We start from the raw sequence: 57,671 nt of genomic DNA, 5'->3' as shown, positions 1-57,671 counted from the left end.
ATCTTGATCCCCGGATCGATCCTCTTCTGATTGATTCATAAAGCTCGCCTTTCGCATCCCGTGACCACGGCTTCGGCCATCCGTCATCCGATGCGGGGTGAGCTTTTTCACATGCCCCGTACCGCGGGCGGAACGTAAAACATCCCTCCCGGTAAACGGAAGGGATGTTCAATGCGTCGGAAAAACGGTTCAGACCTGACCGGCGGGTTACAGCATATATTTCAGGTTGGCGCGGATCGCCCCGCGGAGCTTCAGATCGTCTTTGTCGGTGGCGTTCAGGATATAATCCGTCAGCTTTTCCAAAGTCGCGGCGTCCGTGGAAATTCCGATTTCTTCCAAAGTGACCGGAACATGGATGCTTGCCAGGAATTTTTTGATCGCTTCGATCTCCTCCTGCGGAACCCCGTTGACCCCCAACTGAAGGGGGATCCCAAGGCCGACCAGCTCTCCGTGCAGATACCGGCGGCGGACCTCCTTATACATGCAGCAGACCGCGTCGTAAAAGTTATGGGCAAGGGCCAGCTGCTTGCCGCCGGTGGAAAGGTTGGAAACCAGCCCGGTAAGCATGATGTTGCAGCAAACGATGTCCTCGACCAGATCGCAGTGTTCCTTGTTTACGAAGGCCTCATAGGCCTTTTGCGCCTTTTCCAGATAGTTGTCGTAGGTGTATTTCGCAACGACCGTCGCGGCGTCGGTATTGGCGCGGTTGTTGGCGGTTCCCAGCCGGATCATGGTAAACATGATTTCCGGGTTCTTTGCCATTGCGTCCGCGATGCCGGAGGCGAAATAGCGCGGCGGGCAGTCGTCCTGGACGATCTCCAGATCGACAATGACCGCGCTGACCTCATGGTGCATAAACCGGCTTCCGTTGACCGACCCGTTTTCATTGTAAGCGACATAAAGGACGGCGTAGGAGGCGCAGGTGGCGGCGGAAGTGGGGACCGTAATGATCTTCACGTCCGTCAGGTCGCTGGCGGCTTTTGCAATGTCTATGGTTTTGCCGCCGCCCACACCGATGATAACGTCGGCGCCGCTCACGCGGACCTCCTGAGCGATCTGTTCAAAGCTTGCATCCACCGCCGGCCCGTCAAATGCCTTTACCGCATAGTCGACCCCGGCCTGCTGCAGCTTCGTTCCCATTTTCTTCATTACCTTGGCCAGCGTGGTTTCATCGCCTAAAATATAGGCTTTCCGACCGAGGGACGAAGCTTCGGCGCCGATTTCGTCCAAAGCGCCGTAATACTGCAGGTACCGCCCCGCGCCAAGTTGGATCGCTTCCCGATTATTCATAAATCCGTACTCCTTCTGTATTGTAACATTGTTCGTTGAGCATACTGACTGATATCAGACAATCTATGATTATAAAAATAATAGCATCAATCCCGGGAAATTTCAACCCTTTTGTGAAAACAGGATCGATAAATTCGGATTTATTTGTTAAAAGCCTCGTGCGCGGCCTCCGGATTGTCCCCCTGCACCAGCAGGGACATGTCTTCCAGCGCGATCAGGATGTGCGCTTCCATTGCTTTGGAAGCTTCGTCGGGATCGTGCCTGACCAGTGCCTGGATGATATCCTGGTGGGGCTTCACGGCGTGCGTGCGGTTTTCCGGAATGGAATACGAGTGGGCGCGGTAGGATCTGAGCGCATCGGAAATCTGCGCGTTAATGGTGATAAACAGCGGATTGTGCGAGCCTTTCGCGATCCCGTTGTGAAAATATTCGTCGTACATAATGATTTGGTTGATCTGTCCGGTATGAACGGCCTGCACAAAATTTTCCTGGATTTCCATCAGGCCGGCCAGCTCGCTGTCCGTCATATTTGTGGCGCAGAGCTTCGCCATCATCTGCTCCACCGCAAGGCGTACCTCCATGATGTCCGCAATTTTATAATTGTTCACAGAAAACCAGTTTTTCGCAATGCTGGCGGTAATGTCGCGCGGCTGAGCGACAAACGCGCCTCTTCCGTGCTGAATGTCCACATACCCCATTGCCTGCAGAATGCGCAGGGCCTCCCGAATAGTGGAACGACCCACCTGAAGCTGCTGGCTCAGTCCGTTTTCGGAAGGAAGCTTATCCCCGGAAGAATAGTTCCCGGTAATAATATATTCTTTTATGGCTTCGACCACTTTGTCCGTGATGGAAACCTTTGTGATTGGCTGCATACGGCAGAACACTCCTCTCAATATACAGGAAACATATTTGAAACAATTATAAAATGTTTGAAAGAAAAAAGCAACTAAGAACTTCATAATCTTAGGCCAAATTTGAACCTTTTGTCGGATCTCCTTACAGATGATTTCAAAATATTGCACATAAAAAAAATAAAAGATGAAAAATAAATATATAATTAACTTAAAAACACTCTTGACAGATGGAATTTACTCTCGTATAATACATATGTTATCAGACAATCATATGATTTTATGATCTTACAAATCTGCATGAAGGTCTTCGCGAATCCCATTCAGTATTATTTTAGGAGGAGAAAAAACAATGAAAAAGGTCGAAACCATGAGTGCACACGGGACAACCACCATCGGCAAGAGTTGGTTCAGAAAGATCACGGCTTTGGTAATGGCATTATGTTTGACATTTTCCTATGGGTGCGCGGGCAATTCACCGTCATCGGACGCTTCCGGCAGCCCGAGTACGGCAAATTCCGCTTCGGGGCAGAAGTTTGACGGAAAAATCACCATCGGCGTTTCCGCGGGTATCACCGGAAGCATTCCGATGGCGGGCGAAAGAACGCTGCAGGGTGTAAAAATGGCGGTTGAGGAGATCAACGCCAAGGGCGGCGTGCTGGGCAAGGAGCTGGCGATTGAGGTCGCGGACGACCAGTCCAATCAGAGCGTCGTTATCAACGCCGTCAACAAATTGGCCAGCAACCCCGACGTAGTCGCCATTATCGGGCCCCATCTGAGCGGCAGCGTCATGGCGGCCAGCGACACCCTGAAAAAGGCGAAGGTTCCGTTCCTGTCACAGGGAACCAGCCCGAAGCTGAGGAAGATCGGCAACGAGTATTTATTTAAAATCAGGCCCTGCGACGCGATTTCCGCGGAAGTCGCCGCCAAATACGCGGTGGAGGATCTGGGCGCCAAGAAGGTCGGCATCTCCTACAACAACAACGACTTCGGCGTGGGCGGCAAAGGGGTTATTGAAGAATACCTTACCAAAGTCGGCGTCCCCTTTGTTTCCGAAGGGCACAACTCCGGCGACAAGGACCTGACCGGCCAGATCATGAAGCTGAAAAACGAAAATGTCGACGCCGTGATTTCCTGGACGGACGACGCGGAATCCGCGCTGACAGCGCGTCAGTTCTACGAACTCCACCTGAACAAACCCGTGATTACTTCCACCGCCACCTCCACGCAGCAGGTTCTCGACCTGATCGATGAGAAGGCCGTCGAGGGCTTCTACAGCGTATGCGATTTCGTAATTACCGACCCGTCCGAGGAAGTACAGGATTTTGCCAAACGCTTTAAAGAGAAATACGGGATTGCCCCGGACCAGTACGCGGGCAACAACTACAGCGTCACCTATCTGATTGCGGACGCGATCACCCGCGCCGGCAAAGCCGACAGGGAAGCAATCCGCGAAGCCCTGGCAAGCACCAAAGGATTCCCGGGACTTTCCGGTACATACACAAACGACAGCAACAACGAGTTGATCCACGAGTGCAAGCTGGTTCAGATCAAGAGCAAGGTTCCTCAGGTTATCAAGACGATTTCTGTCGACGTAAAGTAAGTGCAATTCCCGCCTGTTGTTGCATCTTGCGCCGCAGCAACAGGCGGATTTTTTATGACAATATGGAAAGAAGATGAAAAAACAATGATAGAAAGCGTCTTGCAATTAATTGTCAGCGGCGTTGCTATGGGCTTTATTTATGCCCTGGTCGGCATCGAATACACTCTGGTGTGGAATTCAACCGGTCTTCTGAATTTCAGCCATGATAAATTCATCATGCTGAGCGCCTATATCTTTGCGGGTACCTTCGTAATCAGGATGGGCCTTCCCCCCGTGATCGGGGTCATCGCGTCCCTTCTGATGATGTTCCTTTTCGGCGTGCTGGTGGCGGTCGGGATTTTCAATCCCCTGCGCAGCATGGCCTCCCCTATTTTCGCCGTTATGGGCACCGTCGTGCTTGGGCGGATCCTCTCGGAAATGGTGCGCCTGATCTGGGGCCCCATTCCCTTCACCCTTCCGAATTATCTGACGGGAACCTATCAGATCGGAAACATTATTATCGGCCGCGTCAACGTCTGGATCATTGTCATATCGTCTCTGCTGGTCGCCGCGCTGCAGATTTTCTTCAAGACGACCAAAACGGGAAAGGCCATGCGCTGCGTACAGCAGAACAAAAAAGCCGCCACGCTGATGGGCATTGACGTCAGCAAGAACATCGTGTTCACCATCGTGCTCAGCTCCCTGGTATGCGCGGTCATCGGCATGCTCGTCATCCCGCTGTTCACGGTGGACACCGCCATGGCGAATATGATCGGGCTCAAGGGCTTTTCCTCCGGCGTCATCGGCGGCTTCGGCTATCTGCCCGGCGTCATCGCGGGCGGCGTTTTCCTCGGCGTCCTGGAAAATTTCAGCACCATCGTGCTTCCGGCCGTTTACAAGGACTGTGTCGGCTTCGTGCTGATGATCATCTTCCTGCTGGTCCGTCCGTCCGGCATTTTGGGACACCGGAAAAACCTGCGTTAGAAAGGAGCATGCCGGATATGAAAAAAGTTAAAATTGCGCTGATGGCCCTGGCAATGGCTTTGCTCATTGCATTCCCTCTGTTTGACAGCAATCTTTATCACCAGCAGCTGATGAATCAGGTGTTTGTCAATATCATCGTGGTCATGGGCCTGAACTTTATTACCGGTCTGACCGGCCAGATGAATCTGGGCACGGCGGGCATTTTCGCGCTGGGCGCCTACGGCTCCGCGCTGACGTGCACCAAGCTGGGCACCCCGGTCTGGCTCGGCTTCCCGATTGCCATTGTGATCGGCTTCCTGATCGGAAGAGGGCTCGGCTACCCCAGCCTGCGTGTAAAGGGCGTCTATCTGTCGCTGACCACGATCGGCTTCAGCGAGGTCGTCAGGCTGATCCTCACCAACGCCATCGATTTTACGGGAGGCTCCCAGGGCGTTCAGAACATCCCTTTCCTGAATCTGTTCGGGTTTGAATTCAACACGCCGTTTAAAATCTATTACCTCTATTTCGCTCTTACCATTATAATGGCCATCGCGGCGGCAAGAATCGTTTCCTCCAAATGGGGCAGGGTCTTCAAAGCCATCCGCGACAACAGCGACGCGGTGGAAGCGTGCGGAATCGACGTCGCAAACCTGAAAATCCTTGCCTTCACAATGGCGGCCGTCTACGGCTGTATCGGCGGTTTCCTGTATACCCACATGATGGGCTACATCAATCCGACGGCGTTCAATCAGGACCTGTCGGTAAACTACCTTGTTATGATGATGATCGGCGGCATCGGCTCCGTAACGGGAAACATACTGGGCGCCGTCATGGTAACCCTTTTGCCGGAAATCCTGCGCTTTATGCAGAATTATTACTGGCTGATTTTCAGTATTATCACGCTGATTTTCGCAGTGTTCCTGCCGTACGGCATCGTGTCGCTTTTCAAAAAATCGGAAAGGCAGGAAAGGCATTTCGATATATTCCATTCCATTAAGAAAGCCCGGGAAATATGGGGAGGAAGGATCGCCAAATGAAGACAATATTAAGAACTGAAAATGTTGTAAAAAACTTCTCCGGGCTGGTCGCGGTACGCGATTTGTCCTTCGAAATGGCTGAGCGGAACATCCACGCGCTGATCGGGCCGAACGGTTCCGGAAAAACCACGACCATCAACATGATTACCGGCACTTTTCCGGTAACGAGCGGCCGGATTTTCTATGGGGACACCGAAATCAGCGGAATGCCCACCCACCAGATCGCCCGGCTGGGGATCGGAAGGACGTTCCAGAACCTGAAGCTGTTCACCTCCATGACGGTAATGGAAAACCTGATGGTGGGCGGCCACCAGATGATGCCCGCCGGCATTCTCCGCTTTCTGGTCGATCCCGCCAAAAGCAGGCAGGAAGAAAAGCAGGTGGAGGAAAAAGCAAAGCAGGTTCTGGATTTTATCGGCATGTACGACCTGAAGGACGAAAAAGTCTCGTCGCTGCCGTACGGACGCCAGAAAATGACCGAGCTGGGCCGCGCGCTGATGATGGACCCCAAGCTGCTGTTCCTCGACGAGCCCGCGGCCGGACTGAACCCTTCCGAGCGTGTGGAGTTCGTCAATATCATGCTGAAAACCTTCGACCTTGGCATCGACCTGTTCTTGATTGAACACAATATGGACGTCGTCATGAACATTTGCAGCCGGATCACCGTTCTGAACTTCGGTGCAAAAATCGCAGAGGGTACGCCGGATGAAATTAAGAACAACGAGGAAGTCATCAAGGCATATCTGGGCAACAGATACCAGTCCGAGAAAGCCTAAAGGAGGAGGTTGAACCGTGCTAAAAATTAATAAGATTGACGTATTCTACGGGAAAGTACAAGCCCTCTTCGACGTTTCCATGGAGATCAACGACAAAGAGATCGTGTCCATCATCGGCGCCAACGGCGCGGGAAAGTCCACGCTGATGAAAGCGATCGCCGGGCTGAACAAAGCCAGCAGCGGCTCCATCGAATTCATGGGCGAGGAGATCGGCAATGTCCGCGCCCACAAGATCGTTCACAGGGGAATCGTCTATGTGCCGGAAGGCCGCGAGGTTTTCCCCGAAATGTCCGTGCTTGAAAATCTGGAAATGGGCGCATTTAACAGAAAATTCTCCAAAGCGGAGCTGAACAAAAACATCGAGGAATCCTACGCCCTCTTCCCTCGGCTGAAGGAACGCTCCAAGCAGCTGGCGGGCACCCTCAGCGGCGGCGAACAGCAGATGCTGGCCATTTGCAGAGGAATGATGTCCGATCCGAAGCTCATTATGTTCGACGAACCTTCTCTGGGCCTTGCACCGGTTACCGTCAGCGAAATGTTCGACGCGATCGTAAAAATCCACGAGGTCCGCAAAATCCCCGTCATCATCGTAGAGCAGAACGCATTTATGGCCATGTCCATTTCCGACAGGACCTATGTCATGGAAGTGGGCCACATGGTGCAGTGCGGAAACAGCCGGGAGCTGCTGAACAGCCCGACGATCAAAAAAGCGTATCTTGGCGGATAAAGGAAAGATGGTGCATTATGAAACTGATCCGTTACCAGTTTGAAGGAAAAACAGAATTCGGAAGCCTGGAAGAACAGACCGTCCGCCGCCTGAAAGGCGATATCGGGAGCGGCTTTTCCGAAACCGGGGAAACGGTTCCGCTTTGCCGGGTCCGGCTTTTAAGCCCGGTCATGCCGGGAAAGGCAGTCTGCATCGGGCTGAACTACAAGGACCACATTGCGGAATCCGGGGCAAAAACGCCGGAATCGCCGGTCGTATTCCTGAAACCGAGCACTGCGGTGATCGCGCCGCGGCAGGAAATCGAGTATCCCGCCATTTCCTCCCATGTGGATTACGAGGGCGAGCTGGCGATCGTGATCGGGAAAAAGGCAAAACAGGTCGAAAAGGAAAACGCGGCGGAATACATATTGGGATACACCTGCGCAAACGACGTCAGCGCGCGGGACTATCAGCCCGCGGACGGGCAGTGGACCATCGCGAAGGGGTTTGATACCTTTCTGCCGCTGGGCCCCTGTGTTCAGACGCAGGCGGACCCCGCGAATCTGGAAATACGGACCTATCTGAACGGCCGGCTGGTCCAGCACTCCAGCACGTCCCAGCTTCTGTTTCAGCCGTATGAGCTTGTCAGCTACCTTTCGCAGGTCATGACTCTGGAACCGGGGGACGTCGTTCTGACGGGAACCCCCTCCGGCGTAGGACCCATCCGTCCCGGCGACACGGTGGATGTGGAAATCGAACAGATCGGACGGCTGACAAACACAGTGAGAGCCGCCCAAATGCGATAAAAAAACCGGCAGTGAGGGAGTGAGGATATGAAACCGATCCATAAGGTGTCTGTGACTGACCAGACAGTGGAAAAACTGAAAGAGCTGATCCGGACCGAAGGGTACCAGATCGGCGACCGGCTGCCGACACAGGCGGAAATCGGCCTGAGCCTGAACATCGGCCGTTCGGCGGTCCGGGAAGCGATCCGCGTGCTGGAGACGGAAGGAATCGTAGAGGTGCTGTGCGGCAAAGGCGTGTTCATCATCAATCCCGTCGGAAACGAAAAGCAAAACGCCGAGGATTGGTATGAGCAGAATAAAACGAGAATCACCGACTTTGTCAACGTGAGAGGCGCAATGGAGCCGCTGGCGATCAAGCTGGCGATGGACCGGGCGACTTCCGCGGACATGGAAAAAATACGCGAGAAGCTGCTGGCGTTCGAGCGGGCGGTGGAATCGGGCGACCCAAGCGTCATGGAAACAACCGATTATGAATTCCACAAGGCAATTCTGGAGACAAGCCGGAACCAGTTTATCCTGAACATCATGGACAATATCAACTGGCTGCAGCGGGAGCTGCGCCGTGAGTCCTTCAAAAGCCACAGGGAAGGCCTGAACGCGCAGGAAGGACACCGCAAAATGTACGACGCAATGGTAAACGATCAGGTGGAAGCCGCCGTGGAGGAGATGAAAGTCCACGTCGCCAATTCGCGCATCAATTACCTGAAAATGCTGAAGAATCTGCAGCCCGAAAGTATGAAAAAAATGCTGTGACAGAAAAGCCTTATACAGATTGAATGCATCCGGCTTTCGGCAGAACCGGATGAAATAAAAAGGAGAGTTTCGCAATGAAAAAACAGGAAATACAGGATATCGCCCCCGGCCTGGTCAGGGGCGTAGACGTCCAGATGCCCGGGGCCGCGCAGGTTTACCGGGAAAACTGGTTTGAGTGGAGAGCAACGACCCTGCGCGCCGGCATGAAGCAGAGCACACTGGCAGGCGGCGTGCTGAACATCTGGAAGCATACGCCGGTTTTTGCGGAGCTGGAGTACCACGAAGACTGCGAAATGTTCTATTTTGTGCAGGGGACCGCCATCATGCCGTTTGCGGACATCAAGGACGGAAAGATCGACATGGACAGCGTCCAGCTCGTCAGGGTTCCCGCCGGCACGCAAATCGTCATCCATCCCGGCAAGGCCCATTTTATCGCCGTGGCGCAGGACGACACGCCGGTTACGATCATTGTGGCCAGCCCCGCAATGGACGCCCCCCGCCTCAGCCCCGCGGAGCCGCTGGAGGGGATCATCGAAATTGGAAAGCTCCTATAATTGACATACATTTGAAGTCACATCCTCTTCCATGCAAATAAGGAACGACCCCCAAAGCGGACAGACAGCCACTGTCCGCAGAGGGGGTCGTTCCTTTGCCGCCGGAGCGGTTATTTTTCCGGCGGAGCCCAGCCCGCGGAAGCGGACCTTCAAGGCTCCGTCCCCTCGATTCTGTCGATCAGCCGCAGGGTTTTCCGATCCTCCTCAAAGGTATACCGTTCCCTGTTTTTTCCGCCGGTTATTTTATCGACAAAGATCCTGAGCTCCTTCAGATAAGCGTTTTCCGTATTCGTCTCCGCGTATTTTCCCTTTCCGGGCACGCTGGAGCGGATCTCTATTTTCTCCGTCCTTTTTTCCTCTATATTGTATCGGTACAGACTGTCCGGCGTTCCGTCCCAGGTAAGGTGCAGCTTTTCCGAATAGACCAGAAGGTTCCGTTCCGCCTTTCTGGACACCACGTCCACGATCCAGATTCCCTTGTTCCCGTTTCGATGTTCCAGCACAACGAAATAATTATCGGGGTACCCGAGCTCCAGCGAGGAGAGACGATCCTTGAAAACCGTAAGCCGCCTTATTTTCCCAAAGGTATGCAGGACCCACGGCAGTTCCGCCGCAAAAATTTCCCGGCAGGCGTCGGTGCGCGGGTCGCTCACGGAAAAATCGCGGCAGCTTTCCCACGGATGCCAATCCGGCAGGTACCGGCCGACATGGTACCGGTAATTCACCCTTTCCCGCTGCTTCAGAACACAGTCCCTGATTTTTTCGATCTCCCCCCGGTAAAGCAGGGCGGAGGATAAAAACAGCTTGACCCGGTGCTCTTTTGCGGCCCGCAAAATCTCCTCATACCGGTCCGCAAGCAAATTGATTTCACTGAAAATGTGCAGCCCCTTTTCCACGCAGTCCAGAATGACGGCGCCGTGGCTGGCCGGAGAAGTACAGACCAAAGCGGCGTACGGTTTTTCCCGTTCGATCGCCGTGGAGGCATCCGCATAGGCGGGGATATCGAAAAGCGCCTGTGCCTGTGCTCTTCTCTCTTCCCGGATGTCGGCCCCGCACACCGTGATGCCGTCAAAATGATCTAAGAGCAGTCCGATCCTCCTTCTGCCCATGGAGCCCAGACCAATCACCAGAAGCTTCATCGCAAATTTCCTTTCTGCATGCCGGTCGTAAAATCCGCTTCCGCCTAAAACTCGGTTTCTTCGTCTTCCGCTATTCTATAATATATTCCGCCACCTAAAAAATAGAAGCAATTCCCGTGGAGAATGTCGGCGTTTGCGAAATGACCTGAACCCCATATGAAAAGGTAAAAAATCAAAAGAGTATGCAAAACCCGCCGTCGGGAGCAAGTCCCGGCGGCGGGTTTCCATACGGTTCAGGAATCGTTCAGAGCGTGGTAAGCAAAAATTCCAGACTGCCCTTCAGCGTATAACCGCCCATCCCCGCGGGGATAAAGAGGCTGTCTCCCTTTTGAAGCGGAACCGGCGTTTCTTTCCCGCGGCAAAGCGTTCCTTCGCCGGAAACACACAGCAGCGACTGAAAGCTGGAGGTGTCGGCCGCCATTGCCGTTTCGCCGGAAAGCGCAATCCGGGATACGGTAAAATACGGGCAGGACGCGAGCAGCGTTCTGACGCAGTCCCCGTCCCTCACCGGTTCACCCTGCGGCTTCGCCGGGCGGACGGGCCGTTTCAGCCGCGTGACATCCAGCGCCTTGTCCACGTGCAGCGCGCGCGGTTTTCCGTCCGCGCCGACCCTGCCATAATCGTAAATGCGGTAGGTCGTGTTGGAATTCTGCTGGATTTCGGCGAGGACGATCCCAGCGCCGATCGCGTGAAGCGTTCCCGCGTCGATAAAGAACACGTCGCCCGGGTGGACCTCCACTTTATTTAACACTTCCGTCAAGGTCTGATTATGAATTCGCCCGGCGAATTCCTCTTTGCTGATTTCCTTCCGGAAACCGTAGTAAAGATAGGCGCCCGGCTCGTTTTCCAGAATATACCACATTTCCGTCTTACCGTATTCGCCCTCGTGCTCCAGAGCGTATTCGTTGTCGGGATGAACCTGTATGGACAGACGGTCCTGCGCGTCGATCAGCTTAACCAGCACCGGGAACTGCTCAAAACGGCCGCAGTTTGTCCCCAGAATCCCCCGTCCTTCCTGCGCGATCAGGTCCTTCAGCGTCATTCCGTCGAAGATTCCCCCGGAAATCACGGACAGCCCGTCCGGATGGCAGGAGAGCATCCAGCTTTCCGCCAGCTTCTGCGCGGCGCTTTGCTGGCGGTACTCCGTCCTGAGCTTTGTTCCTCCCCAAAGATAATCCTTGCAGGGAGCAATGAGTTTCAGCGGTCCCAAATCAATGACCCCTTTCCGTTGTTGTCCCGGCCTTTTACGCATTACAGAGAAACCCTGCCGACGAATTTTTCCATCCGGGTAAACGCTTCCTTTACGTTTCGGAGCTGCGTTCCCAGATTGATGCGGATATACCCTTCGCCGTTGCCGACAAAATTGTTCCCGCTTTCCACCAGCACGCCCGTTTCCTTTGCAAGGCGGCGGGTAAAGGTGTCGCTGTCCATCCCCGTTTTCCGAATATTCACCCACAGCAGATAGGAGGATTCCATCTCCATGCAGGACAGCCGGGGAATCCGGGTCCCGATGGACTCGCGGGCGTAACGATAATTTTCCCCAAGGTAGCCCATCAGCGCGCGGGTGTATTCCTCGCCCTCGTTGTAACAGGCAATGAGCGCGATGATACCGAACACCGTCGGCGAAGTGATGGAATTTTTCGTCAGCCGGCTGCGGAAGGTTTTGCGCAGCTCGTCATTCTCAATGATGGCGTAAGAGGTTTTCAGGCCACCTAAATTATACTGCTTATTCGGTGAAGATAAAAGGATAACATTTTGAAAAAGTTCCCCGGTTTCAACGGTGGAGGTATAAATCCCGTCAAAAATCAGCCCGCTGTGGACCTCGTCGGCGACGACGACGGTCCCGTATTTCCGGCACAGGGAAATCAGCGTGACCAGCTCTTCCCGGCTCCAGATCCTGCCGGAGGGGTTGTGAGGATTGCAGAGCAGATACAGCTTCGGGCGGTACTGTTTGAGCTGCTCCTCCATTTTTTCAAAATCCATCCGGTAACGGTTGTTTTCCACGACCAGCTCGTTTTCGATCACCTGCGCGCCAAACGCGGCCGCCGCCCGCGCAAAGGGGTCGTAGACCGGCGTGCTGAGCATGACGGAATCGCCCTTCCGACAGAAGGCCTGCACCGTATAGTGCAGAGTGGAAACCGTGCCGTAGCACAGGGTCAGCCATTCCTTTTTCGGGGAAGCGTGATGATGCCGTTCAAAGTAACGGATCACCGCGTCGTAGAATTCTTCATAAACATAGGTATAGCCGAAAACGCCGATGTCCACAGCCTGATGCAGCCTGTTCAGCAGCGGCTCCGGCGCGCGGAAATCCATATCGGCAATCCACATGGGAATATAATCGTCGCCGACCGGACCGAAGTGCTCTTCGATTTTCGCTCTGTCCCATTTGCGGCATTTTTCCGCGTAGCGGTCGGGGAAAAGGTCAAAATCCGTCATGGCTGCCTCCTGTGCGCAAAATCCACGGTAGAAAGGTAAGCGGTCCGGTCCAGACTTTTGATCAGCTCCGTCAGCAGAAGCACCGCGTTGTCCACATCGGCACAGCTGCCGATGGACCACGGGCTGTGGCCGTAGCGAAGCGGGATGCCGAGCACGGCGCACACCGCGCCGTCGCGGGTCAGGTGCGCCTGGCCGCCGTCCGTACCGCCGTTGCTGAACATGTCCTGCTGCAGCGCAACGCCGTTTTGGTCGGCGACCTTCTGAATATGGTTCAAAAGGCGGGAGGAAGGCACCATGGTCTTGTCGTAATGCAGCAGCATGGGACCGTGCCCGATCTGCCGGTTGTTGGTGTGGTCCCTGACCAGCTCGTTTCCCCAGCAGGCGACGTCCAGCACGATCACGATATCGGGCCGAATCCTGTACGCGGAGGTCTTTCCGCCCCTTAATCCCACCTCTTCGCTGGACGTAGCCGCCAGATACAGCTGGTTCGGAAGCGGGGTGTCCGCCAGGCGCTTCAGCGTTTCCGCCATCACGTAGCAGCCGAGCCGGTCGTCAAAGGCCTTGCCCGCGAAGGTGCCGTCGATTCCGTATTCCTGACATTCGCTGCTGAAGGTCACCATATCCCCCGCGCGGATTCCCAGAGAAAGGGCTTCTTCATCGGAAACGGCGCCGATATCGACGACCAGATCCTTCACGTCGCCGTCCGCGTACACGGAATTCAAAACGCCGGGGATTTTACGCCCGGATTCCGTTGTGACCCGGACCCCCTGCATGAATTTGGAGAAGGTGCGGACGCTCCCGACCGGAATGACATGGAGCATACCGATTTTGCTGACGCTTCTGACGAGAAAGCCGACTTCGTCCATATGGGCGCACACCATGACGCGCGGACCCTGCGCGTCCCCCTTCTTATGGAAGATGGCGGAACCCAGCCTGTCGAAATCGACTTCGTCAGCAACACCCTCCAGCTCTTTCAGCAGGATGCTTCTGACCTCGTCCTCGTGCGAGGCGACCGCGTCCGCGTTGCTCAGTTTTTTTACCAGTTCAATATTCATTGCTTACTCCTTATCTGCAACAATCAGCTGCCTGGGCGAGCGGGTCAGCACCCGGGAGCCGTTTTCCGTTACCAGCACATCGTCTTCGATCCGCACGCCGCCCAGCCCCGGCACATAGATGCCCGGCTCCACGGTCACGACCATCCCGGCCTCCATGCGCGCTTCCTCCGTGGGGGAAAGGCGCGGGTCCTCGTGGTCGCTGATGCCCAGCGAATGGCCCAGGTTGTGGCCGAAATACCCGCCGTACCCGGCTTCTTCAATCACCGACCTGGCCGCCCGGTCCGCATCGCAGAAGCGGGAGCCGGCGCGAACGGCTTCTATCCCCTTCTGCTGGGCCTCCCGGACGGTTTCATAGATTTTCCGCAATTCGGGCGCCGGCAGCTTCCCGACCGCGAACGTGCGGGTGATATCGGAGCAGTACTGGCCCACCTTCGCCCCAAAGTCAAGGGTGACAAGGTCGCCGGCTTCCAACTGTTTGGCGCCGGCCTTGGCGTGCGGCATGGAGCCCCTTACGCCGCTGGCGGCAATGGTGTCGAAGGATTCCTTCATCGCGCCGTTTTGCTTCATAAAGTAAACCAGTTCGTTTGCGACTTCGTCCTCGCGCATACCGGCCCTGACAAAGCCGAGAATGTGCGCGTAAGCCTGATCCGCGATGGCGCAGGCTTTCTGTATGGTCTCAATTTCCTGAGCGTCTTTGACCGCCCGGATCGGATTGATATTGACGGGGACCAGCGAAGCGCGGAGCTTCTTTTCCAGCGACCGGTACCGGTCGTAGGACAGGTCGTCGCCTTCAAAACCGACGGTACGGATATTTTCTTCTTCAAGAATCCCGTTGATAAGCAGATCGCAGGTCTTTTCCCCGGTCATCAGAAGGACCTGTGCGTCCCGGTTGTTCTGCCGTACTTCCTCGTAATAGCGCGAATCCACAATCACATATTTCTGCTTCTGCGTAATCAGCACATAGCCCGAGGAGCTGTACAGCCCGGAAAGATAAAATTTGTTGTGGTAAGAGGTGCACAGCATTGCCTGTGCGCTGCAGCCCGCCAGAAGCGCGCGGCATTTTTCAAGTCTGTTCATGTTTTCTCCTGTATGATTTAAGAAAGGAGTACGAAACGTACCCCTTTCTCTCAGCTCCTATGTAATCAGTCGTTGGAGTCTACTTCCAGCTTGCCTTTTTTAATCAGATTGTTCCGCGCGAAAATAACGATCAGCGCGGTGATGACCGCTCCGATGGCGATTCCCGCAATATAGGCGGCGATATTGGAGATCAGCGGCCATGCCCAGACAGCGGATTCCGGGAACCACTGGACGGCGCCCATGGCGACAGCGGAGGTACCGCCGACGATCGCGCCGATCATATAGGCGGGGATCGTGACGGAAGGTTTCTCAAGGGCGAACGGGATGGAGCCTTCGCTGATGCCCATGAAGGCGAGGAACATAGCGGTTTTGCCCTGGGGATAGAACTGCTTGTCAAAGACATGTCTGCCGACAACCAGCTTGTCGATGATCGTCGCAAGGCCGAGGCCGATGGACGGAACGACAATGGCGATGCAGCGCGCCGTAATCGGCAGCAGCTTGTCGGTCGTAAAGCTCAGCGCCACAAATCCCGCGGCCTTGTTGATCGGGCCGCCAAGGTCGATGGCGGTCGCCGCGGAAATCGCGATGGCGTAGCCGTAGCCGCCGGCCGCGCCCGCCGCGCCCAGAGCCGCTTTGATCCAGGAGTTGATCAGTCCGCCGAGCGGGGTAACGACATAGTGCATACCGAGCATCACGCCGGCGGCCGCGATAATCGGAATCAGGAAGGTGCTCTTGAAAGCAAGCATGTTGTGGCTTACCTTAATGGATTTATTCAGCCATTTTACAAAATAACCGGCTGCGATCGCGATCAGGATCGCGCCCAGGAAGGTGGAAGCAACCGGGGAATTGGCTTCCCACTTGCCGTCCACAAGGCTCAGGATGGAAGTCGGCTTGGTAGCCATCAGGCCGCCGATAAAGCCGGCCGGGAAAGCGAGCTTGCCGCCGATGGAGTTCGCCATGAAGGCCGCGAACATCGGAATGGCAAAGCCGAACAGGGTTCCGCCGAATTCCGCGGTCAGATTGGCAAATTTCAGCAGGCCGATGGACGACCCCGTGTATTTCCCGGAGTTCATCGCGTCGACAATGCCCATGGAGGGATCGACCCCGAGGATGACGTAAGGAATCAGCTGGGAAAGCGCCAGGATCAGTCCGCCCATGATCAGGAACGGAATCATGTTGGAAATACCGGTCATAACATGTTTGGAAAGCTCTGCCCAGACACTCTTTTTTTCCGGTGCGGGGGCGGTGGAACCGATGTTCAGCTTCGGACGGTCGGCTCCGCCGTTGACTGCGCTCTTTTTGGTAATTGCCATTTTAACTCCTCCTCAAAATAAATTATGTAATTATTGTGCTTCCGCGGAAATCATTTCCTCGATTTCCCGAATGGTGCCTTTGGCGTTTTTGATGGCGTCCTGCAGGCTGATTTCATACACGTCGTAGTTGTCGAAACGGTCGTTGTTTTCCGGCGTGATCGCCACGGCCTGAATAATAATGTCGGCCTCTGCAAGATCCTTCGGGGTAAGCGCGTTCTGGATCCCGTCCGCGCCCTGCGTTTCGACCTTCACCTCATACCCCAGCTCCTTCGCCGCTTCCTCCAGGGACTGCGCGGCCATGAAAGTGTGGGCCAGACCCATTGTGCAGGCGCACAGGGCCGCCAGTTTCTTTGCCATATTCTGTTCCTCCTTCTTAACTTTGAATCGCTTGATTGATAATACCGAATATTTCATCGGGATCACATGAATGGAGCAGTGATTTCTGAAACTCCGCGTTGACCAGCTTTCGCGAAAGCGCGGAAAGAAGCTTCAGGTGCACCGTGCCGCCCACTTTCTTTGGAACCAGCAGGGCGAGAACCGCCACGGTCGGTTCGCCGTCCATGGACGGCCAGTCGATGCCGTGCTTTGTCTTGACCACGAGCACCGATGGCTTCAGGACCGCGTCGCAGCGCGTGTGCGGAATGGCGAACCCGTCGCTGAAGCCGGTGCTGTCCACGTTTTCACGCTCCATAAAGCCGTCGACGGTCGCCTGTACGCCGGAGCTGATACCGAACTCCACCGCCTTTTCGGCGATGAAGGTGAGGCATTCCTCTTTCGTGGAAACGTCCGCATCCAGCAGGACGTACTCCCTCTTAAAAACGCTATCTTCCTGCATATGTGTTCTCCTTCAAAAAGAAAAATGATTCATAAATTCGTCGTAAGAAGAGGAAGCAATCAGTTGGTTTACCCGTCTGATATCCTTTACGCATCCGTACAGCTGACGGAACATGGACGCGTTGGCGCTGTCGGCACTGTTGAAGCTGATAAAGAACAGCAGCTGAACGTTCTCCTCCCCCCATTTAATCGGCTGCTGTAAAATTCCGATCCCCACCACGGAAGGCAGCTCCCCCTGAAAGATGGTGTGCGGAACGGCCACCAGATTGCCGATGTCCGTGGAAGATTTCTTCTCCCTCATCTTAACGGAATCCAGCGTACTTTTTTGAATGAGGCCCATCGCCAGCATTCTTTTTCCAATCTCTTCAATCGCCTCTTCCCGCGTCTGCGCCTGAAGCCGGAAAAATGCTTCCGGACGGAACATGGCGGCGAGGCCGGGCTTTTCTTCCCCGCTGTGATAAAGGGCGTCCCTGATCCGGACGATACAGTCGCTGCCCAGAAAATCCTCGATGACCACCAGAGGGATATCGCTGTGATAGCCGTCGATATCGACGGTGGAAATAACAATATCGGGATCGTGCGCGAGCGCGCTTTCCAGATAGTGGATCGGGTACACGCCGGCAATTTCAAGCTCCGGGATTTCCCTGCTGATCCGCTCGGTAATCAGCTGGCTTGTGCCGATTCCGTAGCTGCACAGAACGACTGCCTTTTTCCGGCTGTTCATCCTTTCATGGAACGCGCCGAAATGCATGGCGAGGTAGCCCAGTTCGTCTTCGCCTATGGTTACGCCGTACTCCTTTTCAATTTTCTGCGCCAGAAAGATCGCGTAGTTCATCTCGATCGGATACTTCTTTTTGATCTGGCTGAGCAGGGGATTTTTCACCGGGATCCGGCTCTCCATCCGCTCCAGAAGAATTTTGATGTGTACGGACAGGGATTCGGTCACTTTTTCGTCGGCGGAATAGTCGGAGCCGGAAATCAGGGAGATTTCCCTGATCCGGTCCTTTACAAAGTTGTGGATATGGTCTTCCACATTTACCTTATCCGCTTCAAAGCTCTGGATCACGGGGCCGGAAAGCGCGGCAATATATTGAACCTCTTCGTCGTTCAGCGCAATGCCAAAGGACTTCGCGAGCGGGTCCATCATCTGACGGATCACCTGCAGGTGATACCGGCGCACGTTTTTCGGCAGCGAAAGATCGGTCAGGCGGCAGCCCTGCCTTGCGCGGGAAAAGGAAACGGCGATGCGCATGGACAGATTCTGAATATCCCTGTCCGCGGCGACGACGTGAATCTTCTTCAAGTGCTCCAGCACGGTACCGTCGATCTGCTGGTACTCGTCTTCGCTCAGATTCGGCAGATTGACCTGAAAGCTGCTCTCGTTGTTGAATCCGATATCCGTCAGCAATGCGCGGATGTTGATCTCCCCGCCGTCTATCAACAGTCCGTAATAGGGCTTTGAAGACAGCTCCAGACTGTATTTGTGGAGATAATCCTTAATGGACGGCATCATCTTGTTTACGGTGGAAGGGCTCAAATGCACGCAGCCGGAAAGCGTTTCTATGGTGACGGGCTGTGACTGGATGATCGTCAGAAGAATGCTTCTGACACGTTCGGCGCCGTCTTCGTAGGACTCGCCGCTCAGCAGCTTTTTCACCGCCCTGAGGTCGCCTTTCAGCTCATAGCCCACACCGCGCTTTGAAACGATTTCCAGCCCGTCTTCCTTAATTTCATCATTGATGATTTCAACATACCGTTTGGCGGTACGGGAGGAAATATCGATCAGCTTGGCAATGTCCTCCGCCGTCAGGGGAGTCTGCGTCTCGCTGAGATGTTGTATCAGTTTGATTTGAATTTTCGTCAGCATCCAATCACCTCGCTTTTATTCTGATCTCACCGGTCAATTCTATTATAACTTTTTATTTGGGAATTTCCTTATAATCTTTGACATGGGATGGTGCCACTGGAAACAAATTACTGTCTATCTTGTATAATTTATGTGTCCGGTTCTTGAATTTCCGGCGGTTTCAAGGCTTCTTTGCCTGTGCGCCATCCGATGGAAATACGAAAAGAGCGGAACCGTACAGGCAGGAATACGGAGGATATCATTCCCCAAAATAATATTTCAAGGTTGTCCGCGCACGGAACGCGGCTTCGCCGAAAACAGCGGAGGTTGCATTTTATTGCGGGTATGATATCATAGTAAGCAGTAAAAAAATCTACGCCGCGGCGTAAATCATCAAGGGGAGTATTTCTATGAAGCAGTTTACTTATACCATTACGGATGCCGAAGGAATCCACGCCCGTCCGGCCGGGCTGCTTGTAAAAACGGCGGCGGCGTTTGCTTCGGACATTCAGGTAGTCAAGGACGGAAACGCGGCAAACGCCAAAAAGATTTTCGCGGTCATGGGGCTGGCCGCCAAAAAGGGTGAGACAGTAACCGTTACCGTGGAAGGCGGCGATGAGGCAAAAGCCTTCGAAACGCTGCAGGCTTTTTTCAAGGCCAATTTATAAGCCGGAAACAAACAGCACCCCAATCGTTATTCAGTATCTCTGTCTAACGATTGGGGTGCTGTTTTATTGCTTTTCAATTTTCCAAAAGCCACTGCCTGTACCGCAGAAATTCGCCGTCCTCCGGACAGAGCTGCAGCACAAAGCCGACGCGCCCGAGCAGGCTGCGCCGGTACTCCTCCGGCTCCTGCGCTATGTTTTCATGGGCAAGATGGGACTCCCATCCGTATTTCCGGATATAGTACAGCTCCCGGCGGATTTCGCGGCGGTATTCCCTGGGGGCCTGAAGCTTTTGGTTCGCCACTACCCCGGTGATCTTTCTCCGCTGTCCGCGATTTAAAATCCGCGTCTTCCGGTCGTTTAGGGTGAACCCGTTTTCCGCCAGAACGCGCCGCACAAAATCGATGAGCGCCAGCGGATTGAAGGCACCGGAAAAAGTCATATCGTCGCTGTAACGGGTATAGGCGATCCCGCATCTGCCGCAATACGCGCTGATCTGCCCGTCGATCGGCCCGAAAACCAGATTGGAAAGAAGGGGACTGGTCGGCGCGCCCTGGGGAAGCGAGCCGCCCCGGGTACAAAAACGCGCAAAATAGAAGCTGAGAACACTGTTGTAATTTCGATTTTCAAAAGAAGAACGGTCATCCGCATTGAGATAATGGCACCCAACGCAGGACGAAACCTCCAGCGCCCGGTCAACGGCGCGGAATACCTGCGCGAAAGAAATGCTGTCAAAAAAAGCATGGATGTCCAGCTTGACCACCAGAGGCTGTCCCAGATGAGGCCGCGCGTTGTCCAGTACTGATTTTCCCGGCAAATAAGCGGTCACACAGCACGGCCCGGCGGCGGGCAGCAGCCCTAAAATGCCTTTCTGAACCCTTCTGAGCGCGCGGTTCGGAACACAGAGCAGCCGCGTGCCGGCTTCTCCTTTCGGCAGCTCACGAAGGGTGTAACAGCCGCACCGGTATTTTTCACGGGAGAGACGCAGAAGCTGGTAGTAGCACCGGTAAAACTTCCGCTCGTCCCGGTTATGGTAAAGATATCTGCAAAAGTCTTCAAGCGTATGAAGCATGGTCGCTGCCTCCTGCCGCAGACCCGGCTGATTTTTTAATAAGCGGAAAAGGCACAAAATTCTCCTTCGGAATGCAACCGCAGCCGTGTTTTAAAATACATGAAGTGTATATGGTTACACGGTGAGGATTGCTTTCTGCGCGCGCAGCGCAGGTCCGTCTGCCCTTTCGGGGGCGGCGACTCGCCGTCCTCCTGCGAAAAAAATCCGCAGAATCTGCTGCCGTTTCCGCTTATCCTGTACTTTACCACATCGGACCGAAATAATCCAGCCCACCCCCGATTTTTTGTCCCCGCCGCCGCTCTTACTCCTTTTGCTCCCGTTTTTCCGCGTCCGGCCCGGCGGTCACGATTTTTTTACACACCTTCTCCAGTTTGGAGTAATACGCCCGCGGAATGCCGCCGTCGGTGATAACGCAGTCAAATTCGGAAAGATCGGCGTACCGGGTCAGATACGTCTGTCCGAATTTGGTATGGTCCGCCAGAAGGTACTTCCGGTTTCCGGCGCGGAGCAGCGCCTTTTTTACCAGGGCATCCTCCGGTCCCGGCACCGTTGCGCCGTACTCCAGACTGCACCCGTGCGTACCGGCAAACACCTTGTCCGCCCGGAAATTCTGAAAAAACTCGGCGGTCATTCCGCTGACGGCTCCCGCGGAAACCTCGTTGTATTCCCCCGGGGCAAGAATCAGCCGGATTTTCGGGCAGCTTCCCAAATATTGGATCACCGGCCACGAGTTGGTAATGACGGTCAGCTTTTTCTCCTGAATGCATCTGGCGATTTGCAGCGTCGTGGTTCCGCAGTCAATAATAACGGTATCCCCGTCCTCGATCAGCCGGGCCGCTTCGTACCCGATGGCCCGCTTCCGGTCGGTAAGCTGGCCGGATTTCACGGAAAAGCTCGGCTCGATCGCCGTGCGGGTATTTAAGTACGCTCCCCCGTAGCTGGTGGTCACAAAGCCCTGCTTTTCAAAAAAAAGCAGATCCCTGCGGATCGTCATGGCGGAAACATGGAACCGCTCCGCCAGATCATTGACCGCCACGGAGCTCTCCTTTTGCAGAAGCTGATAAATTTCCATTCTGCGCCGCGCGGCACTCATTTCCATTGTCCGAACCTCCCTTTTCCTCAACGCTGTTTTGTCAGCCGGATATTCATCATAAAACACAAAATATTGTTTTTTTATGTTCTGTTAGTATGATTCTACCATCATTGGAAGAAACCGTCAATCCGGGCCGTAAAAAGCGGCGGCAGTCCCAGCGGTCAGCTTGCTCTTTCCGGGGATAGACGATTTTACCAGTTTCCACTTCGATTTTTCAGTGAAAATTTATGTATGCTGACAATTGACGAGTGCCATGCTTATTACTATAATGTTGTAGATAGAACTGTATGACATAAAACAGTATTGCAAATCCTATTGCGCATAAAAAGGAAGTGCTGTATGGAAAAGATGAAGATCGGGCTGGAGCTTCGCTCGCTGAACAACATGATCCGGCGTTATTTCGAATTTTCTTCCCATAAAAATGAAATCGAAACCATCACCGGAAACAACGGGTGGATTATCGGCTACCTTGCCGATAATGCGGACAAAAATATCTATCAGAAGGATCTGGAGGATCACTTTACCATCACCCGCTCCACAGCGTCGAAGGTGCTCAGCCTGATGGAACAAAAGGGCCTGATCCAAAGACAGGCGGTCGCGCAGGACGCGCGCCTGAAAAAGATCGTCCTCACGGAAAAAGCATGGAAAATCAAAGGGCTCATGCGGGAGGACGCCGAGAGGATGGAACGGACCCTGACAAACGGATTTACGGATGAAGAAGTGGAAACGCTGTACTCTTACCTGCAGAGGATGAGGGCAAACATATCCGATATGAATCCTGCTCTTTCCTGACATAGTAAAACGTTAAGGAGATTTTATATGATAAAAAAGCTTCTCTCCAGCGTGAGAGAATATAAAAAGGATACCCTGCTTGCCCCGGCATATGTGACCTTCGAGTCGATCATGGAAATCGTCATCCCCACGCTGATGGCGTATCTGATCGACTACGGAATCAATCAGAAAAGCATGCCCAATGTTCTGTGGATCGGGCTTGCGCTTCTTGTCTGCGCGATGGTCTCGCTGCTGACCGGCGTTCTTGCGGGCCGCAGCGCGGCGATCGCCTCTTCGGGCTTTGCAAAGAATTTACGGCGCGACATGTTCTATAACGTGCAGAAATTCTCTTTTTCCAATATCGATAAATTTTCGACCGCCAGCATTATCACCAGGCTGACCACCGACGTCACCAATGTGCAGAACGCTTACCAGATGCTGGTCCGCCTCGGGGTGCGGGCGCCCATGATGATCGTGTTCGCATTGATTTTTTCTTTCCGGATCGACGTCCGTCTTTCGCTGATCTTTCTTGCGACGATCCCCGTGCTCGGCGTCGGCCTCTGGCTGATCATCTCGCATGTCCACCCGGTTTTCGTACGGGTATTCAATACCTACGACAAGCTGAACCGCATTGTTCAGGAAAATCTGCTCGGCATCCGGGTCGTCAAATCCTATATCCGCGAAGACCATGAGGAAGAGAAGTTCGCGGGTATCTCCCAGTCGATTTTTCAGGATTTCACAAAGGCGGAAAAGAGAATCGCGTTCAATATGCCGCTGATGCAGCTTTGCCTCTATGCCAGCATGCTCTTGCTTTCCTGGTTTGGCGCCAAAGAAATCATCGCCAGCAACAACAATCCCGTAATCGGGCTTTCGACAGGAGAACTGGCCAGCCTGATCACCTACGCCCTGCAGATCCTCATGAGCCTGATGATGCTTTCCATGGTGTTTGTCATGATCATTATCGCACGCGCGTCGGCGGAGCGTATTGTGGAAATCCTGAATGAGGAAAGCGATCTCAAAAACGGGGAAAACCCCGTCTGCACAGTAAAGGACGGTTCCATCACCTTTGAAAACGTCACTTTTACTTATTCCAGAAAGGCCGACAAGCCGGTCCTTGACGGGATCAACCTGTCCGTCGCGTCGGGTGAGACGGTCGGTATCCTCGGCGGAACCGGTTCCTCGAAATCGAGTCTTGTTCAGCTGATCCCGCGCCTTTACGACGCCACGGCAGGAAAAGTAACCGTCGGCGGCGTTGACGTAAGGGATTACGATATTGAATCGCTCCGCAATCAGGTGGCGATGGTGCTGCAGAAAAACGTGCTTTTCTCCGGCACGATCAAAGAGAACCTCCGCTGGGGCAGCGCGGACGCCACGGAGGAAGAAATGATCCATGCCTGCAGGCTCGCCCAGGCCGACGGCTTCATCCGGGAATTTCCGGACCAGTACGACACCTATATCGAGCAGGGCGGCACCAACGTGTCCGGCGGGCAGAAGCAGCGGCTGTGCATCGCGCGGGCATTGCTGAAAAAGCCCAAAATCCTGATCCTGGACGATTCCACCAGCGCGGTCGACACCAAGACCGACGAGTTGATCCGCCAGGCGTTCCGAAAGGATCTCCCGGACACGACGAAAATCATCATCGCGCAGCGTGTTTCTTCCGTTCAGGACGCAGACAAAATCGTTGTGCTCGACGACGGAAAAATCAATGCGGTCGGGACGCACGAGGAGCTGCTCGGGACCTGTGCCATTTACCGGGAAGTCTACGAGTCTCAGAACAGAGGAGGTGTTCTCCATGAGTAAAATGCCGTCGAAAGAAGACCCGCAGGCATACGGCAAAGCGGCGGGCGGCAGGCCCCCGATGCAGCGTTTTAAGCCGGGTACGATCAAAAGGCTGCTCAGCTATATGTCCGGTTACAGGATCCGGCTGATCCTCGTTTTTCTCTTCATCCTGGTCAGCGCGGCCACGGGCGCGGCGTCCTCCCTGTTCCTTCAGACCCTGATCGACAAGTACATCGTCCCCCTGCTGGGCCAGGCGTCCCCCTCCTTCACCGGCCTTTTCAAAGCGGTGCTCCTGATGGGCTCGATCTACCTGATCGGCGTGCTGTCCACCTTCCTCTATAACCGGATGATGGTCATCATTGAGCAGGGCACGCTGAAAAGAATCCGCGATGAAATGTTCACGCATATGCAGAGCCTTCCGATCCGATATTTTGACACGCATACGCACGGCGATATCATGAGCCGCTATACCAACGATACCGACACGCTGCGCCAGGCGATCTCCCAAAGTCTGCCGCAGATGTTTTCGTCCCTTGTTTCCGTAACGGCCGCCTTTTTCTCCATGCTTTATCTCAGCGTCAGCCTTACCGCTGTCGTCGCCGTGTTCGCCGTGATCCTGCTGAAGGTGATCAAGGCTCTTGTGGGAAGAAGCGGAACCTTCTTCGTGAAGCAGCAGCAGGCTCTGGGCGACGTCAACGGCTACATTGAGGAAATGATCAACGGGCAAAAAGTCGTAAAGGTTTTCTGTCACGAAGAAAAAGCCGGGGAAGATTTCGACAAAAAGAACGGGAACCTCTGCTACTGCGCGACCGAGGCGAACAAGTACGGCAACATCACCATGCCGGTGGTCGGCAATATGGGCTATATGCTCTACGTGCTCCTTGCCGTCATTGGGGGCGCGGCGGGAATCGCGGGAATTCCCAATCTGAGCCTTACCGGGGTCCAAGCCCTGACGATCGGCACGATCGTATCCTTCCTTACCCTTTCCCGCAGCTTTATCAACCCGATCGGCCAGATTTCCATGCAGTTCAACATGGTGATCATGGCGCTCGCCGGCGCGTCGAGGATCTTTGACCTGATGGATGAGGAAAGCGAGCGGGACGACGGATACGTCACCCTGGTCAATACGAAAACAGAAAACGGCGAAATAAAAGAATGCAGGGAACGGACGGACACATGGGCGTGGAAGCATCCGCACAGCGACGGAGCGGTGACCTACACGCCGCTGCAGGGAGACATCCGCTTTTACGACGTGGACTTCGGCTACGAAGAAAACAACGTCGTCCTGCACAACATCACGCTTTACGCGGAGCCGGGCCAAAAGGTCGCCTTTGTGGGCGCGACCGGCGCCGGAAAAACGACGATCACCAACCTGATCAACCGGTTCTACGACATTGCCGACGGGAAAATCCGATACGACGGAATCAATATCAATAAAATCAGGAAAGCCGATCTCCGCCGGTCGCTCGGCATCGTTCTGCAGGACGTGAACCTCTTTACGGGAACGGTGATGGACAACATCCGCTACGGCAAGCTGGACGCGACGGACGAGGAATGCATCACGGCCGCAAAGCTTTCGAACGCCGACGGATTTATCCGCATGCTTCCGCAGGGGTATCATACCGTGCTGGAGGGCGACGGCAGCGGCCTTTCGCAGGGGCAGCGGCAGCTGATCTCCATTGCCCGCGCGGCGGTGGCCGACCCGCCCGTCATGATTCTTGACGAGGCCACCTCCTCCATCGACACCAGAACCGAAGCCATCGTACAAAAAGGCATGGATGCGCTGATGAAGGGCAGAACGGTGTTCGTCATTGCGCACCGCCTTTCCACCGTGCAGAATTCCGACGTCATTATGGTTCTGGAACACGGCCGCATCATCGAGCGCGGCAGCCACGAACAGCTGATCGGCGAAAAGGGGAAATATTATCAGCTCTACACCGGCGCGTTTGAACTGGAATAAACCCGGCCGTCCGGCTTGGGCGTCAGAGCGCACCGGTCAAGCCATGCAAATATCGCTGAAACAACCGTCAAACTGGAGGATCACACATGCTCAGCAATCACGGATTTGACCTTTGGTCGAATCGTTACGATGCTTCCGTAAAGAGCGCAGAAGAAAGCAAGCGGTATCCTTTTGCCGGGTATACGGCCTTAATGAACGCGATCTATGGAACGATCATGAATCAAGCCCCTGCCAGGGTGTTGGACATCGGCTTCGGAACCGCTGTGCTGACTTCTAAACTGTACGATCACGGCAACATCATAACGGGAATCGATTTTTCAGCCGGAATGCTGAAAATTGCCCAGTCCCGGATGCCGGACGCAGATTTATTTCAGTGGGACTTTACACATGGGGTTCCGCCTGCTCTCAATCATCAGAAGTTTGATTTTATCGTTGCTACGTACGCCCTGCATCACCTTACGGATGACGCCAAGGTCAATTTCATTGCCGAACTCCTTGATTTACTGGAGACCCAGGGCTCCGTTCTCATTGGCGACGTTTGCTTTTTCACAAGAAACGACCTGCTTCTGTGCAAAGCATCCTGTGGTGACAATTGGGATGATGAAGAAATCTATTTCGTATTCTCGGAATTGAAAGACCAGCTTAGCACGGCCTGCAGCCTAACTTTCCAAAAGTTTTCATTTTGTTCCGGTATCATAGAAATTCAAAAAAATGTTTGATTCCCCTTTGCCTGCAGCATTTCCAGTTAATTCTGCAACAAGGTTGCGTTTCTCCCGCAAACGGAAATGGAATTGCTATTGCTCCTGCGGAAAGCAAAGCCCGTGAAACGACAGCCGCCGCCACCCGTGTAAACAGGTGGCGGCGGCTGATTGCGCTCTTATCAAAGATTACATTTTGTCGTGGCAGGTTCTCGCGATGACGTCGAGCTGCTGCTCCCTCGTCAGGTCGATGAATTTTACCGCGTATCCGGATACGCGGATCGTAAAGTTCGCGTATTCCGGTTTCTCAGGATGCTCCATCGCGTCTTTCAGCTTTTCGACGCCGAAGACGTTGACGTTCAGATGATGGGCGCCGCGGTCGAAGTATCCGTCGAGAACATGCGCAAGGGTCTCGCTCTGTTCTTCCCCGGTATGCCCCAGCGCGCCCGGGCTGATGGTCTGCGTATTGGAAATGCCGTCGAGCGCATACTCGTAAGGCAGCTTCGCGACGGAGTTCAGGGAGGCGAGAAGCCCGTTCTTTTCCGCGCCGTAGGACGGATTCGCGCCCGGCGCCAGCGGCGTCCACGCCTGTCTTCCGTCCGGAAGCGTGCCGGTGTTTTTGCCGTAAACGACATTGGACGTAATCGTAAGAATCGAGGTCGTAGGCTCCGAATCACGATAGGTATGATATTTTGTAAGCTTTTTCATAAAGGTCTTCAAAAGCCATACGGCAATGTCGTCCGCGCGGTCGTCGTCGTTTCCGTAGCGCGGGAAATCGCCTTCGATCTGAAAGTCCACGGCCACGCCGTTCTCGTTGCGCACGGGCGTTACCTTCGCGTATTTGATGGCGGACAGGGAATCGACCACGTGGGAGAAGCCTGCGATACCGGTTGCGAAGGTTCTTCTTACGTCGGTATCGATCAGCGCCATTTCCGCCGCTTCGTAGTAATACTTGTCATGCATATACTGAATCAGGTTCAGGACATTGACATAAAGCCCCGCAAGCCAATCCATCATGACGTCGTACTTCGCCATCACGTCCTCATAATCGAGGACCGCCGAGGTGACGGGCTTGTAAGCGGGACCCACCTGCTCGCCGCTCTTTTCATCCACGCCGCCGTTAATGGCGTACAGCAGACACTTGGCAAGGTTTGCGCGCGCGCCGAAGAACTGCATTTCCTTACCGGTCTGTGTCGCGGACACACAGCAGCAGATGCTGTAGTCGTCCCCCCAGACCGGGTGCATCACATCGTCGTTTTCGTATTGAATGGAGCTGGTTTTTACGGAAATGGAAGCCGCGTATTTCTTATAGTTTTCCGGCAGCCTGGAGGAATAAAGGACGGTGAGGTTCGGTTCCGGGGCGGGCCCCATATTTTCCAGCGTATGCAGGAACCGATAATCGTTTTTGGTCACCATGTGGCGGCCGTCCATTCCAATCCCCGCCGTTTCCAGCGTAGCCCAGACGGGGTCCCCGGAGAACAGCTGGTTGTAAGAGGGGATGCGGGCGAACTTTACCATTCTGAGCTTTAACACCAGATGGTCGATCAGCTCCTGCGCCTCCGCCTCGGTCAGCGTTCCTTCCTTCAGATCGCGGTGGATATAGACGTCAAGGAACGTGGACACGCGGCCGACGCTCATCGCCGCGCCGTTCTGGCTCCTGATTGCCGCCAGATACCCGAAGTAAAGCCACTGGACGGCTTCTTTCGCGTTACCGGCCGGCTTTGAAAGATCGAAACCGTACGCCGCCGCCATTTCCTTCATTTCCTTGAGGGCCCTGATCTGGTCGGAGAGCTCCTCTCTCTGGCGGATAATGTCGTCCGTCATGATCCCGGACCCGCAGTAAGAAAGATCTTCCTTCTTTTTTGCAATCAGGTGATCGATGCCGTAAAGGGCAACGCGGCGGTAGTCGCCGACGATACGCCCGCGCCCGTAGGTGTCCGGAAGCCCCGTGATGATCTTGTTGTGGCGGGCCTTCTTCATTTCAGGCGTGTACGCGTCGAAAACCGCCTGGTTGTGCGTCTTGTGGTAATCCGTGAAAATCTTGTGCAGCTCGGGATCGGGCGTATAGCCGTAGGTGGTGCAGGCTTCCTCCGCCATCTTGATTCCGCCGTAGGGCATGAACGCCCTTTTCAGGGGTTTGTCCGTCTGCAGGCCCACGACCTTTTCAAGGCTTTTGTCCCCGCTGTCGATATAGCCCGCTCCGTAAGCGGTGATACCGGAGACGACCTTCGTCTCCATATCCAGTACGCCGTCCTTCGCTCTTTCCTGCTTCTGCAGCTCCTGTACCTTTCCCCAGAGCTTGTTCGTCGCGTCCGTCGGTTCCGCCAGAAAGCTCTGGTCCCCGTCATATTGTGTGTAATTATCCTGAATGAAATCTCTCACATTGACGTCGTCCGTCCAATGCGAGCCTTTGAAGCTTCTCCATTCCTGTCTCATCGTATGACTCCTTTCTGAAATAGCGCGCAGTCTTTTCTGCTGTTCCGATGTTCTGCCTATAGTTTAGCGGATCTGCTCCGCCGATTCCTTGATTGTAATCAACAATTCAGCATTTTCTATTGCAGGGTTCCTCCGCTTACGGCACAGCGTTTCCCTGCTCGTCCGAAGCGCCGCTTTCCCCACGAAGAATCCGTTCGGCGTTTTTTACGCGCTCCGCACCGGGCGACTTTACCCCTTCCAGAGAATACGGGATGCCAAGCTCCTTCCATTTGTATTCCCCCATGGCATGGTAAGGAAGCACCTCGATCTTCTCCACATTTTTAAGCGTGGCGATGAACTCCCGTGTTCTGCGCAGATAACCGTCGTCGTCCGTAATCCCCGGAACAAGCACATGCCGGATCCAGACGGGCTTTCCGATATCGGACAGATACCGGAACAGATCCAGAATATTCTCATTCGGCTGGCCCGTCAGCTTTCGATGCTCCACGGGGTCGATATGCTTAATATCGATTAAAAGAAGATCCGTGTACCGCATCAGCTCCCGGAATTTTGAAAAAAACGGTTCTTCCCTCGTAAAGGGCTGCCCCGCCGTATCGATCGCGGTATGGATTTTGCGCGCTTTGGCTTTCTGAAACAGCTCGAGAAGAAAATCGATCTGCAAAAGGGGTTCCCCGCCGCTGACGGTAATCCCGCCTTCCTTTCCCCAATAGCCGCGGTACCGCTCCGCCTGATCCAGCAGCTCGTCCGCCGTGCGCAGATCGCTGGAACGGGGGTCCCACGTATCGACGTTGTGGCAATAACGGCAGCGCATCATGCATCCCTTTAAAAAGATAAGAAACCGGACTCCCGGACCGTCGACGGAACCGAAGGATTCCGTAGAATGAATTGCTCCTCTGATCATAGTGCCTCTTCCTTTCTGGTGCTTTCAGTATACTCCCGCTTCTGCTCTTATTCTTTGATCAGAATCAAGTTTTCAGCGAGTGGGTTTCTGAATGAGGATCAAAAAAGATCCGCTCTTTTCTACGGAAGATCCGTATCAGCCGGCAGGACGCCCTCAAAAAAGGGAGGGCTTGCCGCCTGCAATTCACAGGCAACAAGCCCTCTGTGCCGTTATATGAAAATATCCTCCCGGGTTTCCGGGGTCACTTCACCGGCTGGCTGGCTTCATAAATTTTCTTCAGTCCGCCGCGGTCCGTGACCAGGATCTTCCCTTGGCCGAGCCTTTGAATGAGACCAGCCTTTTCAAACCGGCTCAGATTCCTGCTGACCGTCTCCGGGCGCAGTCCAATGCTGGCGGCGATATCCTCCAGCTTCAGCTTGATCTCCGGTCCGACACACCGGATATCCCTGTCCAGCAAAAATCCCGCCAGCCGCACCTTCGGGTCGCGGATGGAAAGCAGCAGCGCCTTTTCATTGGCGTCCTTTAACCGGAGGGAAAGTAGGGAAATCAGGTTCATCGCGATCCCCGGGCGATCGGCGAGAAGCTGTATGAATTCACTTTTTCTGATTTCGCACAGCTCCACCTTTGACAGGCAGACCGCCGAATAGGGAAAAACGGCGTTTTCGAGGAAAAGATTTTCCCATACGGCGTCTCCGTCGTGAATGATATCGAGGATGTATTCGTTTCCGTCCGCATCATATTTGCAGAGCTTGATCCTCCCCTTCCGGATGATCAGAACCGAGTCGACCTTCTCCCCCGCCCGGAACAGAAAGCTGCCCTTTGCTTTGGTCGTCTGTACGGAGTGCTCCGCAAGGTTTTTTTGCAGCTCTTTCGGAAGCGTGCTGAACAGGGGAATCGCCATCGTGCACAAAAGGCCGTTTTTACAGTTCGCGCAGCCGGAAAACATTTTTTTATCCCCTTTTTCCATGGCAATCCCCTCTTCGTCAATCTCACTCTTGAAAGTATCTTTTTCTATATTTTATCATAACCCAGGCATAAGGGAAAGGAAAAAGTCGGGCATGGTCAACGGATCTCCCGGATGCCGGCCTGAATTCTTTTTGCCAGAAGGACCAAAACAAGGACGGCGACGGAAACGAGCGCGGTAAAGCCGCCCGGAGCCACATTCAGGTAAAAAGAGACAAACAGCCCCAGCATAATATCGATCACACTGAAAAGAATGGAAAACAGCAGGGTCGCTTTAAACCCTTTCCCCAGCTGCAGAGCGGTGGCGACCGGAAGCGCGATCATGGAGCTGAGCACTAAAACGCCCACGATCCGGATGGAAACCGAGATCGCGGAGGCCACGAGGATCGAAAACACATAATTGATCAGCTTCACCCTGACCCCCGCAACTTTTGCGGCTTCCTCGTCGTACGCGATGTAAAGCATCTGATGATACAAAAAAATAAGGGCCAGAACAGAAATGACGCTGAGCACGACCACCATGATCATATCGAACCGGGTAACGGTGAGGATACTGCCAAACATGAAGGAATCGGCGTTGGCGTGGAGCTTTCCGGAACTGATGATGGTGATCGCGGTGCCTACGCTTAACGCAAGCACAATGCTCAGGATCAAATCCGTGTATTTTTGGAAATAGGTTCTGAGGAACTCGATCAGGGCGCCGCAAATGGAGGTAAAGACAAACGCTCCCAGAACGGGATTCTGGTTCAGCATCAGCCCGATCGTAATCCCGGCCAGGGAAGCGTGGGACAAGGTGTCCCCGATCATGGAATAGCGGCGAAGAACCAGAAAAACACCGATGCAGGGGCATAAAACGGAAATAAAGACCGAAACAAACAATGCGTTTTGCATAAAACTATAATTTAACATCTGCGTCATCCTTATCATTTCTCTTTAAATATTCGTCGGCATACTGTTTCGGGGAACAAAGATGCCCCTGTCCGCTGACCAGATGGTAAATCAGCGTGGAATTGGAAACCGCGGCGTCCAGATTGTGCTCTACCGAAACAATCGTTATTTGATTTTCCCGGTTCATTTCCCTCAATAAGCCATAAATTTCTTTTTGGCTGCCAATGTCGACTCCGGTGGAAGGCTCGTCCAGAATCAGTAAATCGGGGTCGCCGATCAAAGCTCTTGCAATCAGGATTTTCTGGGTCTGTCCGCCGGACAGCGTCCCCATTAAAGCACCGGAAAGCCCGGACATCCCGACTTTCTCAAGATTTTCCGCAAGAATGTCCTTATTTTTTATTTTCAAAAGCTTACGGTAGGAATTCAGCATCTCATAAACGGTAATGGGAAAATTGGAGTTTGAAAAATCATTTTTCTGCGGCACATATCCAATCCTCCTGGCTTCTGAGGCAATGGTTCCTTCCGTCGGTTTTATGAATTTTAAAATCAGCCGCATCAGCGTGCTTTTACCGGAACCGTTTTCTCCCACTACGGAAACATATTCCCCCCGCCGTATATTCAGGTCGATCCCCCGGAGCACAAAAGGCGCGGCCCCCGTATACGAAAAGGATAAGTTTTCTGCTTTGATCATAAAAAATCCCCTTATTCCATATTCGGCTTATCAACCGATATTTCTAATACAGCAATTTCATTTCAGTTTACGAAGCAAAACGCGTTTTCCTCCCCCGCCTTCGGCGGGGGAGGAACGCAGCCTTGTTGCAGAATCAACTGGAAATGCTATAGAAATATTTTTAAATGAATTGCTTGACAAGGATTCCCTCCCGGATTATATTATAAATACAAATGAGTCGCATTTGCAAGTATTATTTTTTGGAGGTAACAAAAATGTTTAAACGGTATACGGCGCTCCTGCTCAGTATAGCGGCCGTTATGAGCGCAGGCCTTTCGGCGTGCACCAGCGGCAATCCGGCGAGCACGGGGGCGTCCGGCGCGGCCCCGGCTTCCAGTACGGCGGCGGAAAAAAGCAAAAACCCGGACAGCAAGATAAAAGTTTCCGTAACCTTTAACGCCATGAAAGAGTTTACGGAAGCGGTCGGCAAAGACAAGGTGGACGTCGCCACGATTATCCCGGACGGAACAGAGCCGCACGATTTCGAGCCGAAAGCGCAGGACCTTGTCGCCCTCAGCACGGCACAGGTCTTTGTATACAGCGGACTGGGCATGGAGGCCTGGGCGGAGGACGCGGTCAAATCCGCGAACAATCCGAATCTGATCACCGTGGAAGCCTCGAAGGGCGCGGATCCGATCAAAAACACGGATCCGGAAGAAATCGAGGAACACGGACAGTACGATCCCCATATCTGGCTGAGCCTGAAGGGCGCTGAAATGGAAGTGAAAAATATCAAAGACGCGCTGGTCAAAGCCGACAGAGCCAACCAACCATATTATGAGAAAAATTGTGCCGATTTTGTTTCTGAATTGGAAAATCTTTACACGGAATACAATAAAAAATTCCAATCCGCGGAAAAGAAGAGCTTTGTTACGGGGCATGCCGCTTTCGGTTATCTCTGCCGCGATTTCGGGCTGGAGCAAAACAGCGTGGAAGACGTCTTCGCCGAGGGGGAACCCAGCGCGCAGCAGCTGACGGAGCTTGTCAAATACTGCAAAGATAACAAGGTAACGACCATTTTCGCGGAAGAAACGGCAAGCCCCGACGTTTCAAAAACGTTGGCCAAGGAAGTTGGGGCGAATGTCGAAACCATTTATACCATGGAGGGCGGCGAGGACGGCAAAACGTATCTGGAGCGAATCGAAAGCAATCTGAGTAAAATCCATGCGAGTCTGGAAAGCAAAGCCTGACGAAGGGTTGTCCCCGGCCGCACAGGCTGCGCCGCGCTTGCCCCCTGCCGCAGGATATTGAGCTGCGGCGGGGGGCAAGTCTGTTTCATGCGAAACGACCGCTTTTCTTCTTTACAAATTGTGCTATAATAAAGTTGCCGGGATACCCTTTCCCCCTTCGATTCCATCAGCGGCCCCCTCAGCATTGCTTATCATTTGTGTTGGTCTGCTGTCATACAGCCTATGCGGGTCGTGATCATTTGCATGAATCAGGAGTGATATTATGAAAAACAAAGCCGATCACCGCGCGGATCTCAGGCAAAAGGGATTAAAAAACACGAAGCGCAGGATGGCTGTGCTGGAAATATTGGAAAAACAGACCCAGCCTGTGGCGGCGGAACAAATCTTTATGCAGCTGAACCGTTACGACCTTTCGACCAGCATGTCGACGGTTTACAGAGAACTGGACAGTTTAGTGAACAACGATTTGGTTCTCAAAATAAAGATAAATGAAAGCAACAAGGCGCTTTATGAATATAACAGGATGATACACAAGCATTATTTAGTGTGCCTGGGCTGTAAAAAGATGATTTCTCTCGATATGTGCCCCCTGAAGGCTTACGAGGAGAAGCTTCAGGAGCAAACCCATTTTATTATTACGGATCACAAGCTGAATGTCTACGGTTATTGCCCGGAATGCCAGGCGAAAGGGCTGCCCCGGAAAGCTTAAATTTTTTGTTCCCGGTATTCGGAACGATAAAAAGCACCGCCTTATCCCGTCACAGCGGGGAAGGGCGGTGTTTCTGTTTTTTCGGTCCCGCCGCCGCTCCGTTTTCCCGGGCTGGCGGCTATACGACAACGCGGTGCTTTTCACCGTCGTCCACTAATAAGACTCTGTTCCCCCGGATCAGCCTGCCGTCCACGGTGATTTCCTCCGTTTTCAGCGTTCCCCTGCTTCTGCTTTCCACCCTGATTTCATAGAGAGATTTCCCATATTTGTATGCAACGGAAAAGTCCCCGAAACCCGCGGGCGTCGCCGGATCAATGATCAGCTCGTTCCCCTCTTTCCGGATGCCCAGAAACCAGTTTAACAGTCCCTGATACATCCAGCCCGCGGAACCGGTATACCAGCTCCACCCGCCTCTTCCGGTATAGGGCGGGCTGAGGGAGATATCCGCCGTCATAACATACGGTTCCTTCTCGTACCTGAGCGCGTCCTTTCTGTTTTGCGTAACGTAAATCGGGTTAAGCATGGTGAACAGGGTTTTCGCCATGTTACAGTCGGGCAGCATCGACGCGGCGATCGCCAGCCAAACCGCCGCATGGGTATACTGGCCCCCGTTTTCCCGTATGCCGGGGATATAATTTTTGATATAACCCGGGTTTTTGACCGTCTTTTGAAAGGGGGGCGCCAGAAGCAGGGAAAGGGCTTCCTCCTCCCTTACCAGATAACGCCATGCCGACTGCATCGCCGTTTTCGCGCGTTCTTTTTCCGCTCCCCCGGATATCACGCTCCAGGACTGGCTGATGGAATCGATCCTGCACTCGTCGTTTTCCTTGGAACCGAGCTTCGAGCCGTCGTCGTAAAAGGCCCGAAGATACCATTCCCCGTCCCAGGCGTACTTCTCGATGCTCTGGAGCAGGCTTTCCCGTTTCCGCTCCAGTTCCCGGCCGTAGGCCCCGTCTCCTTCCCGGCGGCACAAAGGAAGGAAATCCCCCAGCACGGTATACAAAAACCACGCCAGCCAGACGCTTTCCCCTTTCCCCTGCGCTCCCACCTCATTCATGCCGTCGTTCCAGTCGCCTCCCCCCATAAGGGGAAGCCCGTGTTCCCCGAAGCGGGTCCGGTCAATGGCTTTTTTGCAATGCTCATAAACGCTTTCGGAACGCCCGGATATTTCGGGAGTAAACATTGCGTCCTGCTGGCCCTCCTGAAGCGCCGGACCCCTGATGTAAGGTACCTGCTCCTTTAAAATCGAGGCGTCTCCGGTACTTCGGACATAGGCGGCGGTGCAGTAAGGCAGCCACAGCAGATCATCGGATATTCTCGTTCTTACCCCGATCCCCATCGGAGGATGCCACCAGTGCTGGACGTCCCCTTCTTCAAACTGCCTGCTGCAGGAAAGCAGAAGCTGCCCGCGCAGGATACCGGGATCGGCAAAGAGAAGCGAAAGGGAATCCTGCAGCTGGTCCCGGAATCCATAGGCTCCCCCGCACTGATAAAAACCCGCTCTCGCGTGAATGCGGCAGGACAGCGTCTGATAGAGCAGCCAGCCGTTCAACAGGATATCGACCGCCCTGTCCTTCGTCTTCACCCGCACGGTCCCCAATAACCCGTCCCAATAGGCCTTCACCCTGTCAAGCTCTTTTTCGGCGGCGGCGGGTTCCCGGTACTTGTTTTTGATTTCGTATATCCCGTTCAGGCTGCCGCTCTGTCCGAGCCCGAACAGCACCGTCCGGCTCTCCTGCGGCTGGATCGCGACGGATACCTGAATCGCTCCGCAGGGGTCGTAGCATACGCCCGTATGGCAGGACAGCTTGACCTGCGCTCCCCGCGGTTCCCGGACGCCGCCCCCCTGCCCCAGAAACTCCTGTCTGTCGCCGGTATAGCCGACGATCGTCTCGCTGGAAAACAGATAGGAATAGAGGTTCGGAAAGTTCATGGTATAGAGGTTCCTTGCGCAGAAGCATTCGTGCTCGTTGTCATAAGAGGTCAGAAGATAGGGATTGGTCTGCTCCCTGTCCGTACCCATGACCCATTCCACATAATAGGTCAGGCTCAGATACTTCACTTTATCCGAGCGGTTCGTCAGCTTCAGGCTCCACAGCTTCAGCGACTCCTCCAAAGGGGTAAAAACGGTCAGCTCCTGATCAACGAGCGCTTCCTCATGCAGGAACCTGCTGTATCCGAAACCGTGCCTTACCCGGTAAACGCCCCGGTCGGACCTTCCGAGGGACATGGGGGTCATGACCTCGCCGGTGATTTCGTCCAAAATATAGATTGCCTCGGAGGCTCTGTCGCTTACGGGATCGTTGGACCAGGGCGTAAGCTTATTTTCCCTGCTGTTGACGCTCCAGGTAAAGCCCGCTCCCGATTCCGATATCTGGAAGCCGAAGTCCTTGTTTGAGACAACATTGATCCAGGGTGCCGGCGGCCTGTTGTCACCCTCCAGCAGGATTTCATATTCTCTTCCCCCACAGGCAAATGCCCCGAAGCCGTTAAAAAATTCGTAATTTTCTGTTTCTTTCTCCTGTGCTGTTGGCGCATATGCTGTGTCCAAAGCCTCTTCCTCCTTCAGGGCCGGGCCTCGAAGGCCTGCTTTTCTTTTACATTGTTAAAATAAATCCCCGCCTTCTCCGAAAATACGACCCGCGCCACCGTATACAGCAGATCGATCTCCGCCGGTTTCATCTCATACGTATGCAGGGTAAAAAAGCCCGGATTCTCGTTTCCGGAATCATAGATCCGAAGAGAGCTTGTCATATCGTTGATTAACTCATCCACCTCCTGAAGATAGCCGTGCTTGGAATCGATCAGGATAATCAGGTCCACCGCAACACGGTTAATCCTCAGGTATTCGTAAGCCTTTAACACATCCTTCACGGTTCTTTCCTCCGCAATGGACCGAACCGTCAAAAGCAGGATGGGATGATCGCCGGATACGCCGAATTTCCATAAAAAGCTCTGGTTCATAAAGTTCCGTCTGATATTTTCATGCGGCCCCCGGTATATGCCCGCGGGATAATAGACCGGGCTGACCAGATCCTGAAAGGCGTTCAGCTGGGTCCTGGTAATTTCCAGATACTTTAGCTCCAGATTCGTTTGAAGCCTGAATTTTTCCAGAATATCGTCGATCCGGTAGCCGACGTTCAATTCCTCCGCTGTTTTGATTGCTTCCTCCTTGCTGCCGCACACTCCGGTAATGAAAGAAAAGCAGGCGGTTTCCCCCGCGCCTATGCAGAATTGCGCCCGCAGGCTCATAATCGGATCATTGCAAAAGCCCGAATGATTGAAAAAAGCACTGCTGTTCACCACGGACTCCGGATTCTCCAGGGTGTTGTTCCTTCCGATAAAGCGCTTTCTGTCATTTTCATATTCCAGTTTCTTGCATAGTTTCGTCCCCGTCCTCAGCATGTGCATCACATAAGGATGATCCTCCTGCTGCTTCCGCCGTCTTTTCGCAAGGAAGATTTCCTGCTCTTCCAGATACTCACTTTCCAGAAAAAGCTTATTGAACGCGGGATGGCTCAGCTCCGCCGGATAGGCGTCGTCCACCACCTCCAGATAACTGGTCACTTCCAGCCGTTTTTCCCGGTTCCCGTGATTGGTAAGGGTAACCTTGCGTATCTCAAAGTTATGGTCCGCGTCCAGACTGACGATCATGTCCGACGAGATATCCCCGTCCCTGCGTTTGAATTCCGCCTGGTGCGGGCAGAAAACCACCTGGTAATCCTCCGGCTCCGTTCTGGTGGGATGATAAGCGGCGCTCCAGAGCTTGCCCCGTTCCATGTCCTTAATATAGATATAATTGCCTGTATTCCCGTAAATATCCGATCGCCAGCGGTAAAGCATCCGGTCCTCATATTTGCTGAAGCCGTCGCCGTCCGAAGTGATCATCAGGGAATACTTGCCGTTTGACAGATAATCCACGACCGGCGAATTCACGCCCGTACTGTTGACATACCGGTTGCTGTAACTGTCTTCTTTAAAAAGGGACTTCCCGATTCTGACCGTATATCCCTGCCGGGCAATCGAAATCAGATAGGACTGGCGTTTTTCCTCGAGCAGGACTTCCGATGCCTTAATCATCATCTCCGCATGGAACCGCTCCCGGAGGACGCCCTCGTTCAGATAATTATTAATGGCGGCCAGATTCATCCCCTGATGATGCGCCATATAGGATTTTACAATGCAGTAGGGCGTCAGCTCCACAGAATTCGGCAGGTTAAAATCAACCGACTCATAAAAGCCGTAATCGCCGAAGGCGCCCAATTCCTTCAGCCGCTTCAAATTTTTTACGCATTCCCCCTCCGCGATATCCAGCGCCAGCATCGTCGCGTAGGGAGCGACCACCAGGGAATTCCTGCGGACCGGCTGGAGCCTGATCTTTGGAACGCCGAAGGCTTTGTACTGGTAATTTGAGTTCAGGTCAAAACGGTAATACTGGGATTCCGATATCCCCCAGGGTATCCCCGCCTCCCTCGCGTACTGGATCTGCTGAAGCACCGCCGCCCTGGAGGTCTGTTCGTAGACGGAGCCCTCATATTCCCTGAATACCAGGTTCGGCATCAGATATTCAAACATCGTGCCGCTCCAGGACACGAAGCACGGAATGCCCTCGACCATGGTCAGGGGCCTTCCCAGTTTATACCAATGCTTTAACGGCACCTGGCCCATGGAGATCGCAAGAAGGCTTGTGAGCGCCGATTCCGACGCCATTAAATCGTAACAGCCGTCGTCCAGCGTGTGCGAGGACACATGATACCCGATATGGAACAGCATCCTCTTTCCGTTAAATAAAAAACGGAAATCAACATTTGCCAAAATGCAGTCTATCTGATTGCAGAGTTCTCTGATCCGGCGAACCATGCCGTTCGCGAACGGATTTTCCTCCGCCGCGATACGGCAAAGCACGGGATGAGAAGAAAAGCTCTCTTTTTTCAGCTTTAAGGCCCCGGCTTCATGAACCGTGCTGTCAATCAGGCTCATCAGATGTCTGGTCCAGCGGTAATCGGCGGCCGGTCTGAGCTCCCTCCCGTTTAAGTCCTCCCAGATATCCGCGATATCTTCGACCAGTTCCCCGATGCTTTGGTAACCGTCCCTGAGCTTATATCCGGCGGAGACGCCCGTTCTCAGCCGAATTTCCTCGTTGCTGTTCCGGACCGCGGTCCTGAGCCCGGACAGAAAATTCTCCGGATAAACCGGCTTGCCGATCTGCTCTAAAAGGCCGTTTTTCAGCACGATCAGATGTCCCAGGAAATTGCCGCTGTCCACGGTGGAGATATAGGCGGGGCTGAGCACCTCGAGGGATCGGATATGATACCAGTTATAGAGATGCCCCTTCCATTTCGGCATTTTCCGAACCGTATCCATCAGGTTTTCCGCGGCTTCAACCGTAGCGCTCAGCGTTTCAAACCCCAGGTCCCTGGCCGACAGGATCGCCAGAAACTGAAGCCCGATATTGGTCGGCGATGTTTTATCGCTGACTTTCTCAGCTATTGAAATCTGATAATTATCCGGACAGAGCCAGTTGTTTTCCTTCGTGGAAAACTCCTTGAAAAACAGCCAGGTCCTGCGCGCGGTATCCAGAAGCAGCCCGCTGTCCCGTGCCTTGTCCCCCGGATGAAGCTTGTTTTCCGGCTGACTGATCCGGTACGCGATTTCAAAGGCAGTGCTCCAGTCGGCAAGGACGATCGCCGTCAGGACCATTCCCGCGGGGTTCAAAGATCCCATAAATAAAAGAAGCGCAAGCGCAGACGCCGGAAGAAAGGAGCTCCACATGGTAAGGAAATATCCTTTTCTGGTGTTGACAATCGAGGCGTCCACCGCTTCCGCCGTATTCCAGCGAAGCAGATTCTTTTTGCTGATGAAGAGCCGATACAGCGTTCTGGCAATGGCGTCGCATGCGATATACGCCCGGTAGGGCGTGATCGTGAATTCCAGAAATGCCCTTTCCAGCATCACGGCAAGTTCCTTTAAGAAGCTTTTATAAATAACGGCGAGCTTCGGCCGGACCAGCTTCTGAGCGATCACCGAAAGCAGCAGAATCACCGCGGAAAACAGATCGTTAAAGAAAACCAGGGGCAGCCAAAGATAATATGCCTGCGGCATCCATGCCAGATTCAACAGCAGAAGCAAAATCTTACTCAGCGGGACCAGGCTTCTTCTCAGGTTATCAAAGATTTTCCATTTCGACAGGGCGCATAAGCTTCCCCCGTCCGCGGTCTTCTTCATAAACAGCCATGGCAGCAGCTGCCAGTCCCCGCGCAGCCACCGGTGTTCCCTTTTGGTAAAGGACAAAACGCTGTTTGGAAAGCTGTCCATAATTTTGGCCGTGCTGGAAAAAGCCGTCCGCGCATAACAGCTTTCAAAAAGATCGTGACTCAGGATCCGGTTTTCCGGCACTTTGTTTTGAAGCACCCTGCGGAAGGTTTTGATATCATAGATGCCCTTTCCGGTATAGATTCCTTCGTTGAAAATATCCTGGTAGATATCCGAGATCACGGTTCCGTAATGGGCAAGGCCCGATTCTCCCCCGAAAATTTTCGTAAACCTGCTGCCGTTCTTGTCCGCGATATGATTCCTTACCGAGGGCTGTATGATGACGTAGCCTTCCTCCACCTTTTGCTTGGCGCGATCCAGAACCGGCTGATTCAGAGGATGATCGATCAGCCCGACCAGTTTCGCGGCGTTGTCGCGGATCAGATTGGTGTCCGCGTCCAGCGTAATCACATACCGGAAGGTGGTAAGAAGCTTCTGGTCGCAGTAAACAGAGGAGAAGGTGGTGTTTTCCTTTTCCTCTCCATTTAAAAGGTTATTGAATTCTTCCAGCTTTCCCCGCTTACGCTCCCAGCCCATATAACAGTTTTCCGCCTGATTCCATTTCCGGCAGCGGAAGAACAGGGAAAACCGCTGGTGCTCCGACGGATAGCGCTCGTTCAGCTCCTTCATGCGCGCGGCAAGAGCGCTTTCGATTTCCTCGTCCTTTGGCAGGAACGGGTCCTGAGAATCCTCAAAATCGAGCAGCAGCGCAAAGAAAAGGTTCGGCTGCCGGTTTGCCAGATAATGCTTTTGAAGACGGTCCATGTACTCCAGGCCCTGTTCCTTCGAGGAAACGATCACCGGCATGACCACAAAGGTCCTGGCTTCCTCCGGTATTTCCTCCAGATAGTTCAGAGAAGGAATCTTCTTGACTTTGATTCTTCTGGTGAATATAAAATTGGTGATCTCCAGGGAAATACCCACCAGCAGCGGAAACGCCGCCAGCAGGGCAATCACACGCCGGCCGGTATCCCACAGTCCGCCGGGGGCTCCGAAAGCGTGGAACAGGCAGGCGCCCAGTCCCAGAGTAATCAGGAACAGGGCAAGGAAATAAAGGAAGCCCTTTACGTTTATCCTTTTCCTGATTTTTTTGGGGATCGGTTTTCCCAGTACCTTCGCTTTCAGAACTGGATAGCCTTTCCCCAGAAGATAGGCCCCCACATGATGGGAACAATGCAGGTCCTCCCTTCCCTCCGCCGCCAGCTCCAGGCAGTCCCCGGCTATCTTTTCTTCCATCAGGCGATAACGGAGCGATAATTTGACAATGACTCCGCGATACATGCCCCTGGATTCCAAATCCATCCTTTGATAGACGCCGTCCGGGTCCTGGGATAAAATCCGGTCCAGGCAGGAATACTCCTCAAAAAATTTCTCCTCGTCCACTTCATTGATATCCCTCAGGCTGACAATCAGCGTCCGGATATTGGTCTCAAGAAACGATTCGATCTTTCCTTCCTCCAGAAAGACGCCGGAGGTCTTCACCTGTTTTCCCGGGGAAGCCAAATGATATTCCAGATAGTTTTGGATGGAAGCCTCGTCAAAGGACATATTTTTCAGCAGATAGACAACATGGGCATGGAACGAGCAGTTCCGCTTTAAGGAATCCTCCTCTATTTTGCACAGCAGTGCCGACAGGTCGGCCGGCCCCTGCCGATCCGCCAGCCTGTCCCGCAGAAATTTTTCCGCCTTCGACTTCACGTCAATCATCTGAAGGATTTCATCCGCGGCTGCGATGATCTCTTCCAGCAGGCAAAAGCCCAGCACTTCCGGCAAAACCCAGATTTCCTTGTCCGTAAGCGGTATTTTCCGCTGATATGCCTTCAGCATCACGGAAATATTTTCTTCACTCAGGTGTCCGCCGGAAAGAGCCACCATCTTTTTTGCCACAACATAAACGCGGGGAAAGTTACGGTATTCCTTCCCTTTCAGAACCGGCAGTACGGCATAGTCCGTTCCCGAGGTACGCACTTTTTTGATTTCCCGGTACAGCATCTGGAAATTGTCAAAGAGCCAGCGCGCCGCCGGAATCAGGGAAATCATATCGGCGGATACGGCGGAGATGCCGTCCCTGATTTTATTGAGTTCCTTATAGGCGGCCTGATTATAATCATTCAGAACAAAGCTATATCCGGCCAGCCTGACCTGACTGTGGCTTTCCGCCAGATCAAGCATCTGCTTTTCCCACTCGCCCGGACCCGGTTTCTCTCCTTCTCCCGGGGAACAGACCGAAAAATCCACCTTCCTGCCAAAATGGTTCAGCCTGCGATACAGCAGGAACAGAAACAAACAAAGCAGTGAAATCAGGATCGGTAACACAACCGGCAAAGACGGTGGATTGATAGAAAAGCTCATTCTTTTCAACAAGATCTGCAATGGAAGCTCCTCCTTAGTTAAGAGATCCTTCGGACAGGACAGGATCTCTTTACGGATAGTTTGTCTGTTTTTCCACAAAAAATAGCCATTCACTGCATATTTTCAATATGAAAAGAATCCGCCGATCATAAGCGGGACCCCGGCGAAGCTTTGAAACATTGCGGGAAAACAAAAAATCGCCAGCCTTTCCGAATGATCACAAACGGAAGGGCTGACGCTTTTCTTATATCAATCATTATTTTGATGTTCAGAAAATGCTGTAAACGTCCCAAACAAGCAGGGGGCGTTGTGCGGGGGGAAAACAGTTTTTTACCAAATTCTGTTTATTTCGGCCTGGCGGCGCAGCTCCTCCCGAAAGTCCGGATGCGCAATGTTGATGAGCGCTTCCACGCGGCGGCTCACATTCAGCCCGCGCAGCCACGCAATACCGTATTCCGTCACCACATAGTCCGTGTCGTTGCGGGACGTGGTGACGGTCGAGCCCTCCTTCAAAAACGGTACAATCTTCGAGTGAAGGACCTCTTTTCCGTTCTCATCCTTGGTGGTATAGGTAGAGTGCATCGCAATAATCGACTTGCCGCCGGGAGACATCTGCGCGCCCTGCACGGTTTCCGACTGCCCGCCCGTGCCGGACCACTGGGTGTGGCCGACCGTTTCCGAAGCGCATTGGCCGGTAAAGTCAACCTCCAGCGTGGCGTTCACCGAAACAAATTTATTGTTTTTCCCAATGGTGTACGGGTCGTTGGTAAAGGTGCAGGATTTAAACAAAACAGAGGGATTGTTGTCGATGTAATCGTACAGCCTTTGGCTTCCCATTGTGAAAGAGCAGACCGAGTAGCCGTTGAGCAGACCCTTTTGGGAATTGTCCACCGCGCCGCATTCAATCAAATCCACCATGGTTTCCGTAAACATTTCCGTGTGGATTCCCAAATGGTGCTTGCTCTTCAGCTCCGTCGCCACCGCATTCGGAATATTGCCGATTCCCAGCTGAATCGTAGAGCCGTCCTCGATCAGTGAGGCGATATATCTTCCGATTTGCGCATCCGTTTCGGTATAGGGAGCCAGCTTGCTTTTAAAGATGGGGCGGTCGGATTCCACAACTGCCGCAACCTCGGAAATGTGGACCTGTGTGTCGCCGAAGGTACGGGGAAAATTGGGGTTCACTTCCACGATGGCAAGCGCCCCCTTATCGATCAGGTCCCGCTCGTAAATCGCGCTGACGGACAGGGACATATAGCCGTGCCGGTCCATCGGGGATACCGTGGCCAGCACCACGGGGCGGCGATTCTCATAAGCGATGCGGTCGAGGGTTTTGCGCAGGATGGAGGTGGAGCTCTGGGGCACGTCGCTCACCAGCTTTTTGGTCTGTGCGTCGCGCAGGCCGGCATTGAAAAACCAGCCGTTATGCGCCATAATCCCCTTCATTTCAGGGTCCTTGAACGCCTCGTAATCCTTTAGGGGCAGGCAGGTGTTCAGGACTGTATTTTTTACGCCGGTTTTCTTGAGGTACTGCAGTTTTTCAAGAATCGCCTCGGGCTCCCCGGCCGCTTGGGCGGAAAACATATAATCGTTGTCCTGAATCAATTCCAGCGCCTGTTCGGCGGTCATTTTTTTCTCACGGTATATTTCTTCAAATGATTTCATGAAAATTTCCTTTCTGAATTTACTGTTTCTTTTCCTTTGCTGTTCGCCCTGTTTCCGGAAGAAGGAACGATCCGAGGAAGAAGGTTGCGCTCATCACCAGCGCGATGGTCAGTCCGGCCGAATACCCGGATTTGTCGATCACAATGCCGATCAGATAGAACACAACCGATTCGATCACATAGGACAGCGCCCAGAACAGCCCCATAATGGTCGTCAGCTTTGCGGGGGACATGTTCGGCAACTCCTGCGGAATCATTACGAGGGAGGTAATCGGCAGGAACATCAGCACGCCGATGGCAAAGGCGGCAACCATCGAAAGCAAGCCGTTTTTCGTGTTGAACATCAGCACACCGAACAAGGTCATGGCAAGACCGCTCCAGCGGATCACGGGCAGGCGCTTGAAGTATACCTTGGACAGAAGAATCGCCAGCACGGAACCGACGACGCCGCCGACCGCCACCAGGGTGCTGAGTGTTTTAGAGTTGATTGCGGTTACTCCGGAAATCGGGAAAATATTGAGCAGCACAATGTAGAAGGTAAGTAATCCGGAATAGGTAAGCGGCAGGAACCAGTTGGTTTTTTCCCTGATCGCATCCCCTATGGTATATTTCTCCGTGTCCGCACCGGAGGAACTGTTCAATTCAAAGTCCTGTCCCAAAACCGGCCATGCGATAAACAGTACGGCGCTGATTGCCGCGAAAAACGCCATGCTGTACTGCCAGGTCTGCATCCAGCGGATGACCGGGCCGACGATCAGCATTGCGATGATTCCCCCGACATTGTAGGCCACGTTATTGAGCGCATTGACGGTCGGGCGTTTCTCAGGGGTAAAAAAGTGAATGACAACCGGGCTGAAATAAACTACGTACAGCGCGCCGCCAAACCCCATAAGGAAGCGGCCCAAAATGAAAATCCAATACTGCGGCGCCAGCACAGCCAGCGCGCTGCCCGCGACAATCAGCCCGGAACCCAGGCCAATCGCCTTTTTGGGCAGCAGTTTGACAAGAATTCCGGCGGCCATGAAGTTGCCGATAATTTTTGCGATAGTAATAGCATTGGAAATAAAGGTTGCCGAAGCAAACGACTGCAGATTGAAATATTTCATGATCTGCGGCGTCAGAGTACTGCCGGCGACCCAGTTCACGGCGAAAAACGCGTATGTAAAAAACATCACCGTTTCAATCAGAATGGCCCTGACGGAAGATACTTTTTTCTCTTGCTCTTGCACAAATACCTCTCCTCTCGCTTGCATACAGCCGCATGCAAGCTTTCATTGAATTTCGTCTGCTTTGGCCAAAGCATTTCTTCATCATTATCATAACACGGTATTTTTCAGAGGAAAAATACAAAAAATTCATACCCATATGAATCAATTTCATATAAAAGCGTTCCCTAATTGGCGATTTCAGGATTGCAATCACAGGATTTCCAGGTATAATGAAGACAGAGTAAACAATTGAGGAGGAAATCCCCAATGACGATGGTTCAGCTGGCCTACTATGTGGAAGTGGTCAAACAACGCAATTTTACAAGAGCGGCGGAGAAGCTTTTTGTCAGCCAATCGACCCTGAGCAAGGCCATTCGCGCGCTGGAGAATGAATTTCAGGCGGAATTCATTGGACGCCGGGTGAAGGATCTTGTGATTACGCAGGACGGTCTGGCATTTTATGAATACGCGGCAAAGCTGCTGGACTATTATCACACGCAGACACAGGAACTGGAGCAGCGGCTGCGCTGCTCGGGCGGTACCCTGACGCTCGGTCTTCCGCCGTCCGCCGGAACAATCTATTTTTCCTCCCTGATCTATCAATTCCGGAAGGCTTACCCGGAAACCGATTTGCAGATTACAGAGATCACCTCCAAATCGATCCGCGATCTGGTGGATGACGGATCGCTCGACCTGGGCGTGGTCATCGAACCGTTTTCGGACGGTAAGTTTTACAGCCAGACCGTTTTTCGCTCGGAAGCCGTGCTGGCCGTTCCCAAGCAGCATCCGCTTGCTGCCAAAAGCTGCGTGGACTTCGGGGCGCTGGGGGCGGAGCGTTTGTTAATGGTTTCTCCGGATTATATGTATTACGATGTAGTGCTGGAACGCTGCAAAGCCGCGGGCTTTACGCCGAATATCGTTTTTGAAAGTTCCCAATGGGATTTGCTTTTGGAAATGGTCGCAAACAATCAAGGCGTCAGCATCTTGCCCAAGCCCCTGGTCGACAAGCTGTACGCCGACCGTGTATGTCAGCTCCACCTGAAGAACCCGGAATTTCCCTGGGCGCTCTCCGTCATTTACCGCACGGATAAGTTTTTGACCATACCCATGCAGCATTTTTTGAAAATATGCGGCAAATCGAAGCAGTCCCCCTAACGTAGCGCGAGGCATTACGGGATTCTTCGGCGGATCCGATCGGGCAGCAGACGATTCGTCCGCTATATTTCGAGCCTTGGGAAGAGTTTTCGACAGAAAAGACAATTGCGCACAATCTGCAGTGATAGGATACTCCATTTTCTGATTCTATTTATGAGTAGAAAAAAAGAGGCCGCCAACCGTTATGGATGGCAGTCTCTTACTCTTTTATTCCGTAATCTTTCCGATCACACTTGAGCAAAGTTGAACATCGTGCATTTTTAATTGCTGTATAAATACAAATAGTCACCCCGGCACCTTCGGCGATTTTTTTGTGCGTTCAAACTGCTTGATGATGAAACGTTCCGCACGGTTTGGGAACTTGAACACAAGTATGGAAATAAGAACTTTTGGTGTAAGGGCGAGCAGTACGGCTTGACAAATCAAAAGTACTTGCCTTTGCTACCATGAATGGGAATTGACGAGCTTTCGGTGTCTCCACACTGTGTTTTACCATTGAGGAAAAAAGTCAGGGAAACAAGAATCATACAGTCATGATAGTGCGATGGTTTTGATATTGTGATAAAAATCAGCTTTTAATATGTAAAATTATAGTTAAAACACCAGAAATCCGTCGGTTTATTATTGATATATTTATATTCCGGAAGTATACTGAAAAAGAAAGCATCTTTCAAACACGAAAATTCAGAGGTAGACAAATGGAAGATCACCGCATTTTAGCACACATCGATCAAAAAACCGGCCGTGTACAGCCGCTTTCGGAGCACAGCCGGAACGTGGCCGTATCCTGCGGAAAATCCTGTGAAAAAATCGGGCTTCCTTCCCTTGGACTGCTGGCCGGCCTCCTGCATGACAGCGGCAAGGGAACGACGCAATTCCAGCGCTATCTGCGCGGCGGCGACGCGTCGCAGCGGGGGAAAATCCCCCACTCCTTCTGCGGAGCCCGGTACTGCTATGAAAACTGGGGATTGGACGGCTCCGTCAAAGGGCTTACGGCGGAACTTCTTACCGCCGCTGTCTGCGGGCACCACGGCGGGCTGCCGGATGTAACGGGCGTTACCGGGGACGACTGCCTGCGGCGGCGCGCATGGCCCGAAAAGGAGATCAACTACGAAGAGGCTTTACAAAACTATTTTCAGAAAAGTTCCTGTCCCCGGGAACTGGACGATCTGTTTCTGAAAGCGCAGCAGGAGGTTGGAAAGCTCGGAAATTCCATCCGAAGCCTCTGTGAAAAAATTCCTTCCGGCGGCAGAAAGAAGGCGTTCTGCTTTCTTTTGGGAATGGCCCAGCGGTATCTGCTGAGCTGCCTGATCGACGCCGACCGGTATGACACCTTTTTATTTGAAGCAAACGAGCAGGAACCGCAGCCGCCGGATCTGCATGCTTTATGGCGGGAGCTTGCCGAAAAACTGGAAAACCATCTGCGGGGATTCTCCGGGCAGTCCCCCATCGACCAAAAGCGCCGGGAAATTTCCGGGCAATGCCTTCGCTTCAGCAAAAACGGCAGCGGAATCTACCGGCTGTCCGTACCGACCGGCTCCGGAAAAACGCTCAGCTCCCTGCGTTACGCTCTGAACTGCGCAAGAGAAAACGGCAAGGAGCACGTCTTTTACATAGCCCCCTATAAAAGTATTCTGGAGCAGAACGCTTCGGATATCCGGGCCGCCCTCGGCCTGGATGACGAGGATGCACAGACGGCCAGAATTCTGCTGGAACACCACAGCGACGTGGTCGTCGCCGACGAAGAAAAGGAGGAGGCCGGCCGCCGCGAGCTCCTGACCCAGCGGTGGTCGCCGCCGGTGATCCTCACCACCACGGTACAGTTTCTCAACACGCTTTTCGACGGGAGGACCGGATGCGTACGACGCATGCACAGTCTGGCAAATTCCGTGATTATTCTGGACGAGGTTCAGGCGATGCCTGTGAAATGCACGCTTCTGCTCAACGCGGCGCTGGATTTTCTCGCGTACGTCTGCAACTGCGCGGTCGTTCTCTGCACCGCGACCCAGCCGAGTTCGGAGGAGCTAAAGGTTCCGGTTATTCCGGGCGAGCCAGCGCAGATGACCGAAAATCTGGAAGAGACGTTCGCGGCCTTCCGACGCACCCGGGTCGTGGACAAAACCGCCGAAGGCGCTTTTTCCGCAGACCGGCTGGCGGAATTCAGCGCTGACAGGCTGACCGGCTGCGAAAACCTGCTGGCAATTCTGAACACGAAGTCCGCCGCGGCTTCCCTGTACCGCGCTCTGCAGACCCGCATGGAGGAACGCCCGCAGGAAGAGCGCGTGCCGCTCTATTTTCTGAGCACCAGCCTGTGCCCGCAGCACCGGATCGACCGGATCCGGGAGATTCGTGACAAACTCAAGGCTCCGGGCGCCGGCCGGATGGTCTGTATCAGCACCCAGCTGATCGAAGCCGGGGTCAACCTGTCTTTCCAGTGCGTGATCCGCTCTCTCGCCGGGCTGGACAGCATTGCGCAGGCCGCCGGTCGCTGCAACCGCCACGGGGAAAGCGCCTGCCGCGATATTTTCATTATAAAATGCGCGGATGAAAATCTCTCCTCGCTTCCGGATATTCAAAGGGCGCAGGAAGCCGCCGCCGAAGTGCTGGACGCCTCTCAGATCGATTCCGCACAATTCGGGGACGATCCCCTTTCCCCCCGGGCGGTCAGGCGATATTACCATCATTACTATCATCTGCAGGAACAGCAGCTTTCTTATCCCGTCAGCGAAAAAGACGATCCCAAGCTCTTCGCTCCGACCGATTTGTTCGATCTCTTATCCGAAAATTCCCTGTCCCGAAAAAGCAGTGCGGAAAACCGTGTTCCCCGCCCGCCGCACCCGATGCATCAGGCGTTTGAAACGGCGGGAAAGCTTTTTGAAGCCATTGAAAAGGGCGGCCTTGACGTGATCGTTCCGTATGGGGAAGGAAAAAACCTGATCGCGGAGCTGTGCGCGGAACCCGATCTGCGCGAGCTGCCGGGGCTGATCCGGCGGGCGCAGCGTTTTACCGTCCACCTGTTCGACGGCGAGCGACGAAAGCTCAGCGATCTGGGAGCGATCCGTATCCCGCCCGACAGCGGCGCGGCCATTCTGCGCGAAGGGTTTTACCACCCCGACCTCGGCGTACAGACACGCCGCGCGGAAATGGACACACTGATCGAATAATCTGTTTACAGAAAGGAGAATCATCATTGGAATATGAAAACAGCGTAAGTTTTCTGATTTCCGGCAAAATGGCGCTTTTCAGCGACCCGGTCACAAGGGCCGGAGGGGAAAAATGCAGCTACCAGGTACCGACCTATCAGGCGCTCAAGGGTATTTTGGAATCCGTGTACTGGAAACCGACTTTTATCTGGCATGTGGACGCGGTGCGGGTCATGAACCCCATCTGCAGCCGGTCGGAGGGGATCCGCCCCATCGGTTATACCGGCGGGAACACGCTTTCCATTTACACGTACCTGACCAACGTCGCCTATGAAGTAAAAGCCCATTTTGAGTGGAACGAAAACAGGCCCGACCTTTCGGCCGACCGCAATGAAAACAAGCATTACCTGATCGCGAAGCGCATGATCGAGCGCGGCGGACGGCGCGACGTATTCCTCGGCACAAGGGAATGCCAGGCGTATGTCGAATCCTGCGAAGCCGGTTTTTCCGATACAGCGAAAGGATATTACCGCGATACGCCCGAGCTTTCCTTCGGCCTGATGTTCCACGGATTCAATTATCCTGACGAAACCGGACGGAATCAGCTGGAAAGCCGCTTCTGGTATCCGAAAATGAGAAACGGCGTCATCGAATTCTGTACCCCCGGGGACTGCCCCGTGGTAAGGGTCATTAAAAAGCAAAAGCCAAAGGCGTTTGTAATCGGGCAGAATCTGTCCGGCTGCGACGATCCGGCAAAGGAGGCGGCACCGAATGGGCTGGATGCAGAAGCTCTATGAAACCTATGAAAACTGCCAGAGCCTTGTGGGCAAAAAGGAAGGCGACCTCCCTCCCCTCATGCCCATTTACCACACCATCCAGCAGGCTCACGTGGAAGCGGTCATCGACACCAACGGCTGCTGGCGATCCGGCCGCGCGCAGGTTCTGACCGACAAAAAGGACCGGGCCACGCTGATTCCCTGTACGGAACAGTCGTCCGTCAGAACCAGCGGCCCCGTACCCCACCCGCTGTTTGACGGTCTGAAATACATTGCGGGGGACTACGGAAACTACCGCGACCCGAAAAGCAGCCACTACGCCGAATATATTGAGCAGCTTTCCGCATGGTGCGGTTCGCCGTACGTCCATCCGAAGATCCGTGCCATTCTGGAATATCTGAAAAAGGGAACGCTGATGGCCGATTTGATTCGCGACAATATTTTATACCGGGAGGAATCCGGGCGGCTGCCGGAAACCTGGGACGGCAAAAAAGAAGATACTCCTCCCATCTTCAAAGTGTGCTCCAAGGACCAGGCCGACGCTTTTATCCGCTTTCAGGTGGTCCCGGCAGACGGTACGGAGGATTTGCGGAGCCGGCCGTGGGAGGATGAAACCGTTTGGAAAAGCTTTATTGACTATCAGAACAGCCTGCAGGCGGACCGGGGCTGCTGCTATGTTTTAGGAAAAGAGATGCCCGTGTCTTCCTTCAGCCCGAAATATATCCGACGGCCGGGCGACGGCGCAAAGCTGATTTCCGCCAACGACGACAGCGGTTTCACCTACCGCGGCAGATTTGAAACGCCTTCCCAGGCGTTCTGCGTCGGGCGGGAAACGACGGAAAAAGCCCACAATGCCTTAAAATGGCTGATTCCCCGGCAGGCTTATGTCAACGGGGACCAGATCATCCTTTCGTGGAGGACGGACGGCAGCAAAGCGATCGACCCGTGCGAAGGAGCGCTGGATTTGCTGTTCGACCTTGAGCCCGACCCGCCGCCGGTCACGACCGGGGAGGAATTCGCGGCGCGTTTTACAAAAGCGATGGCGGGATACGGCGGCAATCTGAAAGGCTGGGAGGACATGTGCGTCATCGGGCTGGATTCCGCCACACCGGGCCGGCTTTCCGTTTTTTACTACCGTGAAATGCAGGCGAAGGACCTTTTTACGCGCGTGAAAAGCTGGCACGACACCTGTTCCTGGGAGCTGTACGGCTTTCCTGAGACCGCTTGGAAGTCGGGTGAAAAAACAAGGCCGATGCCTTTTCGGGGCGCGCCTTCCCCAAAATCCATTGTGAAGGCGGCCTACGGCAGCCGCGCCGACGACAAGCTTATGAAAAGCGCCGTACAGCGCCTGCTGCCGTGTATTGTGGACGGCGCTCCCCTGCCCGAAGACCTGATGCTCTGCGCAGCCCGGCGCGCCTCCAACCCCGAGGCAATGGACAAAGGGGAATACCGAATGACGCTCGGGGTCGCCTGCGCCTTAATCCGCAAATACCGCAACGACCGCATCAACCATAAACAAATCAAGGATGAAACATACAGGGAGGTTTGGACCATGGCATTGAATCCGGAGGAAAACGACAGAAGCTACCTGTTCGGCAGGGCGCTCGCCTACGCGCAGCAGATCGAAAGCTATTCGCTCGGGCTGTCGGAAACATCCCGCAGCACCAACGCGGAGCGGGTGCAGGCGGCGTTCAGCCAGCACCCCGCGAAAACATGGAAAACGTTATACCATCAGCTTCTGCCCTATCTGCAGAAGCTCGGCGACAGGGGGAAACGGTACCGGGAGGAGCTGGACGAAGTGATTTCCCGTATTCCCGTCAATGAATTTTCAAACGCTCCGCTCTCCGAAATTTATCTGCTGGGCTATGCGTGCCAGATGCAGAAATTTCATGAGGAAAAGCAGGAAAACATCCGTAAAAAAATGGAAGCTGCTGAAAGCAGTACAAAAGGAGAGGAAAATAAATGAGCACACTGGCCAACAAGATTGATTTCGCGGTAATTTTGTCCGTAAAAAATGCAAACCCGAACGGCGACCCGCTGAACGGCAACCGTCCCCGCGAGACCTATGACGGCATCGGCGAAATTTCGGACGTATGCATCAAACGGAAAATCCGCAACCGCCTGATGGACATGGGGCAGCCTGTTTTCGTCCAGTCCGACGACAAACGCGCGGACGGCTTCAAAAGCCTGAAGGAACGCGCGGATTCCGTAGACGAGCTGAAAAAGACAAAAGACAGTGAGCTCTATGCGAAAGTCGCCTGTGAAAAATGGATGGATGTGCGTTCCTTCGGGCAGGTCTTCGCTTTCAAAGGCAACGACGTCTCCGTCGGCGTACGCGGTCCCGTTTCCGTCCACCCGGCCTTCAGCGTCGACCCCATCGACATCGCCAGCATCCAGATTACCAAAAGCGTCAACAGCGTGACGGGAGATAAGAAATCCTCCGACACCATGGGGATGAAGCACTGCGTTCCTTTCGGTGTCTATGTGTTTTACGGCAGCATCAACTGCCAGCTGGCGGAGAAGACGGGATTTACGGAAGAGGACGCAAAGCTCATCCGCAAAGCGCTGATTTCCCTGTTTGAAAACGACAGCTCTTCGGCGCGGCCGGACGGAAGCATGGAAATCTGTAAGGTATTCTGGTGGAAGCACAACTGTAAAACCGGACAGTACTCTTCCGCCAAGGTACACCGTTCCTTACACATTGACCAGATCAAGGGCAAAAAAGCCCCGGGCGGCAATCTGCCTTTCCGGATGGAGGATTACTATACCGTCACGGTCGATACGCTGGACGGACTCACCCCTGAAATTTACGATGGAATATAGCGAGGAGGAATTCCTGAGCATCGCCGGCCTCCAGCATTTCGCTTTTTGCCGCCGCCAGTGGGCGCTCGCCTATCTTGAGATGCAGTGGAACGAAAACCTGCGCACCGCCGAGGGCCACATCCTGCACGAGAACGCGCACGACTCCTTCTCCGCTGAAAAGCGCGGGGACCGGATTGTTTCGCGCGGGATGGCTGTGTTTTCCCGCAAACTCGGCGTAAACGGAGTCTGTGACATTGTGGAATTTCACGCTTCTCCCCACGGCGTGCCCATTTTCGGCCGCGAAGGGAAGTGGCTTCCCGTGCCGGTGGAATATAAGCGCGGCTCGCCGAAAGAAAACGACGCCGACCGTCTGCAGCTTTGCTGTCAGGCCATGTGCCTGGAAGAAATGCTCCTGTGCGGAGAAATTCCAAAAGCCTATCTGTATTACGGCGAAACCGCCCGCAGGACCGCCGTCCCTCTGGACGAAGCCCTGCGCGGGAAAGTCGCCGCCATGCTTTCGGAGATGCACGAGCTTTCCCGCCGGAATCATACGCCGCGCGTAAAGCCGACAAAAAGCTGCAACGCCTGCTCGCTGAAGGGCCTTTGCTTGCCAAAGCTGTGCCGCGGCGGTTCTGCGGCGGATTATCTGAAAAAGCGTCTGGAGGAATTTTCGTGAAGATATTGGGAAACACGCTGTACGTTACTTCACAGGACGCCTATCTGGCGCTGGACGGTGAAAACGTGGTCATACAAAGGGAGGAAAGCGAAACCCGGAGAATTCCGCTGCATAATCTGGACGGAATCGTCACCTTCGGCTATACGGGTGCCAGCCCCGCCCTGATGGGGGCCTGCGCCGAACGCGGCGTCGCGCTGACCTTTCTCACGATGCACGGACGTTTTCTGGCGCGCGTATCGGGAACGGAACAGGGAAACGTGCTGCTGCGCAAAACCCAGTACCGCTTTTCCGATGACGAAGCGCAAAGCGCGGGGATCGCCCGGGGTTTTATTACCGGAAAACTATTTAATTCCCGCTGGATTGTCGAGAGGGCCGCCCGGGATTATCCCCTGAGACTGGATAAGGAAAAACTGAGCGGAGTTTCCGCTTCTCTGGCGGACGCGATCCGAAGCCTTCCGTGTGCGGAAACACTGGAAGATATCCGGGGGATCGAGGGGAAAGCGGCGACACAGTATTTTTCCGTGCTGGACGATATGATCCTGCAGCAGAAGAACGACTTCTTCTTCCGCAGCCGCAACCGCCGCCCTCCCATGGACAACGTTAACGCGATGATATCCTTTGTCTACACCCTTCTCGCCCACGATACGGCCTCCGCTTTGGAAGCCGTGGGACTGGACCCCTATGTCGGGTTTCTGCACCGCGACCGGCCGGGAAGGCTTTCCCTCGCGCTGGATCTGATGGAGGAGTTCCGTTCGGTTCTGGCAGACCGCTTTGTTCTGACTCTGATCAATACGAAGCAGGTCAACGGCGGAGGTTTTATCCAGAAAGAAAACGGCGCCGTCCTGATGGACGATGATACGCGAAAAACCATTCTGACTGCCTGGCAAAAGAAAAAGCAGGAACAGATCACCCACCCAATGCTTGGAGAAAAAATGGAGTGGGGCCTTGTCCCGTATTCGCAGGCTTTGCTTCTTGCGCGGTACCTGCGCGGAGACATGGATGTTTATCCGCCGTTTTTATGGAAATAGGAGAAGTCATATGCTCGTATTAATTACTTATGATGTAAATACGGAAACCCCGGCCGGGCAAAAACGATTGCGCAAGGTCGCAAAAGTATGCGTAAATTACGGACAGCGCGTCCAGAATTCCGTATTTGAATGTATTATGGACGCCGCCCTGTGCTGCACGGTCAAGCATCAGCTCGAAAAAATAATCAACCCGGAAAAAGACAGCCTCCGTTTTTACTACCTTGGCGATCACTACAAAACAAAGGTCGAACACATGGGAGCAAAACCCTCTTTTGATGTTACGGAACCGCTTATTTTATAAGGTGCGAACGGTAAGCACACATGCTTTTACTCTGCTGTTCGCACCTTCTAACAATCAATTTTAATTATTATGAAGAATCGTTTTTGAATTGTCTTGGATAGTGCCAGGCAATTTATAGGAAAATTGCTGCTATCTTTCTTGATAACATGCGATTCGTTTGTTACTTTTTGCTGTCGCTCCCCACACGGGAGCGTGGATTGAAACTTTGATGCTTTCATCCCAATGCCTCCTGTTCAAGTCGCTCCCCACACGGGAGCGTGGATTGAAACCCTCCATCATCATCTGCATATTCTGCTGCGAGAGTCGCTCCCCACACGGGAGCGTGGATTGAAACTGACCGCAAAGGAGAAGATGGCCATCAGGAAGCTGTCGCTCCCCACACGGGAGCGTGGATTGAAACTAACCAGCAGCCATACAACGGCAAGGTTGCTGAGTCGCTCCCCACACGGGAGCGTGGATTGAAACGATACATATTGCGGGAGCAACGTGGTCGTGAAACGTCGCTCCCCACACGGGAGCGTGGATTGAAACGATCTGCTGGAATTACAGCACAGGGGGCCACTGGGTCGCTCCCCACACGGGAGCGTGGATTGAAACCCCCTACTTGATTATAACCTCAAAATACACCCATGTCGCTCCCCACACGGGAGCGTGGATTGAAACTTTAGAAACTTGCTTTGAATCATAACGGTCAATTGTCGCTCCCCACACGGGAGCGTGGATTGAAACTGATTCCGGATCTTTTGGCTCGTCTATCGGTTCCGTCGCTCCCCACACGGGAGCGTGGATTGAAACGTATTCGCGTAAACCTCAACCCGTGGAGCCAAAGGTCGCTCCCCACACGGGAGCGTGGATTGAAACTGTTCCGTCGCAGTCAATGCTCTGCGGTAGTGCCGTCGCTCCCCACACGGGAGCGTGGATTGAAACTTGCTTACTTCTTTCGGGTCATACCTGTCAATCGTCGCTCCCCACACGGGAGCGTGGATTGAAACGAAACAGCTATCTGTTGACCCGTAAGCGGAATAGGTCGCTCCCCACACGGGAGCGTGGATTGAAACCTATTCAAAACGCCAGCTAAAAAAGATGGCTAAGGTCGCTCCCCACACGGGAGCGTGGATTGAAACGCTTTCTGGTCGTTTTGAAATGATTGATTCTGGTGTCGCTCCCCACACGGGAGCGTGGATTGAAACGAATAAGGAACACCTGCAACATAACCAGTATCATGTCGCTCCCCACACGGGAGCGTGGATTGAAACAATCTTCTCAATCATCTGGCTATAATCCTGATTAGTCGCTCCCCACACGGGAGCGTGGATTGAAACGGGTTTGGCCATGATCGTCTGTCGGAACTGATTGGTCGCTCCCCACACGGGAGCGTGGA

Annotated in this window: 45 protein-coding genes and 1 CRISPR repeat array; of the genes, 23 read left to right on the top strand and 22 right to left on the bottom strand. The window is 53.7% G+C overall.

Features of this window, described 5'->3' with window-relative positions; translation table 11 throughout:
* Positions 1-207 precede the first annotated feature (207 nt).
* A complete protein-coding gene (locus ACQGQ5_RS11855) occupies positions 208-1,290 on the bottom strand; it encodes an iron-containing alcohol dehydrogenase (RefSeq protein ID WP_455736710.1) in 1,083 nt (360 codons plus the stop codon).
* A gap of 140 nt (positions 1,291-1,430) precedes the next feature.
* Entirely contained in the window at positions 1,431-2,162 is a 732-nt protein-coding gene (locus tag ACQGQ5_RS11850; RefSeq protein WP_455736709.1) for a FadR/GntR family transcriptional regulator, read from the bottom strand.
* Between the two features lie 331 nt (positions 2,163-2,493).
* Between ACQGQ5_RS11850 and ACQGQ5_RS11845 the strand changes: the two genes are divergently transcribed.
* The 8 genes from ACQGQ5_RS11845 to ACQGQ5_RS11810 all read left to right on the top strand — a co-directional run bounded on the left by ACQGQ5_RS11845 (position 2,494) and on the right by ACQGQ5_RS11810 (position 9,318).
* Positions 2,494-3,744, top strand: a complete 1,251-nt coding sequence (locus tag ACQGQ5_RS11845; RefSeq protein ID WP_455736708.1) for an ABC transporter substrate-binding protein — start codon at positions 2,494-2,496, stop codon at positions 3,742-3,744.
* A gap of 54 nt (positions 3,745-3,798) precedes the next feature.
* On the top strand, positions 3,799-4,707 hold the full coding sequence (locus tag ACQGQ5_RS11840; RefSeq protein WP_455736707.1) for a branched-chain amino acid ABC transporter permease: 909 nt from the start codon (positions 3,799-3,801) through the stop codon (positions 4,705-4,707).
* A 17-nt stretch (positions 4,708-4,724) separates the two neighbouring features.
* Positions 4,725-5,723, top strand: coding sequence for a branched-chain amino acid ABC transporter permease (locus ACQGQ5_RS11835; protein ID WP_455736706.1), 999 nt, complete (start codon positions 4,725-4,727; stop codon positions 5,721-5,723).
* A complete protein-coding gene (locus ACQGQ5_RS11830) occupies positions 5,720-6,499 on the top strand; it encodes an ABC transporter ATP-binding protein (protein ID WP_455736705.1) in 780 nt (259 codons plus the stop codon). The genes ACQGQ5_RS11835 and ACQGQ5_RS11830 overlap by 4 nt, the downstream gene beginning before the upstream one ends.
* Before the next feature lie 16 nt (positions 6,500-6,515).
* Entirely contained in the window at positions 6,516-7,226 is a 711-nt protein-coding gene (locus tag ACQGQ5_RS11825) for an ABC transporter ATP-binding protein (protein ID WP_455736704.1), read from the top strand.
* A gap of 17 nt (positions 7,227-7,243) precedes the next feature.
* Positions 7,244-8,011 carry a fumarylacetoacetate hydrolase family protein gene (locus tag ACQGQ5_RS11820; protein WP_455736703.1) on the top strand — a complete coding sequence of 256 codons (768 nt, stop codon included), beginning with the start codon at positions 7,244-7,246 and terminating at the stop codon, positions 8,009-8,011.
* Between the two features lie 27 nt (positions 8,012-8,038).
* Positions 8,039-8,764, top strand: a complete 726-nt coding sequence (locus tag ACQGQ5_RS11815) for a FadR/GntR family transcriptional regulator (RefSeq protein WP_455736702.1) — start codon at positions 8,039-8,041, stop codon at positions 8,762-8,764.
* A 74-nt stretch (positions 8,765-8,838) separates the two neighbouring features.
* Entirely contained in the window at positions 8,839-9,318 is a 480-nt protein-coding gene (locus tag ACQGQ5_RS11810; protein ID WP_455736701.1) for a hypothetical protein, read from the top strand.
* A 149-nt stretch (positions 9,319-9,467) separates the two neighbouring features.
* On the opposite strand, the gene ACQGQ5_RS11805 is transcribed toward ACQGQ5_RS11810, so the two are convergent.
* From ACQGQ5_RS11805 to ACQGQ5_RS11765, 9 genes are all read right to left on the bottom strand, one after another.
* Positions 9,468-10,457 (bottom strand): Gfo/Idh/MocA family protein, encoded by a 990-nt coding sequence (locus ACQGQ5_RS11805; RefSeq protein WP_455736700.1) that lies wholly within the window; start codon positions 10,455-10,457, stop codon positions 9,468-9,470.
* 244 nt (positions 10,458-10,701) lie between these two features.
* Positions 10,702-11,667: a type I phosphomannose isomerase catalytic subunit gene (locus ACQGQ5_RS11800; protein WP_455736699.1), complete on the bottom strand. Its 966-nt coding sequence runs from the start codon at positions 11,665-11,667 to the stop codon at positions 10,702-10,704.
* Between the two features lie 41 nt (positions 11,668-11,708).
* Positions 11,709-12,893, bottom strand: a complete 1,185-nt coding sequence (locus ACQGQ5_RS11795; RefSeq protein WP_455736698.1) for a MalY/PatB family protein — start codon at positions 12,891-12,893, stop codon at positions 11,709-11,711.
* Positions 12,890-13,948 carry an aminopeptidase gene (ypdE, locus tag ACQGQ5_RS11790; protein ID WP_455736697.1) on the bottom strand — a complete coding sequence of 353 codons (1,059 nt, stop codon included), beginning with the start codon at positions 13,946-13,948 and terminating at the stop codon, positions 12,890-12,892. The genes ACQGQ5_RS11795 and ypdE overlap by 4 nt, the downstream gene beginning before the upstream one ends.
* A gap of 3 nt (positions 13,949-13,951) precedes the next feature.
* The gene (locus ACQGQ5_RS11785) at positions 13,952-15,025 is read right to left on the bottom strand and encodes a M24 family metallopeptidase (protein ID WP_455736696.1); all 1,074 of its coding nucleotides are present in this window, start codon (positions 15,023-15,025) and stop codon (positions 13,952-13,954) included.
* Positions 15,026-15,090: 65 nt separating this feature from the next.
* Entirely contained in the window at positions 15,091-16,338 is a 1,248-nt protein-coding gene (locus tag ACQGQ5_RS11780; protein WP_455736695.1) for a hypothetical protein, read from the bottom strand.
* A 30-nt stretch (positions 16,339-16,368) separates the two neighbouring features.
* Positions 16,369-16,695 carry a PTS fructose transporter subunit IIB gene (locus ACQGQ5_RS11775; protein ID WP_455736694.1) on the bottom strand — a complete coding sequence of 109 codons (327 nt, stop codon included), beginning with the start codon at positions 16,693-16,695 and terminating at the stop codon, positions 16,369-16,371.
* 16 nt (positions 16,696-16,711) lie between these two features.
* Complete coding sequence (locus tag ACQGQ5_RS11770) at positions 16,712-17,173, bottom strand: PTS sugar transporter subunit IIA (RefSeq protein WP_455736693.1); 462 nt, start codon at positions 17,171-17,173, stop codon at positions 16,712-16,714.
* A 12-nt stretch (positions 17,174-17,185) separates the two neighbouring features.
* Positions 17,186-19,039, bottom strand: coding sequence for a BglG family transcription antiterminator (locus ACQGQ5_RS11765; RefSeq protein WP_455736692.1), 1,854 nt, complete (start codon positions 19,037-19,039; stop codon positions 17,186-17,188).
* A 389-nt stretch (positions 19,040-19,428) separates the two neighbouring features.
* On the opposite strand from ACQGQ5_RS11765, the gene ACQGQ5_RS11760 reads away from it, so the two are divergent.
* Entirely contained in the window at positions 19,429-19,686 is a 258-nt protein-coding gene (locus tag ACQGQ5_RS11760) for an HPr family phosphocarrier protein (protein WP_455736691.1), read from the top strand.
* A 73-nt stretch (positions 19,687-19,759) separates the two neighbouring features.
* Here the strand turns inward: ACQGQ5_RS11760 and ACQGQ5_RS11755 are convergent, their stop codons facing one another.
* Together ACQGQ5_RS11755 and ACQGQ5_RS11750 are read right to left on the bottom strand one after the other, a co-directional pair.
* Positions 19,760-20,755, bottom strand: a complete 996-nt coding sequence (locus ACQGQ5_RS11755) for a reverse transcriptase family protein (protein ID WP_455736690.1) — start codon at positions 20,753-20,755, stop codon at positions 19,760-19,762.
* Positions 20,756-21,056: 301 nt separating this feature from the next.
* Positions 21,057-21,854, bottom strand: a complete 798-nt coding sequence (locus ACQGQ5_RS11750; protein WP_455736689.1) for a DeoR/GlpR family DNA-binding transcription regulator — start codon at positions 21,852-21,854, stop codon at positions 21,057-21,059.
* Between the two features lie 333 nt (positions 21,855-22,187).
* Here ACQGQ5_RS11750 and ACQGQ5_RS11745 point away from each other — a divergent pair, with 333 nt between their 5' ends.
* The 4 genes from ACQGQ5_RS11745 to ACQGQ5_RS11730 all read left to right on the top strand — a co-directional run bounded on the left by ACQGQ5_RS11745 (position 22,188) and on the right by ACQGQ5_RS11730 (position 27,077).
* Positions 22,188-22,640 (top strand): MarR family winged helix-turn-helix transcriptional regulator, encoded by a 453-nt coding sequence (locus ACQGQ5_RS11745; protein WP_455736688.1) that lies wholly within the window; start codon positions 22,188-22,190, stop codon positions 22,638-22,640.
* Positions 22,641-22,667: 27 nt separating this feature from the next.
* Complete coding sequence (locus ACQGQ5_RS11740; protein ID WP_455736687.1) at positions 22,668-24,419, top strand: ABC transporter ATP-binding protein; 1,752 nt, start codon at positions 22,668-22,670, stop codon at positions 24,417-24,419.
* Positions 24,412-26,358 (top strand): ABC transporter ATP-binding protein, encoded by a 1,947-nt coding sequence (locus ACQGQ5_RS11735; protein WP_455736686.1) that lies wholly within the window; start codon positions 24,412-24,414, stop codon positions 26,356-26,358. Before ACQGQ5_RS11740 ends, ACQGQ5_RS11735 begins: the two co-directional genes overlap by 8 nt.
* A gap of 86 nt (positions 26,359-26,444) precedes the next feature.
* Positions 26,445-27,077, top strand: coding sequence for a class I SAM-dependent methyltransferase (locus ACQGQ5_RS11730; RefSeq protein WP_455736685.1), 633 nt, complete (start codon positions 26,445-26,447; stop codon positions 27,075-27,077).
* A 168-nt stretch (positions 27,078-27,245) separates the two neighbouring features.
* Here the strand turns inward: ACQGQ5_RS11730 and pflB are convergent, their stop codons facing one another.
* From pflB to ACQGQ5_RS11705, 5 genes are all read right to left on the bottom strand, one after another.
* Positions 27,246-29,492 (bottom strand): formate C-acetyltransferase, encoded by a 2,247-nt coding sequence (gene pflB / locus ACQGQ5_RS11725; RefSeq protein ID WP_455736684.1) that lies wholly within the window; start codon positions 29,490-29,492, stop codon positions 27,246-27,248.
* 136 nt (positions 29,493-29,628) lie between these two features.
* Positions 29,629-30,393, bottom strand: coding sequence for a pyruvate formate-lyase-activating protein (gene pflA / locus ACQGQ5_RS11720; protein ID WP_455736683.1), 765 nt, complete (start codon positions 30,391-30,393; stop codon positions 29,629-29,631).
* Between the two features lie 241 nt (positions 30,394-30,634).
* Positions 30,635-31,360: a Crp/Fnr family transcriptional regulator gene (locus ACQGQ5_RS11715; protein ID WP_455736682.1), complete on the bottom strand. Its 726-nt coding sequence runs from the start codon at positions 31,358-31,360 to the stop codon at positions 30,635-30,637.
* A gap of 95 nt (positions 31,361-31,455) precedes the next feature.
* Positions 31,456-32,265, bottom strand: coding sequence for a metal ABC transporter permease (locus tag ACQGQ5_RS11710; protein ID WP_455736681.1), 810 nt, complete (start codon positions 32,263-32,265; stop codon positions 31,456-31,458).
* Entirely contained in the window at positions 32,252-32,935 is a 684-nt protein-coding gene (locus ACQGQ5_RS11705; RefSeq protein ID WP_455736680.1) for a metal ABC transporter ATP-binding protein, read from the bottom strand. Before ACQGQ5_RS11705 ends, ACQGQ5_RS11710 begins: the two co-directional genes overlap by 14 nt.
* Before the next feature lie 254 nt (positions 32,936-33,189).
* On the opposite strand from ACQGQ5_RS11705, the gene ACQGQ5_RS11700 reads away from it, so the two are divergent.
* Both ACQGQ5_RS11700 and ACQGQ5_RS11695 read left to right on the top strand, forming a co-directional pair.
* Positions 33,190-34,164 carry a metal ABC transporter substrate-binding protein gene (locus ACQGQ5_RS11700; protein ID WP_455736679.1) on the top strand — a complete coding sequence of 325 codons (975 nt, stop codon included), beginning with the start codon at positions 33,190-33,192 and terminating at the stop codon, positions 34,162-34,164.
* Positions 34,165-34,426: 262 nt separating this feature from the next.
* Positions 34,427-34,873: a Fur family transcriptional regulator gene (locus ACQGQ5_RS11695; RefSeq protein WP_455736678.1), complete on the top strand. Its 447-nt coding sequence runs from the start codon at positions 34,427-34,429 to the stop codon at positions 34,871-34,873.
* A gap of 118 nt (positions 34,874-34,991) precedes the next feature.
* Here ACQGQ5_RS11695 and ACQGQ5_RS11690 read toward each other — a convergent pair whose 3' ends face one another.
* The 4 genes from ACQGQ5_RS11690 to ACQGQ5_RS11675 all read right to left on the bottom strand — a co-directional run bounded on the left by ACQGQ5_RS11690 (position 34,992) and on the right by ACQGQ5_RS11675 (position 46,430).
* Complete coding sequence (locus ACQGQ5_RS11690) at positions 34,992-37,424, bottom strand: GH36-type glycosyl hydrolase domain-containing protein (RefSeq protein WP_455736677.1); 2,433 nt, start codon at positions 37,422-37,424, stop codon at positions 34,992-34,994.
* A gap of 14 nt (positions 37,425-37,438) precedes the next feature.
* Complete coding sequence (locus ACQGQ5_RS11685; protein ID WP_455736676.1) at positions 37,439-43,558, bottom strand: glucoamylase family protein; 6,120 nt, start codon at positions 43,556-43,558, stop codon at positions 37,439-37,441.
* 309 nt (positions 43,559-43,867) lie between these two features.
* A complete protein-coding gene (locus ACQGQ5_RS11680; RefSeq protein ID WP_455736675.1) occupies positions 43,868-45,202 on the bottom strand; it encodes an acetyl-CoA hydrolase/transferase family protein in 1,335 nt (444 codons plus the stop codon).
* 19 nt (positions 45,203-45,221) lie between these two features.
* A complete protein-coding gene (locus ACQGQ5_RS11675; RefSeq protein WP_455736674.1) occupies positions 45,222-46,430 on the bottom strand; it encodes an MFS transporter in 1,209 nt (402 codons plus the stop codon).
* A 246-nt stretch (positions 46,431-46,676) separates the two neighbouring features.
* On the opposite strand from ACQGQ5_RS11675, the gene ACQGQ5_RS11670 reads away from it, so the two are divergent.
* The 8 genes from ACQGQ5_RS11670 (at position 46,677) to cas2 (ending at position 56,290) form a co-directional block, all read left to right on the top strand.
* Entirely contained in the window at positions 46,677-47,564 is an 888-nt protein-coding gene (locus ACQGQ5_RS11670) for a LysR substrate-binding domain-containing protein (RefSeq protein ID WP_455736673.1), read from the top strand.
* Between the two features lie 698 nt (positions 47,565-48,262).
* A complete protein-coding gene (cas3, locus tag ACQGQ5_RS11665; RefSeq protein ID WP_455736672.1) occupies positions 48,263-50,728 on the top strand; it encodes a CRISPR-associated helicase Cas3' in 2,466 nt (821 codons plus the stop codon).
* A gap of 26 nt (positions 50,729-50,754) precedes the next feature.
* Positions 50,755-51,504 carry a type I-C CRISPR-associated protein Cas5c gene (cas5c, locus tag ACQGQ5_RS11660; RefSeq protein WP_455736671.1) on the top strand — a complete coding sequence of 250 codons (750 nt, stop codon included), beginning with the start codon at positions 50,755-50,757 and terminating at the stop codon, positions 51,502-51,504.
* Positions 51,479-53,449: a type I-C CRISPR-associated protein Cas8c/Csd1 gene (cas8c, locus tag ACQGQ5_RS11655; protein WP_455736670.1), complete on the top strand. Its 1,971-nt coding sequence runs from the start codon at positions 51,479-51,481 to the stop codon at positions 53,447-53,449. Before cas5c ends, cas8c begins: the two co-directional genes overlap by 26 nt.
* Positions 53,446-54,306, top strand: a complete 861-nt coding sequence (gene cas7c / locus ACQGQ5_RS11650; RefSeq protein WP_455736669.1) for a type I-C CRISPR-associated protein Cas7/Csd2 — start codon at positions 53,446-53,448, stop codon at positions 54,304-54,306. The genes cas8c and cas7c overlap by 4 nt, the downstream gene beginning before the upstream one ends.
* Positions 54,296-54,961 carry a CRISPR-associated protein Cas4 gene (gene cas4 / locus ACQGQ5_RS11645; protein ID WP_455736668.1) on the top strand — a complete coding sequence of 222 codons (666 nt, stop codon included), beginning with the start codon at positions 54,296-54,298 and terminating at the stop codon, positions 54,959-54,961. Before cas7c ends, cas4 begins: the two co-directional genes overlap by 11 nt.
* Complete coding sequence (gene cas1c / locus ACQGQ5_RS11640; protein WP_455736667.1) at positions 54,958-55,989, top strand: type I-C CRISPR-associated endonuclease Cas1c; 1,032 nt, start codon at positions 54,958-54,960, stop codon at positions 55,987-55,989. The genes cas4 and cas1c overlap by 4 nt, the downstream gene beginning before the upstream one ends.
* A 10-nt stretch (positions 55,990-55,999) precedes the next feature.
* The gene (gene cas2, locus ACQGQ5_RS11635; protein WP_275713486.1) at positions 56,000-56,290 is read left to right on the top strand and encodes a CRISPR-associated endonuclease Cas2; all 291 of its coding nucleotides are present in this window, start codon (positions 56,000-56,002) and stop codon (positions 56,288-56,290) included.
* A 172-nt stretch (positions 56,291-56,462) separates the two neighbouring features.
* A CRISPR array of direct repeats spans positions 56,463-57,612; the repeat unit is 32 nt; unit sequence GTCGCTCCCCACACGGGAGCGTGGATTGAAAC.
* Between the last annotated feature and the right edge of the window lie 59 nt (positions 57,613-57,671).

It is taken from the genome of Caproiciproducens sp. (assembly GCF_053840905.1).
This window is presented reverse-complemented; position numbering and strand designations above follow the sequence as displayed.

Excerpts from the sequence above, each read along its gene's own strand:
- ACQGQ5_RS11810 (WP_455736701.1), top strand. The coding sequence starts at position 8,839 with ATGAAAAAACAGGAAATACAGGATATCGCCCCCGGCCTGGTCAGGGGC.
- ypdE (WP_455736697.1), bottom strand. The coding sequence starts at position 13,948 with ATGAATATTGAACTGGTAAAAAAACTGAGCAACGCGGACGCGGTCGCC.
- cas8c (WP_455736670.1), top strand. The coding sequence starts at position 51,479 with ATGGGCTGGATGCAGAAGCTCTATGAAACCTATGAAAACTGCCAGAGC.
- ACQGQ5_RS11700 (WP_455736679.1), top strand. The coding sequence starts at position 33,190 with ATGTTTAAACGGTATACGGCGCTCCTGCTCAGTATAGCGGCCGTTATG.
- ACQGQ5_RS11705 (WP_455736680.1), bottom strand. The coding sequence starts at position 32,935 with ATGATCAAAGCAGAAAACTTATCCTTTTCGTATACGGGGGCCGCGCCT.
- cas2 (WP_275713486.1), top strand. The coding sequence starts at position 56,000 with ATGCTCGTATTAATTACTTATGATGTAAATACGGAAACCCCGGCCGGG.
- cas7c (WP_455736669.1), top strand. The coding sequence starts at position 53,446 with ATGAGCACACTGGCCAACAAGATTGATTTCGCGGTAATTTTGTCCGTA.
- ACQGQ5_RS11695 (WP_455736678.1), top strand. The coding sequence starts at position 34,427 with ATGAAAAACAAAGCCGATCACCGCGCGGATCTCAGGCAAAAGGGATTA.
- ACQGQ5_RS11750 (WP_455736689.1), bottom strand. The coding sequence starts at position 21,854 with ATGGAAATGAGTGCCGCGCGGCGCAGAATGGAAATTTATCAGCTTCTG.
- ACQGQ5_RS11760 (WP_455736691.1), top strand. The coding sequence starts at position 19,429 with ATGAAGCAGTTTACTTATACCATTACGGATGCCGAAGGAATCCACGCC.
- ACQGQ5_RS11830 (WP_455736705.1), top strand. The coding sequence starts at position 5,720 with ATGAAGACAATATTAAGAACTGAAAATGTTGTAAAAAACTTCTCCGGG.
- ACQGQ5_RS11740 (WP_455736687.1), top strand. The coding sequence starts at position 22,668 with ATGATAAAAAAGCTTCTCTCCAGCGTGAGAGAATATAAAAAGGATACC.
- ACQGQ5_RS11765 (WP_455736692.1), bottom strand. The coding sequence starts at position 19,039 with ATGCTGACGAAAATTCAAATCAAACTGATACAACATCTCAGCGAGACG.
- ACQGQ5_RS11855 (WP_455736710.1), bottom strand. The coding sequence starts at position 1,290 with ATGAATAATCGGGAAGCGATCCAACTTGGCGCGGGGCGGTACCTGCAG.
- cas3 (WP_455736672.1), top strand. The coding sequence starts at position 48,263 with ATGGAAGATCACCGCATTTTAGCACACATCGATCAAAAAACCGGCCGT.
- ACQGQ5_RS11745 (WP_455736688.1), top strand. The coding sequence starts at position 22,188 with ATGGAAAAGATGAAGATCGGGCTGGAGCTTCGCTCGCTGAACAACATG.
- ACQGQ5_RS11845 (WP_455736708.1), top strand. The coding sequence starts at position 2,494 with ATGAAAAAGGTCGAAACCATGAGTGCACACGGGACAACCACCATCGGC.
- ACQGQ5_RS11805 (WP_455736700.1), bottom strand. The coding sequence starts at position 10,457 with ATGAAGCTTCTGGTGATTGGTCTGGGCTCCATGGGCAGAAGGAGGATC.
- ACQGQ5_RS11710 (WP_455736681.1), bottom strand. The coding sequence starts at position 32,265 with ATGTTAAATTATAGTTTTATGCAAAACGCATTGTTTGTTTCGGTCTTT.
- ACQGQ5_RS11795 (WP_455736698.1), bottom strand. The coding sequence starts at position 12,893 with ATGACGGATTTTGACCTTTTCCCCGACCGCTACGCGGAAAAATGCCGC.
- ACQGQ5_RS11735 (WP_455736686.1), top strand. The coding sequence starts at position 24,412 with ATGAGTAAAATGCCGTCGAAAGAAGACCCGCAGGCATACGGCAAAGCG.
- ACQGQ5_RS11815 (WP_455736702.1), top strand. The coding sequence starts at position 8,039 with ATGAAACCGATCCATAAGGTGTCTGTGACTGACCAGACAGTGGAAAAA.
- ACQGQ5_RS11730 (WP_455736685.1), top strand. The coding sequence starts at position 26,445 with ATGCTCAGCAATCACGGATTTGACCTTTGGTCGAATCGTTACGATGCT.
- ACQGQ5_RS11780 (WP_455736695.1), bottom strand. The coding sequence starts at position 16,338 with ATGGCAATTACCAAAAAGAGCGCAGTCAACGGCGGAGCCGACCGTCCG.
- ACQGQ5_RS11680 (WP_455736675.1), bottom strand. The coding sequence starts at position 45,202 with ATGAAATCATTTGAAGAAATATACCGTGAGAAAAAAATGACCGCCGAA.
- ACQGQ5_RS11820 (WP_455736703.1), top strand. The coding sequence starts at position 7,244 with ATGAAACTGATCCGTTACCAGTTTGAAGGAAAAACAGAATTCGGAAGC.
- cas4 (WP_455736668.1), top strand. The coding sequence starts at position 54,296 with ATGGAATATAGCGAGGAGGAATTCCTGAGCATCGCCGGCCTCCAGCAT.
- ACQGQ5_RS11785 (WP_455736696.1), bottom strand. The coding sequence starts at position 15,025 with ATGAACAGACTTGAAAAATGCCGCGCGCTTCTGGCGGGCTGCAGCGCA.
- pflA (WP_455736683.1), bottom strand. The coding sequence starts at position 30,393 with ATGATCAGAGGAGCAATTCATTCTACGGAATCCTTCGGTTCCGTCGAC.
- ACQGQ5_RS11840 (WP_455736707.1), top strand. The coding sequence starts at position 3,799 with ATGACAATATGGAAAGAAGATGAAAAAACAATGATAGAAAGCGTCTTG.
- ACQGQ5_RS11770 (WP_455736693.1), bottom strand. The coding sequence starts at position 17,173 with ATGCAGGAAGATAGCGTTTTTAAGAGGGAGTACGTCCTGCTGGATGCG.
- ACQGQ5_RS11715 (WP_455736682.1), bottom strand. The coding sequence starts at position 31,360 with ATGGAAAAAGGGGATAAAAAAATGTTTTCCGGCTGCGCGAACTGTAAA.
- ACQGQ5_RS11835 (WP_455736706.1), top strand. The coding sequence starts at position 4,725 with ATGAAAAAAGTTAAAATTGCGCTGATGGCCCTGGCAATGGCTTTGCTC.
- ACQGQ5_RS11850 (WP_455736709.1), bottom strand. The coding sequence starts at position 2,162 with ATGCAGCCAATCACAAAGGTTTCCATCACGGACAAAGTGGTCGAAGCC.
- pflB (WP_455736684.1), bottom strand. The coding sequence starts at position 29,492 with ATGAGACAGGAATGGAGAAGCTTCAAAGGCTCGCATTGGACGGACGAC.
- ACQGQ5_RS11775 (WP_455736694.1), bottom strand. The coding sequence starts at position 16,695 with ATGGCAAAGAAACTGGCGGCCCTGTGCGCCTGCACAATGGGTCTGGCC.
- ACQGQ5_RS11755 (WP_455736690.1), bottom strand. The coding sequence starts at position 20,755 with ATGCTTCATACGCTTGAAGACTTTTGCAGATATCTTTACCATAACCGG.
- ACQGQ5_RS11670 (WP_455736673.1), top strand. The coding sequence starts at position 46,677 with ATGACGATGGTTCAGCTGGCCTACTATGTGGAAGTGGTCAAACAACGC.